Genomic DNA, 56,571 nt, shown 5'->3' with positions numbered 1-56,571 from the left:
GCGAGATGCTCAACATCGACTACGCCCGCAGCAACGTGCTGGCGATTGACAACGGCCACCTCACAGGTGATGTGGTCACGCAAGACTGGGGCGATATTTGTGACGGCGCAGAAAAGCGCAAGATGCTGCTGCACATCTGCGCGCAAATGGGCATCAGTCCCAAACAAGCCATTGCCATGGGCGATGGCGCGAACGATTTGCTGATGATGGGCGAAGCGGGTTTGTCGGTGGCGTACCACGCCAAACCCAAGGTGCGTGAGCAAGCCATGGTGGCTATCAACGAAGGTGGCTTGGATCGTTTGCTGGAAGTCGTCAAAGCCTAAAGCTAGTGACTAGCGCAGCGCGTTGTAAATCGTTTGCGCCAACTCTTCCGAAATACCTTCCACGGTACACAGGTCAGCCACGCTGGCATCGCCCACGCCGCGTGCTCCGCCAAAGCGCTGCAGCAACTTGGCGCGTTTCTTTGGCCCAACACCTGGAATTTCTTCGAGCTTGCTGCCACCCACACGCACTTTGGCGCGTGCGGCACGCATGCCGGTGATGGCAAAGCGGTGGGCCTCGTCGCGAATTTGCGCCACCAGCATCAACGCAGCTGAGTCACGGCCGAGGTACACCTTCTCGCGACCATCGGCAAACACCAACTCTTCTAGGCCCACTTTGCGGCCCTCGCCTTTTTCCACGCCCACGATGCGAGAGAGGTCAAGCCCGAGCGACTCAAACACCTCACGCGCCATCGACACTTGGCCTTTGCCGCCGTCAATGAGCACGAGGTCGGGCAGCTTACCCTCGCCCGCACGCACGGCCTCCGCCAGCTTGCTGTAGCGACGCACCAGCACTTGGCGCATGGCGGCGTAGTCGTCACCACCCGTGATGCCATCGATGTTGTAACGGCGGTATTCGGCGCTTTGCATTTTGTGGTGATGAAACACCACGCACGACGCCTGCGTGGACTCGCCCGAGGTGTGCGAAATGTCAAAGCACTCCACACGGAACTGTTCTAAATCTTCAGGCGCTAAATCAAGCGCGTCTACCAGAGCACGCGTGCGCGCTTGTTGCGAGCCCTCTTCAGCCAGCAAACGGGCCAGTTGAATATCTGCGTTTTGTTGCGCCATTTCTAGCCATACGCGGCGTTGCTCGCGTGGGTTGTGCACGGCAGTAATCTTCACGCCGGTTTGCTCGGTCAACGCTTGCAGCAATTCTTTGTCCACCGCGTGGCTGGTGATGAGCGCGGGCGGTACTGGCACATCCAAATAGTGCTGACTCAAAAACGCCTCCAGCACCTCGGTGGGCTCAGCATCGTCCACATGCACAGGGAAGTAAGGCCGGTCACCCAAGTGGCGGCCACCACGCACCATGGCCAAGTTGACACAAGCTTTGCCACCTTGAACTTTGACGGCGAGGATGTCCACGTCTTGGTCGCCCACGGTGTCCACCGCTTGTTGATGCAGCACTTTGGAGAGCGCACTCATTTGGTTGCGCAGCTCTGCGGCTTGTTCAAACTCCAGCCTCTCGGCGTGCGCCATCATCCGTGCTTCGATGCTGCCCATCACCTCTTGGGTTTCGCCGCGCAATAAGCGCATGGCGCTGTCCACATCGCGCTGGTAATCGGGCACAGAAATCAGCCCCACACACGGCCCCGAGCAACGCTTGATTTGAAACAGCAAACACGGACGCGTGCGGTTGTTGAACACCGTGTCTTCGCAGGTGCGCAAGCGAAACACTTTTTGCAGCAGCTGAATGGCCTCGCGCACCGCCCACACGCTGGGGTATGGGCCAAAGTAATCGTGGCGTTTGTCTACCGCGCCTCGGTAATACACCACGCGTGGCACTTGTTGGGGGCTGGGGTTGACGCTTGGCTTAGGCGGCTCGTCTATCTTGACTGCCACACCACGCGTCATCTTCAAATACGGATAGCTCTTGTCATCCCGAAACAAGATGTTGTACTTGGGCTTGAGCGTTTTGATGAGGTTGTTTTCCAGCAGCAGCGCCTCGGCCTCCGAGCGCACCACCGTGGTTTCCATACGCACAATCTTGGTCACCATGTGGCCAATGCGTGTGCCACCGTGGTCTTTTTGGAAATAGCTCGACACCCGCTTTTTCAGGTTGATGGCCTTGCCCACGTACAGCACTTGCTCTTGCGCATCAAAGTAGCGGTACACACCGGGCAGCGCAGGCAAGCTGGCCACCAGCTCTAACAGCTCGGGTGGGTGGCGTGGTGCGGTTTTTTCTTCCATCCCTGTATTGTGGACAATCTGAGGCGTGAAATTCGATACCCCTTCATCACCCAGCCTGCGTTGGGATATTTTTTGTCGCGTCATCGACAACCACGGCGACCTCGGTGTGTGTTGGCGGCTATGCGCTGATCTCGCGCAGCGCGGCCACGCTGTGCGCTTGTGGGTGGATGACGCTTCAGCACTCGCCTGGATGGCGCCGAAAGGTTGTGCGGGTATCACTGTTCATGCTTGGCCTGATGATGCAGCCATGCAATCCCTGGCTCAAGATAGCACGTTCAACATAGGCGATGTGGTGGTCGAAGCCTTCGGCTGCGAACTCCCCGAAGCGTTTCAAGCACTCATGGCACAAGGCAGATTGCCCATCTGGGTCAACCTCGAATACCTGAGCGCCGAGGGCTACGTGGCCCGCTCGCACGGCTTGGCTTCACCCGTGATGAGCGGCCCTGCACGCGGGATGACCAAATGGTTTTTCTATCCGGGCTTCACGCCCGACACGGGTGGTTTGTTGCGCGAGCCGAATTTGCTTGAAGCCCCCACCGCAACAACGACACCCAGTGGCGGCACACCCAGCACCGTGACCACAAGCCAAACTCGGCAATCCAAGTTTGACCGCGCAGCCTGGCTAGCTGGCCTGCCACTCGACAAACCCATCGCAGCCAACGAGCGCCTCATCAGCCTGTTTTGCTACGAACCCGCAGCCTTGCCCGATTTGCTAAAACAACTCAGCCAAGCAGCCACCCCCGCCCGTTTGCTTGTAGCCCAAGGTCGACCCAGAGCGGCCGTAGCAGCGGCCACCCAGGCCCTGCACATGTCCAGCCGCGGCGCAGGCCTGCTACACATCAGCCAACTGCCCTACCTCAGCCAAACAGACTTTGACCACTTGCTGTGGGCTTGCGACTTCAACTTTGTGCGTGGCGAAGACTCGCTGGTGCGCGCCCTGTGGGCAGGCAAACCGTTTGCATGGCACATCTACCCGCAAGACGATTTGGCTCACCACGACAAGCTGCAAGCCTTTGAAGCAGCGCTGGACATGCCTGCCGATTTAAGGAAATTTCACGCGGTTTGGAACGGCTTAGAAACAGGGCCACTTCCTGCGCTATCCCGCACCGCCATTGACCATTGGCATGCTTGGGGCCATCAAACGCAACAGCGTTTATTGGCCCAAACCGACCTCACCAGCCTATTACTCAGTTTCGTGGCCCAAAAACGCTAAAATAAGCGGCTTTGCGAACCCCGTCGCAGCCAATGCTGCTTGGGCCACAACCCTCTTAGAAAACTTCACATCACTATGAAAACCGCACAAGAAATCCGCGTTGGCAACGTCATCATGCACGGCAAGGACCCCATGGTTGTCCTGCGCACCGAATACCAACGTGGCGGCCGTGGCTCTTCCACCGTTCGCATGAAATTGAAAAGCTTGATCGCTAACTTCGGTACCGAAGTCGTGTTCAAGGCCGACGACAAGATGGACCAAGTCATCTTGGACAAGAAGGATTGCACCTACTCTTACTTTGCAGACCCCATGTACGTGTGCATGGACGCCGACTTCAACCAATACGAAGTCGAAGCCAGCAACATGGGCGACGCTCTGAACTACCTCGAAGACGGCATGGAACTCGAAGTGGTGTTCTACGACGAGAAAGCTATTTCTGTTGAATTGCCTACCAACGTGGTGCGCGAAATCACTTGGACTGAGCCAGCTGTCAAAGGCGACACATCAGGCAAAGTGTTGAAGCCCGCCAAACTCGCAACAGGCTTCGAAGTGGCTGTGCCATTGTTCGTGGCCCAAGGCGACAAAGTCGAAGTCGACACACGCACAGGCGAATACCGCAAGCGCGTCTAAGCCTTCAACGGTTTAGCCAATCAAGGCTCCTTCGGGAGCCTTTTTTATGGCCCACGTATCCGTCATGTCTGCCATGTAACATCACTGCATGGATGGAATGCTAGACCCTCACGACCGACGCCTTGCCGAAGCTTGGGAAACCCTCAAAGCGCACTATGACAACGGCGACTCCCTCAAGCCCGAGTCGAACCGATTGGCGTTTGCCGACCCCGAGTTTTTGCTGCGTCGCGAGACGCGCGGCTTGCGCATTCAGATGGAAATTCTTAAGCCCGATTTGGCGCACATCGAACGCGGCATCGAGCATACGGTGGTGATTTTTGGCAGCGCACGTTTTCGCAGCGAAGAAGCATCACACCTGCAACTCATGCAAGCACGCGCCAGCGGCGATGAAGCCGCGATTGCCAAAGCCGAAGTCTTGGTGCGCAACGCGCGCTATTACGAACAATCACGCGCCTTGGCCCACACCATCACCAAATTCAGTGAAGGCAAAACCAACGGACGCAAGCTGTTCATCTGCACGGGCGGTGGCCCTGGCATCATGGAGGCGGCCAACCGTGGCGCACAAGAAGCGGGCGGCATCAGCGTAGGGCTCAACATCGCCCTACCCCACGAACAAACACCCAACCCTTACATCACGCCCGGCCTGAGCTTCAAGTTCCACTACTTTGCCTTGCGCAAAATGCATTTCATGATGCGCGCCAAAGCCTTGGTGGCATTCCCTGGCGGATTTGGTACCTTGGACGAATTGTTTGAAACGCTCACGCTGGTGCAGTGCAAAAAATCCAAGCCCGTGCCCATCGTGCTGTTCGGCAGCGCATATTGGAAGCGTTTGTTCAACCCCCACGTGTTGGTGGAAGAAGGCGTGATTTCAGAGGAAGACTTGGACTTGTTCACCTACGTCGACAGCGTGGACGACGCTTGGAACTTCATTCGCTCTTTTTATGAACTCTGAGCAAATACGCGCTGCGCGAGCCCAAGCCCACCACGGCTGACACACACCAAAACACCCCGCTGATGCCAATGACGGTGCCTGCTGCGCCAAACACCATGGGCATCAGCACACTCGATGCGTTGATGCCCATCAAGCGAAGGCCCAGCGCCTCACCATGCCGATGCTCTGGCGTGATTTGGTGCAAGGTACTCATGATCATGGGTTGAACACCGCCCAACGACAAGCCCACCAACACCGAGCATGCCCCCATCAACCAAGCCGTCTCGGTAAACGGGTAGACGGCCAACATGAACGAGGTGATGAGCATCGCACCCGTGACCACTTGCCACTCGTGCAAACGTGCGGCGATGAACGGCATCATCATGCGAATGAAAGCTGCAGCCAGTGCAAATACGCCCAAGATCGTGCCAATCGCCGAAGCACTCAGACCGCGCTCGTGACCCAAGATAGGCACGACAAAGGTGTGCACATCCCAACATGCCGACAAAAACCAATTGACCATCAGCAAGCGCCGAAACATGGGGTCGTTCAACAAATCCCAAGCGCTGTTGTTTTCATGCCCTTCGGGCTTCACCACCTTGGGCAACTCATGCGCTTGGCGGATCCACAACCACGCGATCACAGGCAACAAAGCCATCGCAGCAAATGCCCACTGAAAGCCGGCATGGTCAATCAACAAACCCGCGGTGAATGGGCCAATGAAGTTTGAAAATGCAGGCGCGATGGACAGCCAACTGAACGCTTGCTTCATCTGCGCCAAGCCCTGCGCGGCACGCCCCACGTGGCGTTGCAAAGCAATGATGGCAATGCCCGTGGCACCGCCCGTCATCAAACCACTGAAACACAACACAGGAAAGACGGGCCATACCGCGGCAGCGCCTGCACCGATGGCCCCCATGAGCACGCTCCACAACACAGGACGTTTCAAACCATGCAGGTCCGCATAGCGGCCTGCGGGCAAGGCCAAGAACACTTGGGTCAAGGCAAACATGGCGAGCAAAAAGCCAACGGCAGCTTCGCTTTGGCCATTGCGCAAAGCCAGCAAAGGGGCGGCCATGCGCATGCCCGCCATACAAGCGTGCAGGCACACCTGGCCTGCAATCAGCTTGGTGAGTTCACGTTTCAAACTTTGGCGTCCGCTTTCACGTCAGATTCTTCCAAGGCGTCGTCAAACTTGGGCAACAAGGCTTGCGCTTCACCTTCGGGCAAAGCTTCGACGTTCTTCAAGGCACGGCGCATTTGACGACTACGCGTATCGGCACGGTCCAAAGTGTCGGCCGCTTTTTGCACTTGCTCGCGCACCTTCTCCACCCAATCGCCATAACGCTCAAACTCGGTTTTGACGGCGCCTAATACTTTCCACACCTCAGAGGCTTGCTGTTCCAGCGCCAATGTGCGAAAGCCCATGTGCAAGCTGTTGAGCATGGCCAGCAAGGTGGTGGGGCCAGCGAGCGTAACGCGGTAGTCACGCTGCAAGGTGTCCATCAAACCGGGGCGACGCAACACCTCGGCATACAAGCCTTCTGTGGGCAAAAACAAAATCGCAAAGTCGGTGGTGTGCGGCGGTGCCAAGTAGCTCTCGGCAATGCTCTTGGCTTCGGTACGAATGCGCACTTCCAACGCTTTGGCCGCCACCTCGGCAGCCACACCATCGGCGCGGTCTTGCGCATCGAGCAAGCGCTCATAGTCTTCGCGGGGAAACTTGGCATCAATCGGCAGCCACACGGGCTCGCCGTCTGCACCGCCTCGACCGGGAAAGCGAATGGCAAAGTCCACGCGCTGGTTGCTGCGCGGTTTGGTTTCGACTTGCTTAGCGTATTGCTCAATCGTGAGCACTTGCTCGAGCAAGGCTTCGAGCTGTACCTCGCCAAACATACCGCGTGTTTTGACGTTGGTCAGCACGCGCTGCAAGCTACCCACACCATCGGCCAGCTTTTGCATTTGGCCTAGGCCGTTGTGCACTTGCTCCAGTCGCTCCGCCACTTGTTTGAAGCTCTCAGACAAACGTTTTTCCAACGTGGTTTGCAGCTTCTCGTCCACCGTGCGGCGCATTTCATCCAGCTTATCGGCATTGCTTTTTTGCAGCTGCTGCAACTGCTGGTTGAGCGTGTCGCCAATGCTTTTTTGCATCAGCGTGAGTTGCTGCACTTGGCTTTGCTGAAACAGTGCGAGGTTTTGTGTCAACTCTTGACGACCACCGCGTGAAGACTCGGTAATTTCGGTGCGCAGCTCGCGCTCGATGCGCTCCAACTTTTCATGCATGCTTTGCAGGCTCTGCTGCAAAGCCGAAGCAGCGGCTTCGTTGCTGCCGCTGGGACGGCGCAACAGCAGCACCAACAACAAGGCGTTGAGCGCGCCAACACCCACCGCAATCCAAATTTCCATCATGCCGTGACCGTGTTCAAAGGTGTCACCGATTTGCCTTGCGTGAAATAGCTGATGAGGTTGTCTGCCGCCAAATTGGCCATGGCCAAACGCGTAGCAATCGATGCACTGGCGATGTGCGGCGTGAGCACCACATTGGGCACGGTCAACAAATCTGGGTGAACTTTGGGCTCGCCCTCAAACACATCCAAACCAGCGGCTGCAATTTGTTTGTTGCGCAAGGCTACAGCCAAAGCGGCATCGTCCACGATGCCACCGCGTGCGATGTTGATGAGCGTGGCTGTGGGCTTCATCTGCGCCAACTCCGCTGCACCAATGGTGTGATGCGATGCGGCGCTGTAGGGCACCACCAACATCACGTGGTCTGCGGTTTTCAGCAACTCTTCTTTGCTCACATACGTGGCTTTGCATTCAGCTTCAGACTCAGCGCTCAAGCGTGAACGGTTGTGATAAATCACCTTCATGCCAAAGCCGTGCGCGGCGCGGCGCGCAATGCCTTGGCCAATGCGGCCCATGCCCAAAATGCCAATGGTGCTGCCGTGCACTTCGGCTCCCGCAAACATGTCGTAGCGCCATTGCGTCCACTCGCCACGGCGCAGGTAGTGTTCGCTCTCGGTGATGCGGCGCGCCGTGGCCATCAACAACGCAAAGCCAAAGTCGGCAGTGGTTTCAGTCAGCACATCGGGCGTGTTGCTGGCTTGCACACCTTGGGACGTCATGGAGGGCACATCAAAGTTGTTGTAACCCACGGCCATGTTGGCCACGGCTTTGAGGTTGGGGCAAGCGTTCAAAACGTCCGCATCCACAGGGTCAGAACCGGTAGTGAGTGCACCCACGTGCTGGGACAGCGCTTGCGTCCAAGAAGCTTTGGTCCAAGGTGTGTCCGCTTGGTTGTCGGTCACAACAAAATGCTCGCGCAAGCGAACAAGCGTCTCTTCAAAAATAGGACGGGCAACGATGATTTTGGGTTTCATAGACAACTTTCAATTAATGCGTGAGCGCGTACTCAACGATGTAGACCAGAGCACCAGAAAAGTAGCCAATCAAAGCTAGCCCACTGATTTTTTTAACGTACCAAACAAAATCAATTTTTTCCAATCCCATGGCTGCCACGCCTGCGGCAGAACCGATGATCAAAATCGAGCCACCGGTGCCTGCGCAGTAAGCCAAGAACTCCCACAAGAAACTATCAGCGGGGTATTGCGTGAGGCTGTACATGCCCATCGATGCAGCCACCAGTGGCACGTTATCAACAATGGCACTGACCACGCCGATGATCATCACAATCACATCTTGACGCCCCACCGATTGGTCCAGCCAAGCGGCAAGGTCAGACAAGATATGGGTGTGTTCCAAGGTGGCGACTGACAACAAGATGCCAATAAAGAAAACAATGGACGGCATGTCAATGCGTGTGAGTGCATGCGTGAGCGACAAATGCGCTTTGTCTTCATGGTCTTTTGTGCGGTGCACCAAATCACCCACAAGCCAAAGAACGCCCAAGCCAAACAGCACGCCCATGAAAGGCGGCAAGTGTGTCCACGTCTTGAAAGCTGGCACTGCGACCAAAATCCCAAGTCCTAAGAAAAACATGAGGTTGCGTTCAAACGCAGTGGTGACGTGCAATGACTGCTCAGACGCATTGGCCACGGGGGGTACCACAGCTTTTCCTTTGAGCAAAAAACTGGTCACAAACAACGGCACCAACAAGTTCACCAATGACGGCAAGAACAAGCCTTTGATGATTTCCAAAGCGGTAATTTGCCCGCCAATCCAAAGCATGGTGGTGGTCACATCACCAATGGGTGACCAAGCACCGCCCGCATTGGCCGCGATGATGATGATGCCGGCAAAGAACAAACGGTCTTCACGTTTGTCGAGTAGCTTTTTCATCAACGACACCATGACGATGGTCGTGGTGAGGTTGTCCAAAATGGCACTCAGAAAAAACGTCACAAAACCCACCAACCACATCAGGCTTGAGAGCTTCGTGGTTTTGATGCGTGAGGTGATGACTTCAAAACCATTGTGCGCATCCACCACTTCAACGATGGCCATGGCCCCCATCAAAAAGAACACGATCTGCGCCGTGCTGATGAGCGACTCGCTCAGGTGCTCACCCACCACATGGGCATCCCCTGTGTTCACAGCATAGATGGTCCACAACAAACCTGCCCCCACCAAAGCCGATGCAGATTTGTTAATTTTGAGCGGATGCTCAAACGCGATGGCAGCATAGGCCAAGACAAAAATAACAACCAAAGCAGTCAACATACAAGCTCCAAAATTAAGCAGGTTGTGCGATGTCAAACACTTGACGCAAATACGCCAAATAGTTTTCATCGTCACACATCCCTTTGCCAGGTGTGTCTGACAGTTTGGCCACAGGCTGGCCATTGCACTGCGTCATCTTGATGACGATTTGCAAAGGCTCGTAGCCCAAGTCATTGGTCAAATTGGTGCCGATACCAAATGCCAATTGGCAACGGCCACGGAACTGTTGGTACAAGGCGATGATTTTTTCAACCGTCAAGCCGTCAGAAAAAATCAAGGTCTTGGTCAGCGGATCCACACGGTTGTTGCGGTAGTGCGCAATCATGCGTTCACCCCACGTGAAGGGGTCGCCACTGTCATGGCGTGCGCCATCGAACAGTTTGCAAAAGTACATGTCGAAGTCGCGCAAGAACGGCTCAATGCCATACACATCGCTCAGGGCAATGCCCAAGTCGCCACGGTATTCACGCGCCCAGGTCTCAAACCCAAACACTTGGCTGTCACGCAAGCGTGGCCCCAAAGCTTGGCAGGCTTGCAAGTACTCATGCGCCATGGTGCCCAAAGGCGTGAGACCGAGCTTCATCGCAAACAAGGCATTGCTGGTACCCGCCAACTGCCCAGAGGGGCCCGTACCCAGCTTGGAGGTCAACACACGCAGCAACTCTTCGTGCCAAGCCCTTGAAAAGCGTCGACGTGTGCCGTAGTCGGCAATTTTCAAATCGCTCAAACGCTCGGCGTGCAAGGCATCAATCTTTTGATCCAGGCGCTTGCGACCCTCCAAGAAGTCAGGCACGGTTTGTGTGTTGCGAAAGTACACCTCATTGACGATGGCCAACACAGGAATCTCAAACAGAATGGTGTGCAACCAAGGGCCTTGAATGCTGATGTCAATCTCACCGTTTGGGAGTGCATTCACCTGGATGTATTTTTCATTCAGGCGAAACAGCCCCAAGAAGTCGACAAAGTCACTCTTGATGAAACGCAAGCTGCGCAGCCAAGTCAACTCGGCGTCTTGGAACTGCAAGCTGCACAGCGAGCGAATTTCGTCACGAATTTCCTGCACGTACGGTGCCAGTGCCACGCCGGGGTTGCGGCACTTGAATTTGTACGACACCTGCGCACTCGGGAACTGATGCAGCACGGCCTGCATCATGGTGAATTTGTAAAGGTCGGTGTCGAGCAGGCTGGTGATGATCATCGCAAACTAACTTAATAAACTCAGGCCACCCAGTGGGTGAACTCATTCACAGGCACGCGGGGCGTGACCAAGGTGTTGACTTTGTCACTCTCGTCGGCATAGCCCAAGGACATGCCGCACACCATCATTTCGCCCTCGCTCGCACCGATGTGCGGCAGGATGATGCTGTGAAAACCATTCCATGCGGCTTGTGGGCAGGTGTGCAAACCACGTGCACGCGCAGCCAACATGATGTTTTGAATGAACATGCCGTAGTCAAGCAAAGAGCCACGACCCATGATGGGGTCGATGGTGAACATCAAGCCCACAGGTGCATCAAAGAACTTGAAGTTGCGTTGCTGCTGTTCATGCATGCGGTCTTTGTCGCCCTTGCCTATGCCCAGCAGGCCGTACAAACTCCAGCCGTTTTCACGGCGGCGGTCGATGAAGGGGCTGACCCATTTTTCGGGGTAATAGTCGTATTGCTCGGTGTACTGCTGGGCCACTTCGGGGTTGGCACGAATCGCTTCGTGAGCGGCACACACTTTGTCAACCAAGGCATCACGTGTGGCGCCTTGCAACACATAGACCTTCCAAGGCTGGGTGTTGGTGCCCGAAGGTGCGCGGCTGGCCACTTGCAAAATTTCCGTGATGAGTTCACGCGACACAGCTTGCTGCGTGAAGGCGCGTGCAGACATGCGTGAGGTGATGGCGTGGTCAACAGCGGCCACATTGGAATCGGTCATCGGTGAGTCTCCTTTGCTTGATTTGAGTCTTGGTTCAGATTTTGCCAGCGTCGCCAGTACGCATAGGCGACACGGTAGGTGTTGACTTGCGCCTGCACTGTGTCAGCCATTTCTTTGCCGTAGCCCCCCGCCATCGAGAAAGCCAAGGGGATGCGCTTGGACCAAGCCCAGTCAAACACACGGCGGTCACGGGCCTCTAGGCCATCAAAGCTCAGGCTCAAGCGCCCCAAACGGTCGCCCTCGTGCGGGTCAGCACCCGCCAGGTAAATCACAAGCCCAGGCGTAAAGCGAGCCTCTAGCTCAGCCAAGGCGTGTTCCAACGCCTCTAAATAGGCTGCATCAGCACAGCCATCGGGCAGCTCAATGTCTAAATCGCTGGCTTCTTTGGCAAACGGAAAGTTACGCGCCCCGTGCATGGACAGGGTGAACACCTGCTCGTCTCGCTCAAAGATGCGCGCTGTGCCGTTACCTTGGTGCACATCCAAATCAATGATGGCGACTTTCAAGGGCTGCTTGTTCACCCGCCCCCACTCGGCTTGCATCAGGCGCGTGGCCACGGCTGCATCGTTGAACACACAAAAACCACTGCCCTTGTCCGCATACGCGTGGTGCGTGCCCCCTGCCAAGTTGGCCGACACCCCCTGCCCGCCAAACAAGGCCGTGCGTGCAGCCATCACCGTGGCACCTGCCGAGCGACGTGAGCGCTCAACCATGGCGGGCGTCCATGGAAAACCAATTTCTTTTTGCTGAGCCTCGCTCAATGTGCCTTGCACCACGGACTGGATGTAGCTGGGTGCATGCACCAAAGCCAGCTCGCCGTCACTCGCGGGCTCGGCTGCGGCCAACTCGACTTCGGGTAGTTCTGCGCCCAAACGCTCGCGCAGCAAGCGGTACTTGGCCATGGGAAAACGGTGGCCAGGCGGCAAGGGCAACACGAATTGGTCCGAATAAAAAGCGCGCATAACCCTTGAAAACCGCATGAAACAGGGATGCATTGTCACCAATTTGCAAAAACCTTCAGTTTTAGAACCTCACCTCTAATCAGCCCTTCCAAGCCCCAAACCCTCTTGCAAAGCTGCGGGATAACCCTAAACTTCAACCCAATGCTGCACCGCAACATTTTTTGCAAGCTCACTTAACTTTCTGGAGTATTCACATGATCAACGTCGAACAAATCGCCGCCACCAACAAAGCCAACCTGGACAACCTGTTTGGTTTGTCAAACAAGGCCTTCGCTGGCGTTGAAAAAATGGTTGAACTCAACCTCACTGCTGGCCGCGCCGCTTTGGCTGAGTCTGCTGCTCACGCACAAGCTGTGATGGGCGTGAAAGACGCGCAAGAACTGATCGCTTTACAAACTAGCTTCTTGCAACCTTTGGCTGAGAAGTCTGCTGCTTACAGCCGCCACATCTATGACATCGCTCAAGGCACTGGCGCTGAATTCACCAAAGGCCTCGAAGGCAAAGCTGCTGAAGGCCAACACGCTGTTCAGGCTTACATCGAATCTGCTTTGAAAAATGCACCTGCTGGCTCGGAGCAAGCTGTGGCTTTCTTCAAACAAGCTGTGACTGCCAGCAACACCGCTGTGGAATCTGTGCAAAAAGCAGTCAAGCAAGCTGCTGACATGGCCGAGTCACACATCCAAACCGCCACTGAAACAGCTGTGAAAGCTTCCAAAAGCGCTGCCAAGAAGCGTTAATTTGTAACGATTGTCTCCTCGGATTCTTCGTCACCTCAGGGTGCAGGAATCCCTTCAAGGGCTCGCCGCAAGGCGGGCCCCTTTTTTCGCCTGTTGTTATGGCGTTGCTAGAGCAGCTTTGAGTTTGGGCAAGGCTTGCAGCATGGCGGCACGACCTGCTTCGATGGAGCGGCGACGGGCTTTGAAGTCAGCGCTGCCCACATCGTGCAAGGCGGGGCGCACCACAAGGTCGGCATCACGCAGCTCAAGGGTGTTGATGCTCTTGCCCATGATGGTGAAGGTCTGCATCAAGATGTCAAACATGTCACCCGTTTTGCCGGACTCAGGCGGACTGGAAATGTCGATGGCCAACACATACTCGGCCCCCATCTGACGTGCATAACGCACAGGCACAGGTGACACCAAGCCACCGTCCACAAACTCTCGATTGCCAATGCGCACCGGCTCAAACACCGAAGGCACCGCACTCGACGCGCGCACCGCCGTGCCCACATCGCCACGCTGAAACAAAACGCCCTCGCCCGTTTTCAAATCAGTGGCCACGATGCCCAGTGGAATCTTCATCTCCTCAATGCGACGGCCACCCGTTTGCTTGCTGATGTAGCGGGCCAAGCCATCGCCACGCATCATGCCGCGCCCAAGCAGTGGCACAGTCCAGTCGGTGATGGTGGCTTCTTCCATGGTCTCTGCTGCTTTTTGCAGCTGCGCACCGTCTTTACCACTGGCATAAAACGCCGCCACCACGCTGCCGGCCGAGGTGCCCACCACCAAGTCGGGCTTAATACCCGCCTCTTCCAGCACCTGAATCACGCCCACGTGTGCAAAGCCACGCGCCGCGCCACCGCCCAAGGCCAAGCCAAACTTGGGCACGCGCTTGGTCACGGGCGTTTCTGACGGACCGTTGTCGATGGGCGCCAGAGGCCCACGCGAAGAACAGCTGGCCAATACAGCCAAACTCAAAGCCAACACCCAAGCACGCGCAGCGGGCGGCGCCATTAACAAACGCAAATTCATGCAAAAACTTTCAACAGTCAATCTCTCTACTAGGGATTGTCCTAGATAGCAGCCAGAAGCCTTTGGCATCCCGCATAATTGACGTTTACGTAAACGTAAAGCAACCATTTAAATTCTGGAGACCCTCATGGACATCAAAGGCAAAGTTTTCATCGTCACCGGCGCAGCCTCTGGCTTGGGCGAAGGCACGGCACGTGCACTCGCTGCGAAAGGCGGCATCGTGGTCATCGCTGACATGCAAGCCGAGAAAGGCGAAGCCGTGGCCAAAGACATTGGTGGTGCCTTTGTGAAATGTGATGTGAGCAACGAGGCCGACGGCCAAGCCGTGGTGGCCAAAGCCGTGTCATTGGGCAAGCTCATGGGCTTGGTCAACTGCGCGGGCATTGCTCCAGCCGAAAAAACCGTGGGCAAAAACGGCGCGCATGCTCTGGCCTCGTTCAGCAAAACCATCACCATCAACCTGATTGGCAGCTTCAACATGATCCGCTTGGCCTCTGAAGCCATGTGCCGCAACGAACCCGAAGCCACAGGCGAGCGTGGTGTGTTGATCTCTACCGCGTCTGTGGCAGCGTATGACGGCCAAATTGGCCAAGCCGCTTACAGCGCATCCAAAGGTGGCATCGTGGGTATGACCTTGCCCATCGCCCGCGACCTGGCCCGCAACGGCATTCGCAACATGACCATCGCCCCCGGCATCATGGGCACGCCCATGCTGTTTGGCATGCCCCAAGAAGTGCAAGACGCACTGGCCGCTGGCGTGCCCTTCCCTTCGCGCTTGGGCACCCCGCAAGACTACGCCAAGCTCGCTTTGCACATTTTTGAAAATGATTTGCTCAACGGCGAAGTGATTCGTTTGGATGGTGCGATTCGTTTGGCACCGAAATAAGCGCGAACTGGGCTTTATATACTGGGTACTCACGTGGTCGCCATCCTGGCGACCACTTTGTTTTGAGTCCTGTTTTTAAATATCGCCCATGGAAATCAAGGTCAACTTTCTCGACAAGCTTCGCCTAGAAGCCAAGTTCGATGATTTCACCGTCGTCGCTGACCAGCCCATCCGTTACAAAGGCGATGGCTCAGCCCCTGGCCCTTTCGATTATTTTCTAGCCTCGTCGGCTTTGTGTGCAGCCTACTTTGTGAAGCTGTATTGCGTCACACGCAACATCCCCACCGAAAACATCCGTCTCTCGCAAAACAACATCGTTGACCCAGAGAACCGCTACCAACAGATTTTCAAAATTCAGGTGGAGTTGCCATCCGATATTCAGGAGGTCGACCGCCGCGGTATTTTGAATTCGATTGAGCGCTGCACTGTCAAAAAAGTGGTGCAAGCAGGCCCCGAGTTTGTCATCGAAGAAGTGGAGAACTTAGATGCCGATGCCCAGTCGCTGCTCACCCTCCAACCCAGCGCAGACACCAGCACCTACATCGTGGGCAAGGATTTACCGCTAGAGCAAACCATCGCCAACATGTCGAGCCTCTTGGCTAATCTAGGCATCAAGATTGAAATTGCCTCGTGGCGCAACATCATTCCCCATGTGTGGTCGCTCCACATCCGCGACGCCCATTCGCCCATGTGTTTCACCAATGGCAAGGGCTCAACCAAAGAAAGCGCGCTAGCCTCAGCCTTGGGCGAATACATCGAGCGTTTGAGCAACAACCATTTCTACGCCGGTGCTTTTTGGGGCGAAGACATCGCCAACGCGGCGTTTGTGCACTACCCAAATGAGCGTTGGTTCAAGCCTGGCAAGAAAGATGCGCTGCCCAAGGAAATTTTGGATGCGTACTGCCTCAACATCTACAACCCCGATGGTGAGTTGCGTGGCTCGCACCTCATCGACACCAACTCTGGCAATGCGCAGCGTGGCATCTGCGCACTGCCTTATGTACGCGAATCGGATGGCGAGGTGGTTTACTTCCCTTCCAACCTGATCGAAAACTTGTTCGTCAGCAACGGCATGAGCGCCGGCAACACACTGGCCGAAGCGCAAGTGCAATGCCTGTCTGAAATTTTCGAACGCGCCGTCAAACGCGACATCATCGAAGGCGAAATCTGTTTACCCGACGTGCCTAAAGACGTGTTGGCCAAATACCCCAGCATCCTGGCGGGCATTCAAGGTTTGGAAGAACAAGGCTTTCCTGTGCTGGTGAAAGACGCGTCATTGGGTGGCACCTATCCTGTGATGTGCGTGACGTTGATGAACCCGCGCACTGGCGGTGTGTTCGCCTCGTTCGGCGCGCACCCCAGTTTTGAAGTGGCGTTAGAGCGCAGCCTCACCGAACTGCTGCAAGGCCGCAGCTTTGAAGGCCTGAACGACTTGCCTGCGCCCACATTCGAAAGCAACGCCGTCACCGAACCCAACAACTTTGTAGAGCATTTCATTGACTCCAGCGGTATCGTGTCGTGGCGCTTTTTCAGCGCCAAAGCTGACTACGAATTTGTGGAATGGGACTTCTCTGGCCAAGGTGAAAACTCCAACTCGCAAGAAGCCGCCACCTTGTTTGGCATTCTCAAAGACCTCGGCAAAGAGGTCTACACCGCGGTACATGACCAGTTGGGTGCCATGGCCTGCCGAATTTTGGTGCCCGGCTACTCAGAGGTGTACCCCGTTGAAGATTTGATTTGGGACAACACCAACAAAGCGCTGCTGTTTCGCGAAGACATCCTCAACTTGCATCGCTTGGACGATGCCCGCTTGTCTGCGCTACTGGAACGCTTAGAGAACAACGAGTTGGACGACTACTCTGACATTGCCACGTTGATTGGCATCGAATTTGATGAAAACACCGTCTGGGGACAACTGACAGTGCTGGAGCTGAAGCTCTTGATTCAATTGGCCTTGAAGCACCATGAAGAAGCCCAAGAACTTGTGAGCGCTTTTCTTCAATACAACGACAACACGGTCGATCGCGGTTTGTTTTACCAAGCCTTGAACGTGGTGCTGGAAGTGATGCTTGATCCAGACCTAGAACTGGAAGACTACGACGTGAATTTCCGCCGGATGTTTGGCAACGAACGAATGAACGCTGTCATGGGCTCTGTCGATGGCAGCCTGCGTTTCTACGGGCTCACCCCCACAAGTATGAAGCTCGAAGGACTGGATAGACACCACCGCCTCATCGACAGCTACAAGAAACTGCACCAAGCGCGCGCCGCAAAGGGCGACGCCTAAAATCAGGCTGTACCTTTTCACCTATGGCCATCCCCCAGTCCTTCATTCAAGAGCTTTTAGCCCGCGTCGACGTTGTCGAGGTGGTGGGCCGCTATGTGCAGCTCAAAAAAGGCGGGGCCAATTTCATGGGGCTGTGCCCGTTCCACGGCGAGAAGTCACCGTCGTTTTCGGTCAGCCCTGCCAAACAGTTTTTCCATTGCTTTGGTTGCGGCAAGAATGGCAATGCCATTGGCTTCTTGATGGAGCATGCGGGCATGACCTTCGTCGAAGCGGTGAAGGACTTGGCGCAAAACATCGGCATGCAAGTGCCAGAAGACGATGCGTCGCCGCAAGACCGCGCCCGCGCTGCCGAGCAACGCCAAAAGCAAGCCACCCTCACCGACGTGCTGGAAAAAGCAGGCGAATCGTTCCGCAAACATTTGCGCAACTCACCGAAAGCGATTGAGTATTTCAAAGGCCGCGGCCTGAGCGGCGAAATTGCCAAACAGTTTGGCCTGGGCTACGCCCCCGAAGGTTGGCGAAGCTTGGCCAGCGTGTTCCCCGATTACCAAGACCCGCTTCTGGCAGAGAGCGGCTTGGTCATCGTGAACCAAGAAGACGGTGAAGAAGAAAAACGCTACGACCGTTTCCGCGATCGCGTGATGTTCCCCATCCGCAACGTCAAGGGCGAGTGCATTGGCTTTGGTGGCCGCGTGTTGTTTGAGGGCACGCCCAAATATTTGAACTCGCCAGAAACCCCCGTGTTCAGCAAAGGTCGCGAGTTGTACGGCTTGTTTGAAGCCCGCAACGCGCTGCGCGATGCCGGCTATGTGCTGGTGACCGAAGGCTATATGGACGTGGTGGCCTTGGCGCAGCTGGGCTTTCCCAATGCGGTGGCCACACTAGGCACGGCATGCACCACGGACCATGTGCAAAAACTTTTTCGCTTCACCGACAACGTGGTGTTCAGCTTTGACGGTGATGGCGCAGGTCGCCGTGCCGCGCGCAAAGCGCTGGATGGCGCCCTGCCCTACGCCACCGACGTGCGCAGCGTGAAGTTTTTGTTCTTACCTGCCGAGCACGACCCCGACAGCTACATCCGCGAGTTTGGCAAAGAAGCCTTTGCCCACTGCGTGACCGAAGCCATGCCCCTGAGCCGCTTTCTCATCGAAGTGGCCCGCGAAGGCTGCGACCTGCACACGGCTGAAGGCCGCGCCCACATGGCCAGCAATGCCAAGCCCATGTGGATGGCCTTGCCTGATGGTGCGTTGAAGCGTCAGTTGCTCAGCGAAATCGCCGAGCTGGCCGATCTAGGCAACCACGAGCTGCAGGACCTGTGGATGCCCGCGGCCCCTGCTGCTGCGCCTACACGCACGGGCGAATTTAAAAAATCATCCAAATTCAAACCCCGTGAACCCTACGCGCCCAAAACCTACAAGCGTGGCACACGCCTGATTCCACAAGGCCGCGCCGACCACGCTGCACGGGTGCTGCTTTCGCACATGGACTTGTGGGACGACCTCTCCACAGAAGACCACAACCTCTTATGCGAACTCGCCCCACCCCACGGCCCGCTGTTTGTGTGGCTGGACCACCAACACCACGAACACGGCAACCAAGCTTGGGGCGCATTGCGCGAAGGCCTGCGCGAGCATGAATCAGAAGACCTCGCCCTGCGCGTCATGGCCACCGCCTTCACCCCACTCATGGACGACGAAGGCAAGCCCATGCCCGAGAGCCTGACGCCCGAGCAACAACACAAAGAAGCCGGCCTAGAGCTGCGCGGTATCTTGAACAAAATTTTGTTTGAAAGCCTGGACGCGCAAATGAAAGAGGCCATCGCCGAAGCCGCCGCCGACCCAACGGCCATGCTGCGCTACAAAGCCCTGTTTGAGCGGCGCAAGCAACTAGGCCTGATCCCGCAAAAACTGGTCGAAAGCCAAGATTGATGCGCCTGCGGCCAATCTAAGGCCACCGTTTTGGGTATAATCCAAACTTAGCAAGTGCGACAGCAGCACCTCCGGGCCCGGCCAACCGTGACACAAGCACACGACTCGCCACTTCACCGCAAGGACTGCACACCAAATGTTCGCCCAATCCGCTTGCTTCTAGAGGTTCACACTTCACCCCCCTTTTCTCTTTTCCCGCGCCGGGTTTTTGTGGCGCTGTGTATTCGTTTCTTTGATGTCTAGGAGTTTTCATGCCTGTTGACCGCAATTCCAAGAAGCCTGCCAAGCCTGTAGCCAAGAAGGTGGTTCCCAAACCTACCGTCAAAGCCACAACCAAAGCAGTTACGAAGCCAGTCGCAAAACCCGTTGCAAAAACGGCTACCAAACCGGTAGTCAAAACCGCTGCTAAACCAGCAGCCAAGCCCGCAACGAAAGCCAAGTCAGTGCCCGCATCGAAAACAAAAGCTGCTGAAAAGCCAGTCACCAAACCCGTCGTGAAATCAATCCCCAAAGCCGAGGACACGAAGAAAAAAGCTTCGGCCGTAGAAGCCCACGCCCCTAAAGCAGCTGCCAAAAAAGCCCCCGCAAAAAAAGCAACCAAGGCCAAAGGTAAAAAAGCCGGCGGTGACGACGAAGACCTCGGCGACATCGAAGCCGACCTCGAAGGCGAGCCCGTCATCGAACCAGGTGCAGAAAAGGTCAAGCCCCTGCGCATGAAGATCAGCAAGGCCAAAGAACGTGCCTTGATGAAAGAATTCGGTTTGGACGAAACCGTGCTGTCTGAAGAAGACATGCAAAAGCGTCGCTCACGCCTGAAAACCCTGATCAAACTCGGTAAGACACGTGGCTACCTGACCCACGGTGAAATTTCTGACCACTTGCCCGACAAGTTGGTCGATGCTGAAACCCTCGAAGTGGTGATCAGCATGTTGAACGACATGGGCGTCGCTGTTTACGAACACACGCCTGACGCAGAAACGCTGCTGCTCAACAACAACACGCCCACCGCCGCCACCGAAGAAGAAGCCGAAGAAGAAGCCGAAGCGGCTTTGTCAACGGTGGACAGCGAGTTTGGCCGCACGACCGATCCCGTGCGCATGTACATGCGCGAAATGGGCACGGTTGAGTTGCTGACACGTGAAGGCGAGATTGAGATTGCCAAGCGCATCGAAGGCGGCTTGATGGACATGATGGCCGCGATCAGCGGCTCACCTGCCACCATCGCTGCGGTGTTGGCCATGGCTGAAGACATTCGTGAAAACAAAGTGGTCATCTCCACCATCGTGGACGGTTTCAACAACCTCAACGAAGCCGATGACTATGTGGCCGAAGAAGACTTCGACGAATTTGACGAAGAAGACGATGACGACGGCAAAGGCGGCTCTAAAGCGCTGACCAAGAAATTGGAAGAGTTGAAGAATGCAGCCCTTGAGCGCTTCGACCGCATGATTGTGTTGTTCGAAAAACTGCGCAAGACCTACGACAAAGAAGGCTATGGCACCCCTGCTTACATGAAGGCACAAACCGCATTGACCGCAGAGTTAATGGGCATTCGCTTCACCGCCAAGACCATTGAGAAATTGTGCGAATCTGTGCGCGGCCAAGTCGACGATGTGCGCAAGAACGAACGCGAACTGCGCCGCATCATCGTGGACAAGTGCGGCATGCCGCAAGCCACGTTCATCAAAGACTTTCCACCGAACTTGCTCAACCTCAAGTGGGTTGAAAAGCAAGCTGCTGCTGGCAAACCATGGTCGACCACCATGGGCCGTTACATCCCACCGGTTCAAGACTTGCAGCAAAAATTGATGGACTTGCAGTCCCGAGTGGTCGTGCCTTTGGAGCAACTCAAAGACATCAACAAACGCATGAATGCCGGCGAGCGCAGCTCACGCGGCGCCAAGAAAGAAATGATCGAAGCCAACTTGCGTTTGGTCATTTCGATTGCTAAAAAATACACCAACCGTGGTTTGCAGTTCCTCGACTTGATCCAAGAAGGCAACATCGGTTTGATGAAGGCCGTGGACAAGTTTGAATACCGTCGCGGCTACAAGTTCTCGACCTACGCCACATGGTGGATTCGCCAAGCGATCACGCGTTCTATCGCCGATCAGGCACGCACCATCCGTATTCCTGTGCACATGATCGAGACCATCAACAAGATGAACCGCATCAGCCGCCAACACTTGCAAGAGTTTGGTTTCGAGCCCGATGCCAGCGTCTTGGCCGAGAAGATGGAAATTCCAGAAGACAAGATCCGTAAGATCATGAAGATCGCCAAAGAGCCGATCTCCATGGAAACACCAATCGGTGATGATGACGACAGCCACTTGGGCGATTTCATCGAAGATGGCGTCAACACAGCGCCTATCGAAGCCGCCATGCAAGCGGGCTTGCGTGATGTGGTGAAAGACATTTTGGATGGCCTCACCCCACGCGAAGCCAAAGTGCTGCGCATGCGCTTTGGTATCGAAATGGCGATGGACCACACCTTGGAGGAAGTGGGCAAACAGTTTGACGTCACGCGTGAGCGCATCCGTCAAATCGAAGCCAAGGCTTTGCGTAAGTTGAAGCACCCCAGTCGCAGCGACAAACTGCGCAGCTTCATCGACACGATGTAATGCCCCTGCCCCGCTTTTGCGGGGCAACAAAAAACCCCGCCTGTTTGCACCGGCGGGGTTTTTCTTTTGCGGCTTTTTTTTATTCGGTCGCCAACGCCATCACGCCAGTGGCTGTGTTGGAAATTGGGATGTGATAGTTCTGGTGCACAGGCTTCACATGGTCGCCCAAGGCGCCGCGCATGGCCAACCACATGACCAGCTCCACGCCTTGCGTGCCGGTCTTTTCGACCAACTCGTGGATGCTGAACTGCGTGGCCCACTCGGGGTTCTTTTGCAGACTGTCCATGAATTCCAAATCAAACGCCTTGTTGATGTGGCCTGCCCGCTCGCCGTCGAGTTGATGGCTCAAACCACCGGTGCCCAAAATGGCCACGTTCAAGTCGCTGTCCCAGCTGCGAATGGCGTCGCCCACGGCTTTGCCCAGGTTGTAGCAACGCTTGGCCGATGGCAAGGGGAACTGCACGGTATTGATACAAATCGGCACGGTCAGCACAGGGCATGTGTCGCCAGGCCAGAACAATTTGAGCGGCAAGGTGAACGCATGGTCGACCAACATTTCTTGACACGTCACCACATCAAATTCTTTCTCCACCAGCTCGTTGATGATGTGCCATGACAAATCAGGCGCACCTTTAAACGGTGGCAAGGTGGGAATGCCCCAACCTTCATCGGCGTTGTTGTACTGCGTTGCAGCACCCACGGCAAAGGTGGGCATTTTGTCGAGGAAGAAGTTCAACCCGTGGTCGTTGTAGAACACCACAGCCACATCGGGCTTGACCTTGCCCAACCACTCGTGAATAGGTGGGAAGCCATCGAAGAATGGTTTCCAGTACGGGTCTTGCTGAATGCCTTTGGCAATCGCGCCACCAATAGAAGGGATGTGTGATGAGGCGAGGCCGCCAACGATGTGTGCCATGGTGTGTCTCCTAGATGTTTATTGGTGGGCCGCAGCGCGCAGCTTGGCTTTGAATTCTTCTTTGGTCATGCCGGTTTGGGCTGCGCCCAGGTCTTGCACGTCCAAACCCAAAATGCCGGCGAATTTGGCGAGGTAATACACATTGCCACCAGCGGCAATCAGGCCCAAGACGTTGCGCGTGCGAATGGCATCGGCTTGTTGTGCGTTCAAGCCGTACTGCAGCATGTACGCCTCTTCATCCGCTTTAAAGGTAGCGCGGCTATCGGCGCTGTTGAACGAGTAGCACATCTTGTTGAGGGCATAGCCTTTTTGGGCTTGGTCACCGTCAAACAAAGTGGTTCCAAAAATGGGTTCAGGGTTATGGCTCATGTGTGTCTCCGTGATTGAAGTTTTTCAATGGAACGGAGTGTGGGCGTTTCAACCCATAAAATAAACAAGGCAATACTCATTTATTCCATGAAAAAATTTAATCATTTGGATTTGGACGGTCATCTGCTGCATTTGCTCAGCACCGTGATTGAGCAAGGTTCTGTCACCGCAGCCGCCAACGCACTAGGCATCACGCAGTCCGCGGTGAGCCACCAGCTCGACCGCTTGCGCGCCATCGTGGGCGACGCCTTGTTTGTCAAATCGGGGCGCGGCATTGTGCCCACGGCGCGAGCTGAAGCTTTGGCCTTGCAAGCGCAAGGGCTGCTGACTCAGCTGCAAGGATTTGTACACAGTGGTGCGTTTGAGCCTGCGCGCCTGACCCAATGTTTCACCATCGCCGCCAACGATTTGCAACGCGACTTGCTGCTGCCGGGCTTGTTGAACCGCTTGCAAGCCCAAGCGCCAGGTGTCACGCTGCGCGTGGAGCCATCCGATGTGCCCAGTGCCGACATGCTGCGCGCTCAAGACTGCCAGCTGGTCATCAGCCCGCGCCCGCCAGATGCCACCGACATCAAACACAAGCGCCTGTTCGCCGACAACTACCGTGTGTTTTATGACCCGCAGATGCGCAAAGCCCCGCGCTCGCTGAAAGCCTATGAAGCGGCTGAGCACATCACCGTGGTACACCAACCGCGTCGCAGCTTAGACATTGACGAATTACTGCTTAAAAAAGGCGTGCAACGCCGTTTTGCGGCCACCCTGAGCAGCTTTGCAGGCGTGGCGGCGTTCGTGGCTGGCACGGAGCGCTTGGCCACCCTGCCCGGCTTGCTGCGTCAAGGTTTGCTGCGCGGTTTGGCAGATGCGCCCGTGCCCTTTGACACGCCAGACATGCCCATGTACGCCATCTGGCATGTGCGGCACCAGCAAGACCCAGTGCATATTTGGCTGCGCGAACACTTGTTTGCTAGTTGATACGCTTAAGCAAACTCTTCGGTATCCACCTCGGAAGCATTCACCGCGTTGTAACGCGGCCCCTTCACAGTCTGCGGGTTGATGAGCGCTTCTAAGCGCTGCATCTGCTCAGCCGACAGCACCACATCAGCGGCAGCGATGTTGTCTTCGAGGTGATGGATATTTTGTGTGCCGGGAATCGGAATGAGCAAGCTGCTTTTGTGCAGCAACCAAGCCAAGGCCAATTGCGCAGGTGTACAGCCTGCTTCGCGTGCAATGGATTGGTAGGCATCGAGCAAAGGCAAATTAGCAGCATAGGTGTCCGCCGCAAAGCGTGGCATGGCACGGCGAATGTCATTGGAAGCCAGAGTGCTCACATCACGCAAATCACCACACAAGAAACCACGTGCGACAGGACTGAACGCGACAAAGGTCGTGCCCAACTCTTCGCAAGCTTTGAGCACGGCAATTTCGGGGTTGCGTGTCCACAGCGAGTATTCGGTTTGCACCGCCGCAATGGGATGCACGGCATGCGCTTTGCGCAAGGTGGTGGCAGAGACTTCGCTCAAACCAATCTCACGAATCTTGCCTGCACGTACCAAGTCGCTCAGCGCGCCCACACTGTCTTCGATGGGAACTTGTTTGTCCCAGCGGTGCAAGTAGTACAGGTCAATCACATCGGTGCCCAAGCGCGACAAGCTGTCATCACAGTTTTTACGCAAGGTCTCGGGGCGGCCATCAATCACGCGCTTCACACCGTCAGGGAAGGACACCCCCGCCATGCCACCTTTGCTGCACAAGGTGATCTGATTGCGATGCGCCTTGAGCGCGCGACCGACCAACAACTCGTTGGTGCCAAAGCCATACAAAGCCGCCGTATCAAACATCGTCACACCGAGGTCTAGGGCACGGTGAATGAGTGCCTCACCCACTTCAGGCGCAGGTGGTGCGCCGTAAGCGTGACTGAGGTTCATGCAGCCTAGGCCAATGGCTGAAACTTGGTAAGGGCCGAGTTGACGTTGTTTCATACGGAGGCGTGTGTGCGTGTCCAAGCAGGCAATGGGGCTGAGCGGTGCAGCACATTGTCGTGCAGCCATGTAGCGCTCTTGCGCGCACGCTCGGCCACAGTGGCCAGAGGCAGTTGTTGGTAGTCGTCGTTGAAAACTTCAAAGCTGTAGTCGCCACGGTAACCAATGCGGTCCAAGCGCAACACCAAATCAGCCAAGGCTTCGCTGTGCACGCCCTCACCTGGGAACACGCGGAAGGTGCGAGCGGTGGTCATGCGGTCTTCAAAGGTGGGGGTTTCATGCCACATGAAGTCAGACAGTTGGACCAAGAAAATTTTCTCGGGGTCAAGGTCTTCAATTGCGTCTAACGGCGTGTTGGCCGCGAAGATGTGGAACGAGTCAATGCCAATGCCTAGGTTGGGGCAATCGGCGCGGCACACCACATCCCAAGACGTGGTGAACTCGTTGACCGTGCGGCCCCATGACAAACCTTCGTAAGCCACTTTGATCCCCAAGGGCAAGGCCATCATGGCGAGCTTTTTCAAATCGCGGGCGATGTGGTCTAAATCATCTGTCGCGTGGCGTGAGGTGGACGAACACGCCAACAACACTTTGCTGCCCGTGGCCGCGCACATCTCGAGCATCGATTTGGCGATGTCGACTTTGTAGCCGTGCAAGTGGCCAGACAAACCTTCAAAGTCGCGCAGCACCTGAAAACCTGTGGGGCGCAAGCCACTAGCCTGCACTGCAGCCACAGCAGCAGGCACTCCGCCAGGGTGCGTGACCAAGTCACGCGCCATGAGCATGACTTGTGAAAAGCCTGCGTCTTTCATCGCCGACAGCTTGGCTTCTAAAGAGCCCGCCATCGTGATGGTGTCCATACCGAAACCATCGAGCAAGTTCATGGCATGCCCCTTCATTGGTCTTTGTGAACCAGCTCAAACGACACTGAGCCCAAGGCGCTGCGTGTGAGCGCGCCACGGTCTTCGGGGTGCAACTGGGTGGACTCGACAAACTCCACGCCACGCGCTTTGAGTGCCGTCACCGCGGCGCCCACATCGACCACGCCCAAACCAATGCGTTGCAAGCACTCGGGCGACTCATCGGTGTCCATCCAAGGATCGGGTTCGATGAGTTGCCACAAGAAGTTGCCGCAGGGGCTTTTCATCAACTTACCTTTGGGCAAGATGCCAAAGCGTTGCTCGTCGGGCACAAAGCTGAAATCAAACATGTGTTCAAAGTAGGCCAACCAGTCGGCACTGCGGCCTGCGCCGATGTACTGCACCACACCAAAGTAGCTCATGCCAGCGGTGGCTTCTGGGTGTTGGTCCACAGTAGGAATAGGTTTGAAATCGATGTCGTAAATCGAGAACTCTTGCCAACGGTCCACAAAGTAAAAGCGGCTGCCACCTGGGCCGTGGATGGCCGGAATGTGCAACTCCATCGCTTGCGCTTGGCTGGTCACATTCCATGCACCCAACTCCATGCAGCGGGTGTGCGCTTGCAGCGCATCGCGCACGCGGAAAGCCACAGCAGAGATGACGGGTTGGCCATCGGTGGTGGCGCTCACACGCGCATCATCGGGGCTGGCGTTGACCACCAAGTTCATACCGCCTTGGCGGTACAAGGTCACCTCACGCGAGCGGTGGCGTGCCACGGGGCGAAAGCCCATGTTTTCTAACACTTGGCCCAGCGCCTGTGGGCGGCTGGTGGCGTATTCGATGAACTCGATCCCATCCAAGCCCAAACGATTGGGCATATCGGGCACGGACTCGCGATGTTGAGATGTCAATGTCATCAAATACTCCAAGAAAAATTAATAGCTCAAAACTCAATAGCTCAGCTGCGCCACATCGCGCAGCACGTCAGCGGTGGTGGTGGGCAAGCCGAAGTATTCCAAGTAGGCAGGAATTTGTTCAAACAACATGTCGGAGCCCACCTGCACGCGGCAGCCTCGGTTTTTGGCGGCTTGCAAGAACGCAGTCATTTCGGTCTTCATCACCACCTCGCCCACAAAGGCGTCGGGGGAAATACGCGACACGTCCATCGGCAAAGCGTCGCCTTCGTTCATGCCCATGGGCGTGGCGTTGACCACCAAGTCGTGGTCAGCGGGGTCGTTTGAGCCCGTGCGCACATCGATCTGAGGGTAGTTTTGTTTCAAGCGTTGGCCCAAGGCCTCGGCAGATGCGGTGTTCACATCAAACAAGCTGATGGCGGCAATGCCTGCACCCGCGAGCGACGCCGCAATGGCGCACCCCACACCGCCAGAACCGACCACCAACACGCGCTTACCCGTGAGGTCAAAGCCCTTGCGTTGCACGCCGCGCACAAAGCCAGCGCCATCAAACATGTCGCCGACCAAACGGCCATCCGCGAGTTTTTTCACGGCATTGCAAGCACCGGCCACGCGCACGGTGGCGGTTACTTCGTCGAGCAAGCCCACCGTCACCACCTTGTGCGGCATGGTGATCAACGCACCACAAATGTTGGTGAGGCTGAACACCGACTTCAAGAACACCGGATAGTCCGGCGTTTGGCACCCCATGGGCACCACCACTGCATTGATGCCCGCACTGGCGAAGTACGGGTTGTAAATCATGGGCGACTTGAAGGAATGCGTAGGAAAACCAATGTGGGCAATCAGCTGCGTGTTGCCATTGATAGAAATGCCGTGCTTGCTCATGGTGTTTTATTTAGAAGATTGAACAGCAGACACCGCGGCACGCAAAGCCAGCTCGTAGCTGTCAGCACCAAAGCCGCAAATTTGGCCTTTCACAATTTCAGCGAAGACTGATGTGTGACGGAATTCTTCACGCGCATGGATATTGGACATGTGCAACTCGACCACAGGGCAAGTCAACACAGCCAAAGCATCGCGAATGGCGTAGCTGTAATGGGTCCAGGCGCCAGCGTTGATGAGCACGGCGTCCACGTTGTCAAAGTAGCCTTGATGAATGCGCTCGCACATGTCACCTTCGTGGTTGGTCTGATAGCACTCAACTTCAGCGCCCAACGCTTTGCCCAACTTGTGCAAATTGGCATTGATCTCATCGAGTGTGATGGTGCCGTATTGCTTAGGGTCGCGTTTACCAAACATGTTGTGGTTCACGCCGTGGAGCATCAAGACTTTCATATGCAACTTCCCTTGAGAGTTTTTATATTCGTTCAACAAAAAAAGCTTCGCCGCACTCAAGCGGCGAAGCATCACACAGTCAATTACTTAGACTTCTTGGCAGGTGCAGCTGAACGCACTTTGTCGATTTCAGCTTGCAACTCTTTGACCACGTCTTGGCCCACGTTCACGCCGTGTTTGGCAGTCACAGGGCGCATCTTGTCGCGCAAGATCGCCATTTCAGACTCAGGCAACTGGGTCACTTGCATGCCGTTTTTCTTGAGGTTGGCCAACAAGCTGGCTTCCAAGTTACGTGCAGTTTCGCGTTGGAACTTGGCAGACTCAGTGGCGGCATCCGCTACGACCTTTTTCTCAGCAGCGCTCAAGGCATCCCAGAACTTTTTGCTGATGATCACAGACTGTGGGTTGTATTGGTGCGCTGTCAAAGCCATGTGCTTTTGCACTTCGTACAACTTGGCGCTGTTAATGGTTGGGATGGGGTTCTCTTGACCGTCCACGGCACCTTGCTCTAAAGCGGCATACACCTCTGGCCATGGCAGTGGTGTGGGGTTGGCACCCAAAGCTTTCACCCAATCCACGTTGATGGGGTTAGGAATCACGCGCAACTTCAGGCCTTCGATGTCAGACACTTTGTTGATGGCGCGCTTGCCGTTGGTCAAGTGACGGAAGCCCAGTTCGTAATAAGCCAAACCGATCAAACCTTTTTCTTCCAACTTGGCGTGCATCTTCTTACCGAAGGCGCCGTCGACCACAGCATCCGCTTCTTTGGTGGTCGCAAACATGAAGGGGAAATCGAACACGGCGAATTCTTTGACTTGGCTTGCGAAGATGCCAGAGTTCATGGAAGCCATTTCAAGAGAGCCGCCTTGGATGGCAGACACGTTGGCTTGGTCGCTGCCCAAAGTGCCACCTGGGAAGATGTTGACTTTGAGTTTGCCGCCGGAGTTCTTCTCGACGATTTCTTTGAACTTCTCCATGCCCTGAACAATGGGGTGACCCGCATTGTTCTGGTTGGCGAACTTGATGGTTTTCACTTGCGCCGAAGCGATGCCCATGGCGGCCATGGCCACAGTCGCGATCACGGTTTTGATAAATACACGTTTCATGTCAGTGTCTCCTGAAGAACTTTGCGGTCGTACGCGAATCAAGGAAACCACTGCCAGGCGTACCCGGGCTGACAGTGGAAAAGAAAATCAATAGAACCAGCGTGCAGGCACCATCACCAATTGCGGGAAGGCCACCATCGCAAACATGATGATGAATTGCGCCACCATGAACGGCATCACACCACGTGTGACTTCGTCCATGCTGACTTTACCCACACCGGCCACCGCATTGAGCACCGTGCCCACAGGCGGCGTGATCAAACCAATCGCATTGTTGATGATGAACAACACGCCAAAGTACACGGGGTCAATGCCCGCTGCTTTCACCACAGGCATCAGCACAGGGGTGAGCAACAAAATGGTGGGGGTCATGTCCAAGGCGGTACCGACCAGCATGGTGATGACCATGATGGTCAGCATCAACAAACGTGGGCTGTCCAACAAGGGTTGAAGCAAAGCGACCAATTCAGCAGGCAAGTTAGCCACCGTGATCAACCAAGCAGACACCATGGCCGCTGCCACCAAGAACATCACAATCGCGCTGGTCTTGGCTGACGAAACAAACAAGGGATACAAGCTCTTCAAATTCAGCTCTTTGTACACAAAGGTCGAGATGAGCAAGGCGTACACAGCAGCCACCACCGCAGCTTCTGTCGGGGTGAACACACCAAACTTCAAGCCAAACACCACGATCACAGGCAACACCAAAGCCCAAGTCGCCTCGCGCAGTGCTTCACGAATTTCGCCAAACGATTTACGTGGGGGCACGGTCACCACTTCTTGACGGGCCAACCACCACCACGTGATCCACAAAGACGCACCCAACAAAATGCCGGGCACGATGCCGGCCATGAACAATTTGGAAATCGACACGTTGCCGGCCACACCAAAAATCACAAAGCCAATGCTGGGTGGAATCACGGGAGCAATGATGCCGGCAGAAGCAATCAAACCCGCCGAGCGTGCGCGGTCATGGCCGGCCGCCACCATCATGGGCAACAGCAATGAAGCCAAAGCAGCGGCATCGGCCACGGCAGAACCAGACAATGCAGCCATGATGACCGCAGCCATGATGGTCACATAGCCCAAACCACCTTTGATGTGGCCCACGCAAGCCATCGCGAAGTTCACGATGCGACGCGACAAACCACCCGCATTCATGATCTCGCCAGCCAACATGAAGAATGGCACAGCCAACAACGGGAAACTGTTGGAGCCTTCGATCAAGTTTTGCGCCAAGATTTGCGCGTCAAACATGTTCATGTGCCACATCAGCGCAGCACCGCACAACAGCAAAGAGAAGGCGATGGGGATACCCAACGCCATGGAACCCATCAGGGAAAAGAGAAATACAGCGATCGTCATGGTCTTGTTCCTTGGATGGGTTTAGTGGTTGTCGCCGTGTGGAGCTTCTTCAGACTCTTGAATCATCACCAAATCTTCGTCGCGCACGTGCCCAGTCAACAAGCGAATGAACTCTGCACTCAAAATCAAACCGCCCATCACAGCAAACAAAATGCCGGGCAAGTAAACCCAAGCCATAGAAGCCTCCATCACGGCGCTGGTGCTGTCCAAATTGATGACGGCTTGCTCATAAGCGCCCTTGAGCAAAAGCCAGCAAGCAAACAACATCAAAATGTATGACGCACCCAAGCACACCTTCTTGCCGAATGGGCCCAAGCGGCTCACCAACATGTCTGTCCCCAAATGGCCGTGCTCTTTCAGGGCCACGATGGCGCCGAGGAAGGTCATCCACACGAAAGCCCAACGCGACAGCTCTTCAGACAAGGTGATGCCTGAGTTCATGGCGTAACGCAGAAACACATTACCGAACACCAGGACCACCATCAGGGCGAGGCAAAAGGCGATCGCTGCTTCAAGCACTTTGCAGCAGCGATCCAAAATGAGGTTGAACATGAGGATGATCCTTAAAGAATATGGGTTGAAACAAAATGTACAAAACAGTTACTTTGTGACATGTTAGTGAAAACCCGCATTTAAATCACGCATAGCCAACTACCTGCTATACCAAATTTGAATAGCTAACAAAACGCAGAACCATGTCCACCACGCTTTGGCGTCGTGCCGACAGAGCTTTGGCTGTTTGGCCGTTGCGTTTGAAAATCAAATCGAAGGTGTAGCGGTTGGAGACATTGAAAAAAGTCAACGCCGAGATAGACGCGTGGATATCAATAGGATCCAGCCCCTTGCGGAATACACCCGCCTTGACGCCACGCTTGTACAACTCTTCGATGGACTGAATGGCCGACACATTCAACTCTTGGATGAGCTTGCTTTGTGCCAAATAGCTACCGTGTTGGATGTTTTCGTTCATCACCAAACGAATGAAATCTTGGTTGCTGTGGTGGTGATCAAAAGTGAAGCCCACCAATGCTTTGAGGGCGTCGACAGGCGACAGATCGGACAAGTGCAGCTCGGACTCGGTGGCGCGAATGCGGCGATAGGCGTCTTCTAGCACAGCCAAATACAAGCCCTCTTTGCTGCCGTAGTAGTAATAGATCATGCGTTTGCTGGTGTGCGTGGCCGCTGCAATCGCGTCGATGCGTGCGCCCGCCAAGCCCTTGGCTGCAAACTCTTGGGTCGCCACGGCCAAGATCCCCGCCATCGTCCGCTCAGGATCGTTGGTGCGCTTGGGCGCTTTGCGAGAAGAATGTACCGTTTCGTTCATTATCAAAGTATAGAGTGCACAGAGCAGACATCTGTCTCCAGAAGAACCCTAGTACACAGCCAGGTGTCATCGCGTGCGTAAACTCAAGCGACGCACACACAAAACCCACACATGTCATTTGATTCTTACTTCGTCTTAGCTGGTCTCGCCTCGCTCTTGGTGGGCTTGTCCAAAGGCGGATTGCCCACGGTGGGGATGCTGGCTGTCCCCCTGCTCTCACTGTTCATGTCACCGGTGAAAGCGGCGGTGTTGCTGCTGCCGATTTACATCATCTCGGATGTGGTGAGTGTGTGGCTGTATCGCAAAAACTTCAGCGCTCCGAATTTGAAAATTCTCATTCCTGCCGGTGTGTTGGGTGTGTTCATTGGCTGGCTCACGGCCTCGGTGACTTCGGACAGCGCCGTGAAACTGATCATTGGCTGTATGGGCATAGGCTTTTGCCTCAACACGTGGCTGCGTAAAACACCACAAGACAAACAACCGGTCAATGCCAAGAAGGGTTGGTTCTGGGGCACCGTGGCTGGATTTACCAGCTTCATCTCGCACGCGGGAGGGCCGCCGTTTCAGATTTATGTGTTGCCACAGCGACTGCCTAAGGTTCAATTTGCAGGCACCGCCACGTTGTTGTTTGCTGTGATCAACGCGGCGAAAATTTGGCCCTACCAACTGTTACAGCCTTACTCTTACGACGACTTGATGCGCGCCGCAGACCTGATCCCGTTCGCGTTGGTGGGCACGGTGCTGGGCGCATACATCACCCGAAAGATTGCCGACGTTTGGTTTTACCGCTTGGTGCAAGCGGGCCTGTTTGCGGTATCCCTCAAACTCATTGCAGATGTTGTTCTATGACCACCTCACATCACACCTCTTCACGCACTGCCCCATTGCGCTTGGGCATCTTGGGCTGCGCCAAGATTGCCAAACAATTTGCACGCGATGTGCACGGCAGCAAGCAGGTGTCCATCCAAGCCGTGGCCAGCCGCGACTTGACCAAAGCGCAAGCCTTCGCGCAGAGCTTTGACATCGCACGCCCTCACGGCAGCTACGAAGCCTTGTTGGCGGATACCGCGCTAGACGCCATCTACCTCCCGCTGCCCAACAGCCTGCACGCCGAGTGGGCCATTCGAGCCATGCAAGCGGGCAAACATGTGTTGTGCGAAAAACCGCTGGCACTCAACTTGGCAGAAGTCACACGCATGTTTGAAGTCGCGCGCCAACAAGGTGTGATGTTGTTCGAGTCGTACCCCTATTGGTTCCAACCCCAAACCCGCGACTTGCTGGCGTGCTTGAGCCACGACAAGATTGGCGAGATACGCAGCATGCAAGCCAGCTTTGGCTTCACCGTGAGCAACACCGACACCAACATCCGCATGAAGCCCGACCTTGGCGGTGGCGCCCTGCTGGACGCAGGCTGCTATCCACTGAGCTTGATTCGTTTGGTGATGGGCTGCGCCCCCGAACGTGTCATGGCCCATGCCACTTGGGCTGACACGGGCGTGGACATCAGCCTGATGGCCACCTTGTTTTACGCCGATGGCCGACGTGCGCAGATGTCATGCGCCATGGACACCGCCAACCACCGCCGCGCCACCATCGTGGGCTCACACGGCACGGTCGAGACCGAATACCTCAACCACACCAGCGACTCGCACACGCACCCTTGGGGCTACTTGCCCAGCCAACTGCGCGTGCGCCAAGGCGTTGCCAACAGCATTCCGTTTGAAGAAGTGCATTCAGCGTCAGGCAGTGGTTTTAGGTTTGCAGCCGAGGCGTTTGCCAAAGTGGTGCGCGATGGCGACTTCCCCGCCATTGAACGCGCCGCATCAGCCAGCCATGACATTGCAGCCACCTTGGATGCGATTCAAGCCAGCGCGAAAACGGGACACGTGGTGCGCTTGAGCTGCTGAGTGCCAGCCAGCGCAACACGCCCTGCGCGTCAAGCGCAGGTTTCGCTCAACCGAACGGTTTGCTGACTTGCCGCGGCTTGTGCAATGGCATCGACCACCAACAGATTTTGCAACCCATCGTGCGCACTCACCAACGGCGCATCCAAGCCTTGGATGACGCGAATGAAGTGATCCATTTGCAAACGCAAGGGGTCTTCGCGCTGCAAGGCCACCGTGCTGACTGCATACGGTTTGAACCATGAACGGTCTTCTGCTTTGGCGTAGGTTTTCAAGCGCATGGTGGGCACAGCCAAGCTGCCCATCGTTCCTGCAATGACGTAACAGTCTTCATCGTCATAGCTGGCGTAGGCTTTGTTCTCTTGGCTGGTTTGCTCCCAACTCCGCGCCGATGCCGCTGTGTCAGAGAGCATGAATGACGCCAACACACCCGATGCAAAACGAAACGTGATGGACGCGGTGTCTTCCACCGCAAAGCCACGCACCGCATTCGAGGTCATGGCCTGCACTTGCGTGATCTCGCCGCACAACATGCGCAAGTTGTGAATCTCGTGGATGAGGTTGATCAGGATGGGGCCACCGCCCACCTCACGCCGCCAAGGCGCTTGCGTGAAGTAGTCATCGGGCTTGTAAAACATGGCACTGCCAACCACGCTCACCAACCGCCCCAAACGCCCGTCATCAATCACCGCTTTGGCTTGACGCATGAGGGGGCTGTGCGCACGGTGGTGGCCAATCAGCACCTTGGCTTGATGCGCTTGCGTGGCTTGCACCAGCTTTTGCGCATCGGCCACGGTGTGTGCGATCGGTTTCTCCACCAACACCGGCACACCTGCTGCGATGCACTGTAGGGCTTGCGGCACATGCATGGCATTGGGTGTGGCCAGAACCACGCCGTCTGGCGAGACAGCAGCCAGCAGTGCATCCAAGGTGGCGAACCAAGGCACGCCATGCGGTTGGGCCAAGGCTTGCGCAGCCTCAGACGGATCGGCAATGGCGCTCAATCGGCACCGCGAAGATTGCGCAATCACGTCGATGTGCGCGCGACCAATCACGCCCGCACCAGCGACCGCGATGTTCAACTGGGGCATGCTTAAACGGTTGTTGCTGCAGCCGTGGTGGTGTGCGCACCACCCAAGAACAAACGTTCCATTTGTGGGTCAGCCAAAATTTCAGCGGCTGACTTGTACAGCACCAAACGGCCGGACTCCAACGCAATGGCGTTGTCCGAGCACTTGAGCGCACTCTTGACGTTTTGCTCCACCATCAGCACCGTGGTGCCTTGGTCAGCCAACTTGCGCAAGAGCTTGAACACGTCTTGCACCACCATGGGCGACAAACCAATGGAAGGCTCATCAATCAACAAAACTTTGGGACGCAGCAACAAAGCGCGACCAATTTCAAGTTGCTTTTGCTCACCACCCGAGAGCGAAGAAGCCAAGGAGTTCATGCGCTCTTTCACGCGTGGGAAAAACTCAAGCACTTCAGGAATGCGCTCGTGCGTGGTTTTCATACCCAGCGTGATGCCGCCCAGCTCTAAGTTTTCATACACCGAGAGTTGGCCAAACAAATTGCGGCCTTGCGGCACAAAAGCAATGCCACGTGCGAGCAAGTCTTTTTGTGTGGCGCCCGTGATGTCGTCGCCATTCAAACGAACCTTGCCTTGGCGCGGTGTGAGCAAACCAAACAAGGTTTTGAGCACGGTCGATTTGCCAGCACCGTTGGGGCCAATCAGCAACGTGATGGAGCCTTTGGGCACTGTGAATGACAGGTTGTTCAAGATCATGAAATCTTTGTAACCCGCCACGACATCGTCAAATTCGATGCACGGTGTTGTGTTGTTGTCTGTTGTCATGATCAGCTTCCCAAGTAAGCGTCGAGCACTTGTTTGTTGGCACGAATCTCAGCCGGTGTACCAATGGCCATCACCTTGCCTTCGACCATCACCATGATGCGGTGGCACAGGTCCATCACAAAATCCATGTTGTGTTCAATCACCACAAAGCTGCTGGCCTTGCCGTCGGCTCTTTGGGATTTGTTCAAGTCTTTCAGCAAGGTGCTGATGCCGCCCACCAGCGATGGGTTCACACCCGCGCACGGCTCATCGAGCAAGACCAAATCTGGCTCGCTCATGAAGGCCATGGCAATGTCCACCAGCTTTTGTTGGCCGTAGCTCAACTCGCCAGCTTTTTTGTCAGCCACATGTCGGATGTGGAATTGGTCAATCAAGGCATCGGCCTTGGCACCCAAGTCAGAATCGCTCGGCGCAAACATGCGGCTGAACATGGTGCCTTGGTGCTCTTGTGCAGCCACGATCAAGTTGTCACGCACGGTCATCTTGCCAAACACTTGCAAGGTTTGGAACGTACGGCCTACGCCACGGCGGTTGAGCTCCAAGGGGCCCAAATGCGTCACGTCTTGGCCATTGAGTTCGATCTTGCCGGTGTCCGGTGTGATCTGGCCCAACATGCTGTTGAACAAAGTGGTTTTGCCCGAACCGTTGGGGCCAATGACGCCAAAGATTTCACCAGGGCGCACTTCAAAGGACACGCCACCCACCGCTTGAATCGCGCCATAGGCCTTCTTCAAGTCGGTGACTTTGAGAACGGGTTGGTTGGTAGACATGGTCATGCTTTCACTCCTGATTGACCTGCCGCCGCACGTGCTGCAGAAGCTTCACGCGACTGACGTTTCGCACGGATGCGGTCTGGAATGCTCAGCAAACCATCGGGCAGCCAAATCATCAACATCACCACGGCGGTGCCGAACACAAACAAATACCAAGCCTGCGCAAAGCGCAACCACTCCGGCAAGATCACACCCACCGCAGCGCCCAGCAAGGGGCCCAAGAAATAACCAGGGCCACCCACCACCACCATGAGGTACATCATGATGGACGCTTCCACCGTGAATGGTGCAGGGTCGATGAACTGAACCATTGAACCAAACAAGCCACCGGCAATGCCCGCATAGGCCGCGCCAATCGCAAAGCTCAACAAGGTGTAGCCACGGATGTCCACGCCCAAGCTTTCCGCACGGATGGGGTTGTCACGCAAGGCTGTGAACGCTTTGCCCCAAGGTGAATTGAGCAAGCCCCACAAGAGCAAACCGAGCACCACCGTGAAGGCCAAGACCAAGTAGTAGTAAGCCAAGTTGCCATCAAAGCTGATGCCAAACGCTTCAGGACGTGCAATGTTGTTGATGCCAAACGTGCCGCCCGTGAGCCACTCTTCGTTGCGCATCACCAACCACACCGCGGTGTTGAAGCCGAGCGTGGCAAATGCCAAGTAAATGGTTTGCACGCGCAGCGCAGGAAAGCCCAGCGCCAAGCCCACCACAAAGCAGCCCAAAGCCGCCAGTGGCATGCCCAGCCAAAAGCTGTAACCCGCTTGCATCATGATGGCCACGGTGTAGGCCCCGATGCCAAAGAACGCGGCATGGCCGAGCGACTTTTGACCGGCGTAACCGATGGTGAGGTTCAAACCCATGGTGGCGATGACGTAAATCAGCCAGTAGGTGAACAAATAAATGCCGTGGTTTTTGAGCAGCGTGGGCACAAAAATACAGGCCAACAGCCCCAAGAGGCCGGCAAGAATTGCGAGCTTCTTCATACTTTGCGCTCCACTTTTTTACCGAGCAAGCCTTGTGGCTTGAACAAAATCACGACCATGAAAATGATCAACGCCACCGCGTCTTTGTAGGCCGGCGAAATGTAGGCTGCAGCCAAGTTTTCGCACACGCCCACAATCACACCCCCCAACAACGCACCGCGTGAGTTGTTGAAGCCACCAATGATGGCAGCGAAGAAAGCCTTCGTACCCAAAGCCGCGCCCATGTCGAACTTGGCCAGATACGTCGGCGTCACCAAAATCGCAGCGGCGGCTGCCAGCACCGCGTTGATGGCGAAGGTGTAAAAAATCATGCGGGGCACGTTGATGCCCAACACCGACGCACTCTCGGTGTTTTGCGCCACCGCTTGCATGGCACGACCGGTGACGGTCTTGGCCAAGAAAGCTTGTGTGATCAACACGAGTGCAATGGCAAACACAAAGGTGCCAATGTCGGTGGCCGAAATGGTCACACCGGCAATGTTGTACACCTCATCTGGAAATAGATTGGGAAATGGATGCGGCTCAGCGCTGTAACCTGCGCGCACCGCATTGCGCATGGCGATGGACAGACCAATGGTCGCCACCACGATGGGCATCATGCCGAACTTGAAGAGTGGGTCCACCACGCCGCGCTTGAACAACCAGCCCAGCACAAAGACCGACAGCACACAACTCGCGGCAAAGCTCAACATCAAAGGGAAGCCTGCGGCCATGAAGCCCAGCATCATGAAAGCCGGCAGCATCACAAACTCGCCTTGTGCGAAGTTGATGGTGCCCGAAGCTTGCCAAAGCAAGGTAAAGCCCAAGGCCGCCAGCGCATAAATGCTGCCGGTGGCGAGGCCACTGAAGAAGAGTTGTAGGAAGTCGGTCATGTCAATTCGCTTGAAAAAAAGAAAGGCACGCCCGCAGGCGTGCCTTGTTTCTCTGATTACTTCTTGGCGTTCAAAGCGGGCAAAGTAGCGGTCACCACTTGACGGCCATTTTTCACCTCGATCAAGAAGCTTTCGCGGTCAAGGTCACCCTTGTCATCAAAGCTCACATCCATGATCACGCCTGGGTGCTTCTTGGCGCTGATGCTGATGCCGTGCAGTGCTTGTGCCACAGCCTTGCGGTCGAGCTTGCCCACTTTTTCGATCGCAGCTTTGAGCACGTACACGCCGGTGTAACCCTTGATGCCGTTGTGGTCAGAGATGCTGCCGTAGGCTTGGTAGTACTTGGCTTTGAACTTCAACATTTCTGGGTTCGGTGCATCCACGGTCAAACCCACGTGGGCCATCGCGCCATTGGCTGCATCGCCAGCGAGTTCGATCACTTTCTGACCAGTCAAAGTGGTCTCGCCGATCACGGGCTTGATCCAGCCTTGCTTCTTCAATTCGCGCAACAAACGTGCAGACTCTTCTTCGTTGGTGTAAGCAAAGATCGCGTCAGCGTTGCTTTGCTTGGCTTTCAGCACAGCCGCTGAAAAGTCAACTTGGCCTGCGTCGGTCGAAATGTCGGCCACGATTTTGGTAGGACCATCGGCCAACAACTTGGTCAGTGTGTCACGACCGCCTTTGCCGAAGTCGTTGTTTACATAAATCACAGCCAATGTTTTGGCTTTGGTGTTGATGAACTTGGCCAGCTTGGGGAATGAGGTGCTTTGGCCGAACGCAGTGCGGAACACATAAGGGTTGCCTTGCGCAGTGATCGAAGCAGCTTCGCCGCCTGTGAAGTTAGGCACCTCGCCGCGCTTGGATTCAGCCATGGACACCATGATGGAGCCTGAGTAGACGGGGCCAAAAATGGCAAACACGCCGTCATCCACTGCCTTTTGGGTCAAACCCTTGGCCACGCCAGGATTGGTTTGCGTGTCTACGGTGTAGCTCTCAATTTTTTTACCCAAGATGCCGCCGTTGTCGTTGATCTCTTTGACCGCCAACTCCACGCCATTCTTAAACACCGTGCCAGCTGTGGTGCCTGGGCCAGACAGCTCAACGATGTTGGCAATCTTGACGGTTTGCTGGGCATGCGCGATGCCAGCCAACGCAAAAATTGCGGCAGCGGCAACAGCTTTCAAGGTGGAACGTTTATTCATGGATGTCTCCTCTTTGGGTTTGAAATTGAGCCAATGTCTGGCGGCTCGGGGTGATGAAATCGAAGGCACACCATCGATTGGTTTTAGATGTGTGCAATTTAATTGGAAAAGCTTGATCTGTCGGAACATTTGCCCAAGATTGAGCGATAAACGAACGTTTTTGTGCGATCATCGAACGCATCACGGGTTTCCCCCTGCACCCCCTATGAACACACTTTTGACGCACGCCGCGGGCATGGACAAGAAGGACTGGATCGCAGGTCTGGACAAAGGCCTCGCCATGCTCCAAACCTTTGACGAACACAACCCGCGTTTGACCGCCACCCAAGCTGCCCAACGCTGCGGCCTGACCCGCACAGCGGCACGTCGGTATTTGCTGACGCTCTTGCATTTGGGTTTTGTCACCACCGACGGCAAGCTGTTTTGGCTCACCCCAAAGGTGATGCGACTGGGTCAGTCGTACCTGGAGTCGGCCCGCTTGCCGCGCATCGTGCAACCCTCGTTGCAACGCTTGGCGATGGGCACACAAGAAATTTCGTTTGTCGCTGTGCTCGATGGTTACGACTTGGTCTACATCGCGCGCAACGGTCAAAACCGCAGCATGAACACCAGCTTCGCGCTGGGTGCGCGTGTGCCCTGTCACTTGACTAGCGCGGGTGTGTTGTTGCTTGCCCTCTTGGGCGAAGAGGCGTCCGATGCCTGGCTGGCCAACCACGAACTCAAAGCCTTCACCTCGCACACCATCACCGACCCCAAACGCATGCGCACCGAGCTGGCCCGCATTCGCGCGCAAGACTGGGCCTTGTCCGAGCAGCAGCTCGACTTGGCGTACCGCGGTGTGGCCGTGCCCTTGCGTGACCACAAAGGGAATGTGCAAGGCGCTTTGACGGTGAGCATGCCCATTCAGCATGAGACCTCCAAGGAAGCCGTGAACCGCGTGTTGCCTGTATTGCGTGAAGTAGCGCAGAGTTTGCGGCCGTTGATTTGACGTTGCGGTTTTGGTGATGACCAAGTTGGGCTGCCTGTGCGCACAGCAGCTCCTCTTCGCTTCGCTCAGAATGTCGCTTGCTGCGCGCACAGGCAGCCCAACTTGGCGACTGTTGTGAACGTGGCGCGCTGATTCAGGCATCGCCTAAAGCCTTCTTAGTTGCATTGAGGCACAGTTCGGCCCATGCTTTGTCGCCCATGGGTTTTGATCGTTCTAGGTTCACGATCTCTACGCTCACGGGGAGGTCTTGCGGCAAGGTCTTAAATAAACCTGTCACATCAATATTGCCGTCACCTGGCAAGAGGCGTCCTTGTCTTGCGGTGTGAATCAACTCTTCTGTGGTGAAGTTCAAACCTGCTTGTGCATCGCACATCTGCGCATAGTGCAACCACTCGCGTGGGATGGCGGCGATGTCTTGCAAGCTTGTGGTGGAACGACCAAAGTGCAAGGCATCCACCAAGATGCCAGCGTTGCTAGGGCGTCCTGCCAACTCAACCACGCGCATGGCGGACTTGGCGTCTTTCACGGCGGTCCATGGCATGAACTCCAAATCGGCGGTCAAGTCGTAGGGGCGCATGGCATCACAAAGCGCAGCGTAGTTGTCGGCCAAACGTGATTCATTGGCGTCGTCTGCGGCAATCAACACCGCTTTGGCGCCTAAGGTTTGGCCGATGTCCATCAACGCGGCATGGTCTGACACTTTGAACTGTTCACCAATGCGGATGATTTCTAAGTCATACACCCCCACGCCGGTGTCACGCATTACCGCTTGGGTTTCGCGCAACACAGCAGCATCGCCAATCAAGCTTTGAAACGGTGCACCGGGCCCGTTGGGTTGCACACGCAAACCCACATAGGCATAGCCCAACTCCGCCGCAATGCCAATGGCTTGCGGCACGGTCGACGCATTGGCCGTTAAGTACGCGAGCGAATAGGTACGCATGGTGTGCCGCCTTGATGATTTATTTCAATGGCGAAACCGCAGTGGGCATGGCGATGGTGGACACCATGTTGGTGGTCAAGTTGGCAGGGCCGCCTTTGGGTGGCCAGATGCCTTGGGCCACAGCATCCGCGCGCGCTTTGCTTCGTGCGTCGAGTGTGGGGTAAGCCCAAATGTTGGTGAAGCGCAGCGGGCCATCCAAAGCGACCATGGCCACCACGCAAGGCGAAATTTTGTCGCGCGCGGGGATGGCTTGTTCCCACAAATCAATCGTGGGTTGCACGCCACCGGGTTTGATCCCGTAGGTGCGAATTTCATACACGGGGCCATTGATGCCGCTCTCAGCGCTGGGGCGCACGGGCTTCATCCAAGGGAAACCTTGGTAGCTGTGTTGCTCCAAGCTTTGGAAGATGTCGCCACAGCCAAACGGGCTGGCGTTGTGTTGTGTGCGGTTGCGCTCGGCTTGCAAAGTGGCCAAGTCATCAAAACCACGCAACACAATCATTTGGTTGAGCACACCGATGTCAGTGAACCAGCAGCCCAGCAATTCACCTTGGCCTTGCGCAGCGAAAGTTTGCACGTTGGCAGCAGCTTGGGCAGCGGTGCCAAAAGGCAAGGTCATGGTGGCGAGTTCGTAATACATAGGAGAAGTCCTTTTCAAAAATGGATGTTCAGAAGATGCAAAGTCGGGTGACAAACGGGCCGCATGATGCGCCGCGAGATAGCCAAAGGTCATGGCGGGGCCGAGTGTGATGCCACCGCTGGGGTAGTTGCCGCCCATCACACTAGAGAGGTCGTTGCCACCGGCGTACAAACCGTCGATGGGCTGGCCTTGCGCGTTGAGCACTTGCGCGTGTTCGTTGCAGCGCAAGCCCGCAAAGGTGCCCAAGCTGCCAGCCACCATGCGCACGGCGTAAAACGGGCCGTCTTGAATGGGTGCCATGTTCGGGTTGCGGCCTTCGTGTGTGGCATCGCCTTGCACGCGGTTGTAAGCGGTTTGGCCTTTGCCAAATTCACCGTCGTAGCCAATGTCGGCTTGGGTGTTGAAACGCGCCACGCTGTTTTGCAAAGCCACAGCGTCGATGCCACACGCATCTGCCAACTCCGCCAAGGTGTTGCCACGTTTCAAGTAGCCATTGGCCAACATGCTGCGCATGGGCACAGGCGCAGGTTTGACTGCGCCTAAACCCCAGCGACGGATGAAGCGATGGTCCACCACCAACCAGGCTTGCACAGGCTCACCTTCGGGAAGTGCTTGAATCAACCCTTGCATGAAGTCGTGGTACGAGTCGGCCTCGTTCACAAAGCGTTTGCCAAAGCGCGTGACGGCAATGAGACCGGGCTTGCCGCGTTCAATCAAATGTGGGAAGTGGACCGTGGTTCCATCTTGACGTGGCACCAAAGACACAGGCGCCATCGCTGCCGCGTGCTTCAAATCGTTCGACACCACAGCACCCACCGATTCGCCCAAGCGCAAACCATCGCCGGTGTTGCCGCATGAGGCAGCTGAGAAATGTTGTTGGCCTGTCGGGTCGTGTGGCAGCAGTTGGCTCTTGCGCTGCGGGTCATGCGGAAAGCCCCCCGTGGCCAACATCACACCGCGCTTGGCGCGAATGGTTTGCTCAACGCCGTTGTGCATCACCACAGCGCCACGCACTTTTTGCACGCCGTCGTTGTCTTGCATGATCAAACGCACAACAGGGCTGTTCACGCGAATGTCCACACCCGCATCGAATGCCGACTTGGCCAACGCGGCCACCAAAGCATTGCCGTTGACCAACTGCATGCCGCGTCCATGAATCGCCAAATCAAACACATGACGCGTGACGCGCTTGGCCACATGGAAGAACGAGCCCCATGAACGCAAAGCATGGAAGAAGTGACGAATGTCAGCCCCCGAGGCAATGCCCATGCCGAGGAAGGTCATCTCATACAACGGCGTTTTGAGCTGCTTCACATACTTGCCCAACAAGCGACCGTCGAACGGTGCAGCACACACCGAGCGGCCACCCAAGGCAGCGTCTTCGGTTTTGCCATGGAAATCTGGAATCAAGTTGCCATCGATGAACTGCAAGGCGGTGTGTTCTTGAAAGAAGCGCACCATACGTGGGCCGTGCGTGAGGAACGTGCGCGCACGTGCTTCATCAAACTGCTCGCCCAACTCATGACGCAAATACAACAGTGGTTTTTCAATCGGCTCGGTGATGCCCGCTTGAATAGCCAGTGGATTGCGTGGAATCCACATCCAGCCCCCCGACCATGCGGTGGTGCCGCCGTAGTGCGCATCTTTTTCCACCACGATGACTTTGAGGCCAAGGTGTGCCGCCGTCACGGCGGTAGATAACGCACCGGCGCCAGAGCCCACCACGAGCAAATCGCAATCCCACGTTTTGGCATCAGAGGTGTCGAGTGATGGCGTGGTCATCGTGACGTATCCAACGCAATCAAGCGGCGTAAATGGGTTGCAAACGCACATGGCTGGTGCCACGCGCCAACATGGGTGACGCGCCACTGGCGGCTGCCAACTGCGCCGCACATGACAACAAATCAGGCGCCAATGCCAACATGCGCTCACGCGTCAAACGCGCCGAAGGGCCCGCCACACTGATGGTGCCCATGGGCAACTGCCCTGCCAAACCTACAGATGCGGCAATGGCGTTGAGCCCTGCGGTGTAGGTTTCTTCGGTCAAGCTAAAGCCTTGTTTGCGAGTGTCTTGCAAGACCTTCAGGAAAGCTTTCAAACTCTTGGGTGCGTTGGGGCCGAAATCTTGCGGTGAACCCAAGCCTTGTTGTGACACCAAAGCCAAAGCATCGTCATCCTTCATGGTGGACAACCAAGCCAAGCCCGAAGACGAGCAGCTCAAGCGGGCAATGCTGCCCATGTCTGGGTCGTAGCGCAGGCCTTGGCGAGCGCCTTGGGCGCGGGCCACCCATGTCAGACGGTCACCATCGACCACCGACAAACGCACCAGCTCACCGGTTTGTTCGGCCAAGCGGTCGAGCAGCGGCTGAGCCACATCAATGACGCCTGTTTTGCTGAGGTAACTCAAGCCCAACGAGACGAGCTTGGTGGTCAACACATACTCGCCCATGTCGCGTGTTTGGCGCACATAACCAAAGCGCACCAGGTCGACCAACAGGCGGTGCGCGGCGCTCTTGGGCATGTTGAGCTTGTCGGCCAACACAGCCAGCTCGACGCCCTGCCCTTGTTCAGACAAGAGCTCCAAGATGCCCAAAGTTCTTTCAAGTACGCCGCTCATAGTGCTGTTTGGAAATGGATGTTGGACGGCACTTTATCACGAAAAATGAATTTGATTCAAAAGTTGAACGCAATTCCATTTTTGGATAAACTGAGCCACATTTATCCACTTCACTTTGAATCACCATGCTTGAAAACTACAGCGGCGCCACACGAGTTCACGTCATTGTGGGCGACCCCATTGCCCAAGTGAAATCGCCTTTTGGCGTGACCCAAGCTTTTGAATCACATGGCCGCGACGCCATCTGCGTTCCCGCCCATGTGGCCCCCGCTGACTTGACCGACTGGTGGGCCGGCACCAAACGCGCGCAAAACATCGACGGCCTCATCGTCACCGTGCCGCACAAATTTGCGTGCACTGCGTTTTGCGATGTGCTGTCTGAACGCGCCGCCTTTTTGGGCACGGTCAACACCGTGCGTCGCGACACACAAGGCCGCTGGCACGGGGACATGTTCGACGGTTTGGGCTATGTGCGCGCCATGGAGAAAAACGGCTGCGTGCTGAAAAACAAACGCGCTTTGTTGGTCGGCGCAGGCGGCGCAGGCTCAGCCATCGCGCACAGCTTGGTGTTGGCGGGTGTGAGTGAGTTGGCCATTCACGACCCAGATGATCAACGTCTTCAATCACTGATTGACCGCCTCAACAGTTTGAAACTGGGCAAGGTCACCCATCTTGAAAAGTTCACACTTGGCAGCCCCGACCCCACAGGTTTTGATGTGGCCGTCAACGCCACACCCATCGGCATGAAAGAAGCCGATCCCACACCCATTGACATCACGAAGATTCATGGCGACATGTTTGTCGGCTGCGTCATCACCGCCCCCGCCATCACGCCCTTGATTGCGGCAGCACGTGCCAAGGGTTGCAAGACCGTGACAGGCGCCGACATGTTTGCGCAAGTGCGTGAGCTGATGGTCAACTTCTTGTTGGAGGTGTGAGCGATGAGCGACGCTTTGCATCCCCTTCATCAACGCATCAGCACTGACCTCTCGCAACTCAAAGACCACGACACCGTGGATTTGGTGGTGATTGGTTCTGGCGGCGCAGGTTTCTCAGCAGCACTCAATGCTGCGATTGATGGCGCACGCGTGTTGTTGGTCGAACGCATGGCCCATGTGGGTGGTACCACCGCGTTGTCGGCAGCCACCACGTGGGTGCCCGGTACCAAGCGCGGCTTGGAAGTCAACCCGGACGACACACCTGAGCGCGTGGCCACGTTTTTGAACCTCGCCGTGGGCGAACGTTCAGATGCCAAGCTGCGCCAATCGTTCATCGACAACGGGCCACACGCGATTGCAAAACTCGAAGGCAGCAGCGCGTTGCAATTCCAAGTGCGCATGTTGCATCCCGATTATTTGTCTGAGCTCGAAGGCTCGGTGCTGCGTGGTCGTGCGATCGAGCCGCAACCTTTCGATGGCAAATTACTTGGTCCCAATCTGCCGCTCGTGCGCAACCCCATCCCCGAGTTCACCGTGCTCGGCGGCATGATGGTGGATCGCGATGACATCTTCCATTTGCTGCGTTTGACTGAGACGTGGAAGTCGTTCAGCTACAGCGTTCGCATCATCGTGCGTCATTTCCTCGACAAACTGTTGCACCCACGCAGCACACGCTTGGTCATGGGCAACGCCATGATTGCGCGCATGCTCTACAGCTACATCCAACGCCAAGGCCTGTTGGTGACGAACACCGAAGCCACACAACTGCTGCAAGACGGCAACACCATTCAAGGCGTCGCCCTGCAACAAACCTTGCCCGATGGCAGCGTGGTCAAACGCACGGTGCGCAGCAAAGGTGGCGTGGTCATGGCCAGCGGTGGTTTCAACCGTCACCCCACACGCCGTGCAGACATGCTGCCCGGCGCCAAAGAAGCGTGGTGCCCTGCAGGCCCTGGCCATACAGGCAAAGCGCAAGACTTGGCATTGCAAGCCGGCGGTCAACTGGGCAGCGGTGGTTTGAGCCACGCGTTTTGGGCGCCCGTCTCCACACGTCAACGTGCCGATGGCAGCACCGCTGTGTTTCCGCACTTTGTGATGGACCGCGGCAAGCCCGGCATGCTCACCGTGGACAGCCAAGGTCAACGCTACTTGAACGAATCCACCTCGTACCACTTGTTTGGCATTGCCATGCAAGCCCACCACGCCACCACGCCCAGTGTGCCGTCGTGGTTGGTGTGTGATGCAGGCGCTTTGAAGCGCTATGGCATCGGCATGGTTCGCCCGGGTAATGACGCCAAGGGCAAAGGCTTAGCGCCGTTCTTGGCAGATGGCTATTTGAAACAAGGCAACACCTTGGCTGAGCTCGCGCAGCAACTGAATGTGCCCGCAGACAAACTCCAAGCCACCGTCGAACGCTTCAATGCGTTTGCCGACCAAGGTGTGGATGAAGATTTCCAACGCGGCACCACCGACTACCAACGCGCCAACGGCGATGCCACATGGCATGGCCCCAATCCGTGCTTGGGCGCCTTGCGCGAAGGCCCGTTTTACGCGGTGGCGCTCTACCCCGGTGACATTGGTGCGGCCACAGGCTTGGTCACCGATGGCGATGCACGTGTGCTCAACGCACAAGGCACGGCGATTGACGGTTTGTATGCGGCGGGTAACGACATGCACTCCATCATGGGCGGCGTGTATCCAGCGCCGGGCATCACCATTGGGCCTGGCGTGACCTTTGGTTACTTAGCCGCCAAACACGCCGTGGCACGCGCACGCCAGTTGTCAACCATCAAAGCGACATAAACAACGCACCAACAAAAAAAGGGAGCCAGATGGCTCCCTTTTTTGATGGACGAGAAACTCAAGCGTTGAGTTGCAACTCCAAGTCGTGCAACACCTTGTAGCAAGGCAACACTTGAGCGACGCTGGAATTTGGTTCACGGCCTTCTTTGATGGCAGCAAAAAACTCACGGTCTTGCAACTCGATGCCGTTCATGGACACCGCCACTTTGGACACATCGATTTGCTCTTCCTTGCCAGTGTACAGATCGTCGTAACGGGCCAAGTAAGTGCCTGTATCGCCGATGTAGCGGAAGTAGGTACCCAAGGGGCCATCGTTGTTGAACGACAAGCTCAAGGTACAAATCGCGCCGTTGGCCGCTTGCAATTGAATGCTCATATCCATCGCAATGCCAAGTGTTGGGTGGATGGGTCCTTGCACCGCATTGGCTTTGACGATGGGGCTGCCAGCTTGGTAAGCAAACAAGTCGACCGTGTGGGCAGCGTGGTGCCACAGCAAGTGGTCGGTCCAACTACGGGCTTGGCCCAACGCGTTCATGTTGGTGCGACGGAAGAAGTAGGTTTGCACATCCATTTGCTGGATGTTGAATTCGCCTGCTTTGATTTTGTTGTGCACCCACTGGTGGCTGGGGTTGAAGCGACGGGTGTGACCGCACATCGCGACCAAGCCTTTTTCTTTGGCCACGCGCGCGACCTCTTCTGCGTCTTTCCAGCTGTCGGCCAATGGAATTTCCACTTGCACGTGTTTGCCAGCCTTCAAGCAAGCCAAGCTTTGTGCAGCGTGCATTTGTGTAGGGGTACACAAAATCACGGCGTCCACTTCGGGCAAGGCCAAGCTGTCGGCCAAGTCGGTGGTCACGTGCTTGATGCCGTATTTGTCAGCGACTTCTTTTGTTTTTTCCAAATCACGGCTGATCAATGACACGACTTCCACGCCGTCGATGTTTTTGATGCCGTCCAAGTGTTTGATGCCGAAAGCACCTGCGCCAGCCAAGGCGACTTTGATGGTTTTGCTCATGTGATTTACCTCTTATGCGTTTTCAAGAATAGCGTGGCCTACAGCGGTATTCGATGCAGGCACATGGTAGAAGCGATGGGTCAGTTTAGGTGCTGGGCCAACAACTTTGCCGTTTTGGATGTCAGACATCGCACCACGTGCGATGAGCCACATCACCAACTCAATGCCTTCGCTACCGGCTTCACGCACGTAGTCGATGTGCGGCACGGCGGCACAGGCCACTGGGTCGTTGATCATCAGGTCGAGCCAGTTGTTGTCCCACTCGCGGTTGATCAGGCCCGCACGCGAGCCTTGCAACTGGTGGCTCATGCCGCCTGTGCCCCAAATGTGCACGTTGATGTCTTCGTCGTAACTCTCAATCGCTTTGCGAATGGCTTGGCCAAGGTTGAAGCAACGCTGGCCACTTGGCACGGGGTACTGCACCACGTTCACTGCAAACGGAATGATGGGGCAAGGCCAAGCGCCCTTCACAGGGTCTTGCTCGCCGCACATCAAGGACAGGGGCACGGTCAAGCCGTGGTCCACATCCATTTTGTTGACGATGGTCAAGTCGAAGTCTTGTTGAATGACCGACTGCGCAATGTGCGAAGCCAACTCTGGGTGGCCTTTCACTTTGGGCACAGGACGTGCGCCATAGCCTTCGTCAGCAGGTGTGTACTCAGCCGCGGTGCCGATGGCAAACGTAGGAATCATGTCCAAGCTAAACGCAGTGGCGTGGTCGTTGTAGACCAAGAAGATCACGTCTGGCTTGTTGTCTTTCATCCATTGTTTGGAGAAGTCGTAGCCAGCGAAGACGGGCTTCCAATAGTCTTCTTGTGTTTTGCCGAGGTCCAGCGCGGCGCCAATGGCGGGCACATGGGAGGTGTAAACGGATGCGGTGATTTTTGCCATGGTTATTTCTTTCCTGCTGCGCCTTGGGGTTGGTTCTGAGCCTGGGCATCGCCGTTTTCACCAATCACGCGGTTGCCTTCAACCGAGCGCCCGCCGTGAATCATCATGTTGCGGTATTCCTCTTCGGTCATGCCGGTCATGGAGCCCGCCATTTGCTGGAAGCTCAAACCATCGGTCGCGCCGATTTTGGCGAGGAAGTAAATGTTGCCGCCGGTGCGCATGCACCAGTTCAAATCGCGGGCCAACACGGCCTGCTTTTGCTCTTCGGTCATGGCCCACTCGTCGAGGTAAGCGCGCTCGTTGGCTTTGAAACGCGTGCGGTTCTCCGCCTTCATGAGCGACATGCAGAACTGGTTGAGCCAGTAGCCTTTGCGCGATTGCTCGGCATCAAAAATGATGGTGCCAGGAACGTCTGTGTAGGGTTTGTCGAGTGCCATTAAAAAGTCTCCTCAGGCCAGTACAAGCGCATCGGGTTGTCCACCAACAACTTGCGTTGTTGTTCTTCGGTGGTGGCGATGTGCGGGATGAAGTCCACCAGCAAGCCGTCATCGGGCATGTGGTCTTTGAGGTTGGGGTGCGGCCAATCGGTGCCCCAAATCACGCGGTCGGGGAACTCGTCCACGATACGCTTGGCAAAGGGAATCACGTCTTTGTAGGCGCCTGATTCCAAATCTTTTTCGCCATTCAATGCCTTAGGGCCAGCCACTGACAAACGCTCGGGGCAAGTGACTTTGCTCCACACGTTTTTGTGTTCGCGCATGAATTTCACAAACAACTCAAACTCAGGGCCATCCACAGGCTTGGTCACATCAGGACGGCCCATGTGGTCTACCACAATGTTGGTGGGCAAGGCTGTGAAGAAGTCCCACAACTCGGGCAAGTCGACCGCTTCAAAGTAAATCACCACATGCCAGCCATACATCTGCACGCGCTTGGCAATTTCTAGCAATTCGTCTTTCGGTGTGAAGTCGACCAAGCGCTTCACAAAGTTAAAGCGCACGCCGCGCACACCTGCATCGTGCATGGCTTGCAACTCCTCTTCGGTCACGCTGCGTTTGACGGTGGCCACGCCACGCGCTTTGCCGCCAGAGCTAACCAAAGCATCGACCATGGCTCGGTTATCTGCCCCGTGGCAAGTGGCTTGCACCACCACATTGCGGTCGAACCCCAAGTGGTCACGCAAGGCATACAACTGAGCCTTGGATGCATCGCACGGCGTGTACTTGCGCTCAGGTGCATAAGGAAACTCGTTGCCTGGACCAAACACATGGCAATGCGCATCCACTGCACCTGCCGGCAATTTGTATGCGGGCTTGGTGGGGCCGTTGTACCAATCTAACCAGCCGGGTGTTTTTTCAAATTCCATGTTGTTCCTTTTGTGTGCTGAATCAGTCCAAAGAGACTTGTGCTTTCTTGATAATGCTGCCAAAGCGCGTTGACTCGGCCTGGATGTAGGCGTTCAACTGCTCGCGGTTCAAGGTGAATGGCTCGTAAGCAAACGAGGCAAACTTGTCGCGCACATCGGGTTCGGCCAAGGCTTTTTCGATGTCGCGTTGAATCTTGTCCGTAACAGCTTTGGGCAATCCGCGTGGTGCAGCAATGGTGGTCCAGCCACTCACTTCAAAACCTGCAGGGCCACCCGACTCGCCGATGGTGGGCACGTTGGGAAATGCGCTCACACGCTTGGGTGCAGCCACGGCCAAATATTGCACCTTGCCTGCGCGGTACATCGCACCCGCTGTGGCGTTGGAGCCCAAGGCAAAAGCCAGTTCGCCCGTGGCCACACCGCTGTAAAGCATGCTGGTTTCTTTGTAAATCACGTGCTGCATGTCCGTGCCCGTGACCGACTCAAACAAAGCCGAACCCAAATGCACAGGGTTGCCGACAGACCAAGAACCGTAGTTCAGCTTGCCTGGATGCGCTTTGGCATCGGCAATCAGATCAGACACTTTTTTGTATTTGCTGTCGGTGGCAATCGTCACAAAAAAGTAGGTTTTGAACAAAGGTGCCAATGGCTCGAAATCGGCCTTGATGTCATACGGCAGCTTTTTGAACAGATGCGGGTAGGCCGATAAATGCACGCTGTCGAGCTGAATCAAATCATGGCCATCGGTCGCACCGCGTTTGAAGGTGTCAATGGCGATGAAGCCATTGCCACCGGGCTTGTTCTCGACCACCACAGGTTTGCCCCAGGTGCGCGACAACTTGTCCGCCACCAAACGCAACACGCCCTCAGGGCCACTGCCCACGGGGAATGGCGTGAGGATGCGCACAGGCTTGGTGGGAAAGTCTTGGGCGTGCGCGGACAGTCCGCACAGCGCCAAAGCGCCCACCGTCAAAGCTGCAAACAGTTGGCGTTTAGAGGTGTGTGTCATGGCACAAGCTTTCAAAGTCATCGGCATCAATCGATGTACTTTAAGCCTGCGGCAGCCAAGGGCTCACGCATTTTGTACATGTCGAGGCCCAAGATGCCCGAAGCCAATTTGTCGCGCTTCTCGCCTTCAAAGCTTTCGCGTTTTTGTGCAGCGGCCAAAGTCTCGGCAGCGCGTGCAGCAGGCACACACACCACGCCGTCGTCATCGGCCACGATGACGTCACCGGGCGTGACCAACATGCCCGCACACACCACAGGGATGTTGACGGAGCCGATGGTCGCCTTGATGGTGCCTTTGCTGCTGATGGCTTTGCTCCACACAGGGAAGTTCATCTTTTGCAGCTCTTTCACATCACGCACACCGGCGTCGATGATCAGGGCGCGTGCACCACGCGCTTGAAAAGAGGTGGCCAACAAATCGCCAAAGTAACCATCGGTGCACTCGGCCGTGATGGCCGCCACCACGATGTCACCCGGTTGAATTTGTTCAGCAGCCACATGCATCATCCAGTTGTCGCCGGGGTGCAAGAGCACGGTCACCGCGGTGCCCGACACTTGCGCACCTGGGAAGATGGGACGCATATAAGGCTTGAGCAAGCCCACACGGCCCATGGCTTCGTGCACAGTGGCCGAGCCCAAAGCGGCCAAGCCGTCTGCTGCTGCGCGGTCTGCGCGTTTGATGTTGCGATACACAACGCCGAGTTCGTACATAAGAAATCTCCTGAGAATTGAATTAACGGCCTTGCGACTTGAGCTTGGTGTCCAAGCGCGAGAACACGCGGCGTGCGTTGCCCTCGTACACCTGATGGCGCTCGTCGGCATTGAGGTTGAGCGTGGACTCGATGTAGCGCTTGGTGTCGTCGTAGTAGTGGCCGGTTTCTGGGTCAATGCCACGCACCGCGCCAATCATCTCGGACGCGAACATGATGTTCTTGACGGGAATCACTTTGGTCAGCAAGTCGATGCCTGGCTGGTGGTACACGCAGGTGTCAAAGTAAATGTTGTTCATCAAGTGCTCTGTGAGCAAAGGCTTTTTCAGCTCTTGCGCCAAGCCACGGAAGCGGCCCCAGTGGTAAGGCACAGCGCCGCCGCCATGCGGAATCAAGAACTTCAAGGTGGGGAAGTCTTTGAACAAGTCAGAGGTCAAGCATTGCATGAAGGCGGTGGTGTCGGCGTTCAAGTAATGCGCGCCAGTGGTGTGGAAGCAGCCATTGCAGCTGGTCGAAACGTGAATCATGGCGGGGATGTCGTACTCGACCATCTTCTCGTAGATGGGGTACCAAGACTTGTCCGCCAACGATGGCGATGTCCAGTGGCCACCTGATGGATCAGGGTTCAAGTTGATGCCGACGTTGCCGTATTGCTCGACGCACTTGACCAATTCAGGAATGCAAGTGGCGGGGTCGACACCGGGTGACTGGGGCAACATGGCCGCAGGCACGAAGTTGTTGGGGAACAGCTCCGCCACACGAAAGCACAGCTCGTTACAAATGGCCGCCCAAGTGGATGACACTTGGAAATCGCCAATGTGGTGGGCCATGAAGCTCGCACGTGGGCTGAAGATGGTGATGTCAGAGCCGCGCTCTTTCATCTTGGCGAGTTGGTTGGTCTCGATGGTTTCGCGCAACTCGTCGTCGCTGATTTTCAAATCAGACACTTTGGGCATAGACGCTGGGTCTTTGATGCCAGCGATTTGTTTGTTGCGCCACTCTTCCAAAGCCTTAGGCGCTGTGGTGTAGTGGCCGTGTACGTCGATGATGAGAGACATGAATACCCCTTACAAAATGAAATTTAAAAATTAAAGCCAGTTCATGCCTTGCTTGCGCTTGACGTCTTCCACGCCAGCCGAAGCCAAGAACTGTAAAAACGATTGCACCTCTGCCACGCGAGCCGCGTCGTTGGCAATGACTGCAGGAATGCCCGATGAAAACGTGGTGATGAACGCCACATCCGCAGGCAAAGTGCCCAACACATCGATGCCGGGCAAGGCAATGAGTTCGCTCAACTGTTGAAAGCCCAAAGCAGCTTTGCCGCTCGCCACCAATGCGCCCACAGGCGTACCGGGTGGTGGCACCACGATGCGTGGTTTCACCTCGTCGGCGATGCCCCAACGTGCGAACAATTTTTCAAGGTACACGCCGCTTGGGCCTGTGGAGTAGCTCAGTGTGGGGCTGGCCAACACCGCCGCTTTCAGCGCGGCTTCGTTGCTCAAGTCAGGACGCACAGCATCTGCTTGAACGGCCACCGCTACAGGTGAACGCACCCAGTCGCAGCGTGAGCCGGTTTGCACATGGCCCGAGGCCATCAACTTGTCAATCGCATCGGAAGCCAAGAGCACCATGTCAAAGGCCTCACCCGCTTGCACGCGTTTGGCGGCATCCACACCGCCCACTGACTCGATTTGCACAGACACACCAGTTTGCGCAAAGTAAGCCTGCGTCAAATCAGCCAACAAAGCCTTGGTGGCCATGGATGAAATACCGCGCAGCACAAGAGAGGAAGAAGATGTTTGCATGCGAACGATTCTAGAGATTTACCCCTGATACGGGCCATAAATGACGGACTAGCTGCTATAACGTTTTTAAATAACGGACAATTGGTTATTCAAAATAGAGAATTCCATGGAACTCAAACAAATCGAATCCTTTGTACGCGTCGCTGAGCTAGGCAGTTTCACCAAAGCGGCACTGGCTTTAAGTATTCCCCAACCTCTGCTCAGCCGCCATGTGCGCCAGTTAGAAGTGGAGTTGCACCAAAACTTGCTGATGCGCAATGGCCGTGGCGTGACCGTGACCGAAGCAGGTTTGGTCATGCTCGAACACGGACGCGGCATTCTGCACCAAGTAGCTGTGGCCCAAGAAGAACTGGGCTCGGTGCGGGGTGCACTGGCTGGGCGTGTGTCGATTGGTTTGCCACCCAGTTTGTCCAAATTGGTGACCGTGCCACTGACCATGGCGTTTCGTCAGGCCCTGCCCCATGCACAGCTGTCGCTGACCGAAGGCTTCTCGGTGTTGATGGTCGAGAGTTTGCGTGCAGGTCGCCTAGACATGGCTGTGCTCTACAACCCAGCACCTTCACCCGATTTGGAAATGTCTTTGTTACATGAAGACACCTTGGTGCTGATTGCAGGCAAAAAAAGTAAGCCAATTGCAGGCAACACCCCGCTGAAAAATGTGGTGCAACTGGCAGACCTGGCCAAACTGCCACTCATCGCACCCAGCCGCCCCAATGCGTTTCGCTTGCTGATTGACACCGAGATGCTGCGTCTGAACTGCAAGCCCAACATCGTGCTGGAGATTGATGGTTTGAACGCGATTTTGGAATTGGTCAAAGAAGGCATGGGCTACGCCGTGCTGCCCGCCTACACCCTGAGCAACTTTGCCAAGCCCGAAGACTTCACCACGCATCGCGTGGAGAAACCCAAACTGATGAGCCAGCTCATGCTGGTGTGGTCAGCGCGCCGCCCGATGACGGCGACGCACAAAGCAGCCATGCAGCTCACCCAAGACGTGGTGTCTCAAGCGCTGCAGGCCAACAGCTAAGCCGTTTACCAGCTGTCGTCGCTGCCACCGCCTGAGTCGGCGCTGTCCCAATCACTGCCAGAGCCTGCATCGAAGGCGCCCAAGTCGGGCTGAGCTGGCGTGTCAAACGGCACATAGCCACCGTTGCCCGCACTTGTTGATGCACCAGCGGATGCAGCTGGTGCAGCATGATGGTCGCCCTCTAAGGCTTTTGACAAAGCGTAACCAGCCGCCACACCCGCCAAGCCACCGACCACAGCACCTGTCATGGTGGAGCCGCCGCTGTTGGGTTGTGCGTAGCCCTGAGGGCCATAGCCAGCAGGTGCGGCATTGGGCGTGAATTGCGCACCGAAACCACGCGGTGCAGGAGGTGTCCCCATAGGCGTTGCACCTTGTGCATAGGCGGTTGGGTTGACGTTGTTAGCGGCATTGGCCGCCGAGCGACGCAGCCACAGACCCAACACCACCAAACCGGCAATGGCCAGCCAAACGTAGGTCAAGGATGAACTGCTGCCACTCGCGGCAGACTCTGGTGCAACCTTGGCTGCTGCATGCGTACCAGGGGCCACCGAGGGTTCCATCACCACGGAAGACGTGGGCGCCGCAGCCAGGTCGTTCACCTTGGTCAACACCGTGTTGAACTTCTCAGGGCTGGTGGCGAACTTCAAGGACGGGTCAATGTCCTTGGCTTTTTGCAGTTCGGTTTGCGCTTCTTTGTAGCGATGCGCATGGGCCAACACTTGGCCTAATTCGTAATGCGCTTTGGCACTTTGCGGTTTGTCTTGCAACACCTCGCGCAGCATGCTTTCGGCTTGCGTGTACTGGCCGGCGGCCACGGCAGCCTCAATGTCTTTGGGCGTAGGCAACGCCAAGGCGAGTGTGGCGCTGAGCACCAAGACACCGGCCACAACAGATTTCAACAAACGAGACAACATGGGTTTAACACCTTTCCATCCAAACTGAACACTTCAGCGACGCTGCATTGTGCAGCACCGATGTGACGGTTCACATGGCACTTAGATGAGCGCGGCCTAC

At 56.0% G+C, this 56,571-nt stretch carries 54 protein-coding genes (1 of these 54 running past the window's edge); 16 read left to right on the top strand and 38 right to left on the bottom strand.

Annotation, left to right across the window (positions count from 1 at the left end):
* Positions 1 to 323: the 3' portion of a phosphoserine phosphatase SerB gene (gene serB, locus C5F52_RS20925; RefSeq protein ID WP_104800294.1), read on the top strand. Its footprint begins 394 nt before the window's first position; 323 of the gene's 717 nt are visible here — the last part of the coding sequence; its start codon lies off the left edge, out of view; it ends in the stop codon at positions 321 to 323.
* A 9-nt stretch (positions 324 to 332) separates the two neighbouring features.
* Here the strand turns inward: serB and uvrC are convergent, their stop codons facing one another.
* On the bottom strand, positions 333 to 2,234 hold the full coding sequence (gene uvrC / locus C5F52_RS20920; protein ID WP_104800293.1) for an excinuclease ABC subunit UvrC: 1,902 nt from the start codon (positions 2,232 to 2,234) through the stop codon (positions 333 to 335).
* A gap of 25 nt (positions 2,235 to 2,259) precedes the next feature.
* Between uvrC and earP the strand changes: the two genes are divergently transcribed.
* The 3 genes from earP to C5F52_RS20905 all read left to right on the top strand — a co-directional run bounded on the left by earP (position 2,260) and on the right by C5F52_RS20905 (position 5,029).
* Positions 2,260 to 3,447 carry an elongation factor P maturation arginine rhamnosyltransferase EarP gene (gene earP / locus C5F52_RS20915; protein ID WP_236657950.1) on the top strand — a complete coding sequence of 396 codons (1,188 nt, stop codon included), beginning with the start codon at positions 2,260 to 2,262 and terminating at the stop codon, positions 3,445 to 3,447.
* Positions 3,448 to 3,522: 75 nt separating this feature from the next.
* The gene (efp, locus tag C5F52_RS20910) at positions 3,523 to 4,077 is read left to right on the top strand and encodes an elongation factor P (protein WP_104800292.1); all 555 of its coding nucleotides are present in this window, start codon (positions 3,523 to 3,525) and stop codon (positions 4,075 to 4,077) included.
* 88 nt (positions 4,078 to 4,165) lie between these two features.
* The gene (locus C5F52_RS20905) at positions 4,166 to 5,029 is read left to right on the top strand and encodes a TIGR00730 family Rossman fold protein (RefSeq protein WP_104800291.1); all 864 of its coding nucleotides are present in this window, start codon (positions 4,166 to 4,168) and stop codon (positions 5,027 to 5,029) included.
* Here C5F52_RS20905 and C5F52_RS20900 read toward each other — a convergent pair.
* Genes C5F52_RS20900 through C5F52_RS20870 form a run of 7 tightly spaced genes read right to left on the bottom strand, consistent with a single transcriptional unit; the run spans position 5,004 to position 12,573 of the window.
* Entirely contained in the window at positions 5,004 to 6,155 is a 1,152-nt protein-coding gene (locus C5F52_RS20900) for an MFS transporter (protein WP_104800290.1), read from the bottom strand. The genes C5F52_RS20905 and C5F52_RS20900 overlap by 26 nt on opposite strands.
* Positions 6,152 to 7,414, bottom strand: a complete 1,263-nt coding sequence (locus C5F52_RS20895) for a DNA recombination protein RmuC (RefSeq protein ID WP_104800289.1) — start codon at positions 7,412 to 7,414, stop codon at positions 6,152 to 6,154. The genes C5F52_RS20900 and C5F52_RS20895 overlap by 4 nt, the downstream gene beginning before the upstream one ends.
* Positions 7,414 to 8,388, bottom strand: a complete 975-nt coding sequence (locus C5F52_RS20890) for a D-glycerate dehydrogenase (RefSeq protein WP_104800288.1) — start codon at positions 8,386 to 8,388, stop codon at positions 7,414 to 7,416. Before C5F52_RS20890 ends, C5F52_RS20895 begins: the two co-directional genes overlap by 1 nt.
* Before the next feature lie 13 nt (positions 8,389 to 8,401).
* Positions 8,402 to 9,688 (bottom strand): sodium:proton antiporter NhaD, encoded by a 1,287-nt coding sequence (gene nhaD, locus C5F52_RS20885; RefSeq protein WP_104800287.1) that lies wholly within the window; start codon positions 9,686 to 9,688, stop codon positions 8,402 to 8,404.
* Positions 9,689 to 9,701: 13 nt separating this feature from the next.
* Complete coding sequence (gene pncB / locus C5F52_RS20880; protein WP_104800286.1) at positions 9,702 to 10,886, bottom strand: nicotinate phosphoribosyltransferase; 1,185 nt, start codon at positions 10,884 to 10,886, stop codon at positions 9,702 to 9,704.
* A gap of 20 nt (positions 10,887 to 10,906) precedes the next feature.
* The gene (locus C5F52_RS20875) at positions 10,907 to 11,611 is read right to left on the bottom strand and encodes a nitroreductase (protein WP_104800285.1); all 705 of its coding nucleotides are present in this window, start codon (positions 11,609 to 11,611) and stop codon (positions 10,907 to 10,909) included.
* Positions 11,608 to 12,573: a histone deacetylase gene (locus C5F52_RS20870; protein WP_104800284.1), complete on the bottom strand. Its 966-nt coding sequence runs from the start codon at positions 12,571 to 12,573 to the stop codon at positions 11,608 to 11,610. Before C5F52_RS20870 ends, C5F52_RS20875 begins: the two co-directional genes overlap by 4 nt.
* 194 nt (positions 12,574 to 12,767) lie before the next feature.
* On the opposite strand from C5F52_RS20870, the gene C5F52_RS20865 reads away from it, so the two are divergent.
* Positions 12,768 to 13,310, top strand: a complete 543-nt coding sequence (locus tag C5F52_RS20865) for a phasin family protein (RefSeq protein WP_104800283.1) — start codon at positions 12,768 to 12,770, stop codon at positions 13,308 to 13,310.
* A 96-nt stretch (positions 13,311 to 13,406) separates the two neighbouring features.
* Here the strand turns inward: C5F52_RS20865 and C5F52_RS20860 are convergent, their stop codons facing one another.
* Positions 13,407 to 14,324 (bottom strand): patatin-like phospholipase family protein, encoded by a 918-nt coding sequence (locus tag C5F52_RS20860; protein WP_236657949.1) that lies wholly within the window; start codon positions 14,322 to 14,324, stop codon positions 13,407 to 13,409.
* Positions 14,325 to 14,451: 127 nt separating this feature from the next.
* Between C5F52_RS20860 and C5F52_RS20855 the strand changes: the two genes are divergently transcribed.
* From C5F52_RS20855 to rpoD, 4 genes are all read left to right on the top strand, one after another.
* Positions 14,452 to 15,210 (top strand): 3-hydroxyacyl-CoA dehydrogenase, encoded by a 759-nt coding sequence (locus tag C5F52_RS20855; RefSeq protein WP_104800282.1) that lies wholly within the window; start codon positions 14,452 to 14,454, stop codon positions 15,208 to 15,210.
* A gap of 88 nt (positions 15,211 to 15,298) precedes the next feature.
* Entirely contained in the window at positions 15,299 to 17,497 is a 2,199-nt protein-coding gene (locus tag C5F52_RS20850; protein WP_104800281.1) for an OsmC domain/YcaO domain-containing protein, read from the top strand.
* A 23-nt stretch (positions 17,498 to 17,520) separates the two neighbouring features.
* Positions 17,521 to 19,425 (top strand): DNA primase, encoded by a 1,905-nt coding sequence (dnaG, locus tag C5F52_RS20845; protein WP_104800280.1) that lies wholly within the window; start codon positions 17,521 to 17,523, stop codon positions 19,423 to 19,425.
* 251 nt (positions 19,426 to 19,676) lie between these two features.
* Positions 19,677 to 22,046, top strand: a complete 2,370-nt coding sequence (gene rpoD, locus C5F52_RS20840) for an RNA polymerase sigma factor RpoD (protein WP_104800279.1) — start codon at positions 19,677 to 19,679, stop codon at positions 22,044 to 22,046.
* A 79-nt stretch (positions 22,047 to 22,125) separates the two neighbouring features.
* Here the strand turns inward: rpoD and C5F52_RS20835 are convergent, their stop codons facing one another.
* Both C5F52_RS20835 and C5F52_RS20830 read right to left on the bottom strand, forming a co-directional pair.
* Positions 22,126 to 22,962 carry a class III extradiol dioxygenase family protein gene (locus C5F52_RS20835; RefSeq protein ID WP_104800278.1) on the bottom strand — a complete coding sequence of 279 codons (837 nt, stop codon included), beginning with the start codon at positions 22,960 to 22,962 and terminating at the stop codon, positions 22,126 to 22,128.
* Between the two features lie 18 nt (positions 22,963 to 22,980).
* A complete protein-coding gene (locus tag C5F52_RS20830) occupies positions 22,981 to 23,331 on the bottom strand; it encodes a protocatechuate 4,5-dioxygenase subunit alpha (RefSeq protein ID WP_104800277.1) in 351 nt (116 codons plus the stop codon).
* 87 nt (positions 23,332 to 23,418) lie between these two features.
* Here C5F52_RS20830 and C5F52_RS20825 point away from each other — a divergent pair, with 87 nt between their 5' ends.
* Positions 23,419 to 24,303, top strand: coding sequence for a LysR family transcriptional regulator (locus C5F52_RS20825; RefSeq protein ID WP_104800276.1), 885 nt, complete (start codon positions 23,419 to 23,421; stop codon positions 24,301 to 24,303).
* 5 nt (positions 24,304 to 24,308) lie between these two features.
* On the opposite strand, the gene C5F52_RS20820 is transcribed toward C5F52_RS20825, so the two are convergent.
* The 9 genes from C5F52_RS20820 to C5F52_RS20780 form a co-directional block, all read right to left on the bottom strand.
* Positions 24,309 to 25,310 carry an aldo/keto reductase gene (locus C5F52_RS20820; RefSeq protein WP_104800275.1) on the bottom strand — a complete coding sequence of 334 codons (1,002 nt, stop codon included), beginning with the start codon at positions 25,308 to 25,310 and terminating at the stop codon, positions 24,309 to 24,311.
* Positions 25,307 to 26,194 carry a sugar phosphate isomerase/epimerase gene (locus C5F52_RS20815; RefSeq protein WP_104800381.1) on the bottom strand — a complete coding sequence of 296 codons (888 nt, stop codon included), beginning with the start codon at positions 26,192 to 26,194 and terminating at the stop codon, positions 25,307 to 25,309. Before C5F52_RS20815 ends, C5F52_RS20820 begins: the two co-directional genes overlap by 4 nt.
* A gap of 11 nt (positions 26,195 to 26,205) precedes the next feature.
* A complete protein-coding gene (locus C5F52_RS20810; RefSeq protein ID WP_104800274.1) occupies positions 26,206 to 27,087 on the bottom strand; it encodes a 4-hydroxyphenylpyruvate dioxygenase in 882 nt (293 codons plus the stop codon).
* A 33-nt stretch (positions 27,088 to 27,120) separates the two neighbouring features.
* Positions 27,121 to 27,972 carry a shikimate dehydrogenase gene (locus C5F52_RS20805; RefSeq protein ID WP_104800273.1) on the bottom strand — a complete coding sequence of 284 codons (852 nt, stop codon included), beginning with the start codon at positions 27,970 to 27,972 and terminating at the stop codon, positions 27,121 to 27,123.
* A gap of 6 nt (positions 27,973 to 27,978) precedes the next feature.
* A complete protein-coding gene (aroQ, locus tag C5F52_RS20800) occupies positions 27,979 to 28,422 on the bottom strand; it encodes a type II 3-dehydroquinate dehydratase (RefSeq protein WP_104800380.1) in 444 nt (147 codons plus the stop codon).
* Positions 28,423 to 28,505: 83 nt separating this feature from the next.
* Positions 28,506 to 29,528, bottom strand: a complete 1,023-nt coding sequence (locus C5F52_RS20795) for a TRAP transporter substrate-binding protein (RefSeq protein WP_104800272.1) — start codon at positions 29,526 to 29,528, stop codon at positions 28,506 to 28,508.
* Positions 29,529 to 29,615: 87 nt separating this feature from the next.
* Positions 29,616 to 30,893: a TRAP transporter large permease subunit gene (locus C5F52_RS20790; protein ID WP_104800271.1), complete on the bottom strand. Its 1,278-nt coding sequence runs from the start codon at positions 30,891 to 30,893 to the stop codon at positions 29,616 to 29,618.
* A 21-nt stretch (positions 30,894 to 30,914) separates the two neighbouring features.
* A complete protein-coding gene (locus C5F52_RS20785; protein WP_104800270.1) occupies positions 30,915 to 31,445 on the bottom strand; it encodes a TRAP transporter small permease in 531 nt (176 codons plus the stop codon).
* A 106-nt stretch (positions 31,446 to 31,551) separates the two neighbouring features.
* Positions 31,552 to 32,217 (bottom strand): TetR/AcrR family transcriptional regulator, encoded by a 666-nt coding sequence (locus tag C5F52_RS20780; protein WP_104800269.1) that lies wholly within the window; start codon positions 32,215 to 32,217, stop codon positions 31,552 to 31,554.
* 111 nt (positions 32,218 to 32,328) lie between these two features.
* Here C5F52_RS20780 and C5F52_RS20775 point away from each other — a divergent pair, with 111 nt between their 5' ends.
* Both C5F52_RS20775 and C5F52_RS20770 read left to right on the top strand, forming a co-directional pair.
* A complete protein-coding gene (locus C5F52_RS20775; RefSeq protein WP_104800268.1) occupies positions 32,329 to 33,066 on the top strand; it encodes a sulfite exporter TauE/SafE family protein in 738 nt (245 codons plus the stop codon).
* The gene (locus tag C5F52_RS20770) at positions 33,063 to 34,124 is read left to right on the top strand and encodes a Gfo/Idh/MocA family protein (RefSeq protein ID WP_104800267.1); all 1,062 of its coding nucleotides are present in this window, start codon (positions 33,063 to 33,065) and stop codon (positions 34,122 to 34,124) included. The genes C5F52_RS20775 and C5F52_RS20770 overlap by 4 nt, the downstream gene beginning before the upstream one ends.
* Before the next feature lie 29 nt (positions 34,125 to 34,153).
* On the opposite strand, the gene C5F52_RS20765 is transcribed toward C5F52_RS20770, so the two are convergent.
* Genes C5F52_RS20765 through C5F52_RS20740 form a run of 6 tightly spaced genes read right to left on the bottom strand, consistent with a single transcriptional unit; the run spans position 34,154 to position 39,806 of the window.
* Positions 34,154 to 35,212: a Gfo/Idh/MocA family protein gene (locus tag C5F52_RS20765; protein WP_104800266.1), complete on the bottom strand. Its 1,059-nt coding sequence runs from the start codon at positions 35,210 to 35,212 to the stop codon at positions 34,154 to 34,156.
* 2 nt (positions 35,213 to 35,214) lie between these two features.
* The gene (locus tag C5F52_RS20760) at positions 35,215 to 35,976 is read right to left on the bottom strand and encodes an ABC transporter ATP-binding protein (RefSeq protein WP_104800265.1); all 762 of its coding nucleotides are present in this window, start codon (positions 35,974 to 35,976) and stop codon (positions 35,215 to 35,217) included.
* Positions 35,977 to 35,978: 2 nt separating this feature from the next.
* Positions 35,979 to 36,752 carry an ABC transporter ATP-binding protein gene (locus C5F52_RS20755; protein ID WP_236657948.1) on the bottom strand — a complete coding sequence of 258 codons (774 nt, stop codon included), beginning with the start codon at positions 36,750 to 36,752 and terminating at the stop codon, positions 35,979 to 35,981.
* Complete coding sequence (locus tag C5F52_RS20750) at positions 36,749 to 37,732, bottom strand: branched-chain amino acid ABC transporter permease (RefSeq protein ID WP_104800264.1); 984 nt, start codon at positions 37,730 to 37,732, stop codon at positions 36,749 to 36,751. The genes C5F52_RS20755 and C5F52_RS20750 overlap by 4 nt, the downstream gene beginning before the upstream one ends.
* The gene (locus tag C5F52_RS20745; RefSeq protein ID WP_104800263.1) at positions 37,729 to 38,604 is read right to left on the bottom strand and encodes a branched-chain amino acid ABC transporter permease; all 876 of its coding nucleotides are present in this window, start codon (positions 38,602 to 38,604) and stop codon (positions 37,729 to 37,731) included. Before C5F52_RS20745 ends, C5F52_RS20750 begins: the two co-directional genes overlap by 4 nt.
* A 56-nt stretch (positions 38,605 to 38,660) precedes the next feature.
* Positions 38,661 to 39,806, bottom strand: a complete 1,146-nt coding sequence (locus C5F52_RS20740) for an ABC transporter substrate-binding protein (RefSeq protein ID WP_104800262.1) — start codon at positions 39,804 to 39,806, stop codon at positions 38,661 to 38,663.
* 235 nt (positions 39,807 to 40,041) lie between these two features.
* Between C5F52_RS20740 and C5F52_RS20735 the strand changes: the two genes are divergently transcribed.
* Complete coding sequence (locus C5F52_RS20735) at positions 40,042 to 40,794, top strand: IclR family transcriptional regulator C-terminal domain-containing protein (RefSeq protein ID WP_104800378.1); 753 nt, start codon at positions 40,042 to 40,044, stop codon at positions 40,792 to 40,794.
* Between the two features lie 133 nt (positions 40,795 to 40,927).
* Here C5F52_RS20735 and C5F52_RS20730 read toward each other — a convergent pair whose 3' ends face one another.
* Genes C5F52_RS20730 through C5F52_RS20720 form a run of 3 tightly spaced genes read right to left on the bottom strand, consistent with a single transcriptional unit; the run spans position 40,928 to position 44,994 of the window.
* A complete protein-coding gene (locus C5F52_RS20730; RefSeq protein ID WP_104800261.1) occupies positions 40,928 to 41,737 on the bottom strand; it encodes a sugar phosphate isomerase/epimerase in 810 nt (269 codons plus the stop codon).
* Positions 41,738 to 41,756: 19 nt separating this feature from the next.
* A complete protein-coding gene (locus C5F52_RS20725; protein WP_104800260.1) occupies positions 41,757 to 44,159 on the bottom strand; it encodes an FAD-dependent oxidoreductase in 2,403 nt (800 codons plus the stop codon).
* Positions 44,160 to 44,178: 19 nt separating this feature from the next.
* On the bottom strand, positions 44,179 to 44,994 hold the full coding sequence (locus C5F52_RS20720) for an IclR family transcriptional regulator (protein ID WP_104800259.1): 816 nt from the start codon (positions 44,992 to 44,994) through the stop codon (positions 44,179 to 44,181).
* A gap of 125 nt (positions 44,995 to 45,119) precedes the next feature.
* Between C5F52_RS20720 and C5F52_RS20715 the strand changes: the two genes are divergently transcribed.
* On the top strand, positions 45,120 to 45,932 hold the full coding sequence (locus tag C5F52_RS20715; protein ID WP_104800258.1) for a shikimate dehydrogenase: 813 nt from the start codon (positions 45,120 to 45,122) through the stop codon (positions 45,930 to 45,932).
* Between the two features lie 3 nt (positions 45,933 to 45,935).
* Positions 45,936 to 47,735, top strand: a complete 1,800-nt coding sequence (locus C5F52_RS20710) for an FAD-dependent oxidoreductase (protein ID WP_236657947.1) — start codon at positions 45,936 to 45,938, stop codon at positions 47,733 to 47,735.
* 58 nt (positions 47,736 to 47,793) lie between these two features.
* Here C5F52_RS20710 and C5F52_RS20705 read toward each other — a convergent pair whose 3' ends face one another.
* Genes C5F52_RS20705 through C5F52_RS20670 form a run of 8 tightly spaced genes read right to left on the bottom strand, consistent with a single transcriptional unit; the run spans position 47,794 to position 54,530 of the window.
* Positions 47,794 to 48,750 carry a Gfo/Idh/MocA family oxidoreductase gene (locus C5F52_RS20705; protein ID WP_104800257.1) on the bottom strand — a complete coding sequence of 319 codons (957 nt, stop codon included), beginning with the start codon at positions 48,748 to 48,750 and terminating at the stop codon, positions 47,794 to 47,796.
* A gap of 12 nt (positions 48,751 to 48,762) precedes the next feature.
* A complete protein-coding gene (locus tag C5F52_RS20700) occupies positions 48,763 to 49,641 on the bottom strand; it encodes a class III extradiol dioxygenase subunit beta (RefSeq protein ID WP_104800256.1) in 879 nt (292 codons plus the stop codon).
* 2 nt (positions 49,642 to 49,643) lie between these two features.
* Complete coding sequence (ligA, locus tag C5F52_RS20695) at positions 49,644 to 50,078, bottom strand: protocatechuate 4,5-dioxygenase subunit alpha (protein ID WP_104800255.1); 435 nt, start codon at positions 50,076 to 50,078, stop codon at positions 49,644 to 49,646.
* On the bottom strand, positions 50,078 to 51,007 hold the full coding sequence (locus C5F52_RS20690; protein ID WP_104800254.1) for an amidohydrolase family protein: 930 nt from the start codon (positions 51,005 to 51,007) through the stop codon (positions 50,078 to 50,080). The genes ligA and C5F52_RS20690 overlap by 1 nt, the downstream gene beginning before the upstream one ends.
* Before the next feature lie 22 nt (positions 51,008 to 51,029).
* Positions 51,030 to 52,016, bottom strand: coding sequence for a tripartite tricarboxylate transporter substrate binding protein (locus tag C5F52_RS20685; RefSeq protein WP_104800376.1), 987 nt, complete (start codon positions 52,014 to 52,016; stop codon positions 51,030 to 51,032).
* Between the two features lie 26 nt (positions 52,017 to 52,042).
* A complete protein-coding gene (ligK, locus tag C5F52_RS20680) occupies positions 52,043 to 52,726 on the bottom strand; it encodes a 4-carboxy-4-hydroxy-2-oxoadipate aldolase/oxaloacetate decarboxylase (protein ID WP_104800253.1) in 684 nt (227 codons plus the stop codon).
* 22 nt (positions 52,727 to 52,748) lie between these two features.
* The gene (locus tag C5F52_RS20675; RefSeq protein ID WP_104800252.1) at positions 52,749 to 53,783 is read right to left on the bottom strand and encodes an amidohydrolase family protein; all 1,035 of its coding nucleotides are present in this window, start codon (positions 53,781 to 53,783) and stop codon (positions 52,749 to 52,751) included.
* A 30-nt stretch (positions 53,784 to 53,813) separates the two neighbouring features.
* On the bottom strand, positions 53,814 to 54,530 hold the full coding sequence (locus C5F52_RS20670) for a substrate-binding domain-containing protein (RefSeq protein ID WP_104800251.1): 717 nt from the start codon (positions 54,528 to 54,530) through the stop codon (positions 53,814 to 53,816).
* 106 nt (positions 54,531 to 54,636) lie between these two features.
* Between C5F52_RS20670 and C5F52_RS20665 the strand changes: the two genes are divergently transcribed.
* On the top strand, positions 54,637 to 55,557 hold the full coding sequence (locus C5F52_RS20665) for a LysR family transcriptional regulator (RefSeq protein WP_104800250.1): 921 nt from the start codon (positions 54,637 to 54,639) through the stop codon (positions 55,555 to 55,557).
* Between the two features lie 5 nt (positions 55,558 to 55,562).
* Here C5F52_RS20665 and C5F52_RS20660 read toward each other — a convergent pair whose 3' ends face one another.
* On the bottom strand, positions 55,563 to 56,471 hold the full coding sequence (locus C5F52_RS20660; protein WP_104800249.1) for a tetratricopeptide repeat protein: 909 nt from the start codon (positions 56,469 to 56,471) through the stop codon (positions 55,563 to 55,565).
* Between the last annotated feature and the right edge of the window lie 100 nt (positions 56,472 to 56,571).

The sequence above is a fragment of the Limnohabitans sp. TS-CS-82 genome, assembly GCF_002943475.1.
Note: the sequence above shows the minus strand (reverse complement) of the source record. Positions and strands in the feature narration are given on the sequence as shown.

Bases quoted from the DNA above. Each gene is read 5' to 3' on its own strand.
- uvrC (WP_104800293.1), bottom strand. From the start codon at position 2,234: ATGGAAGAAAAAACCGCACCACGCCACCCACCCGAGCTGTTAGAGCTG.
- efp (WP_104800292.1), top strand. From the start codon at position 3,523: ATGAAAACCGCACAAGAAATCCGCGTTGGCAACGTCATCATGCACGGC.
- C5F52_RS20905 (WP_104800291.1), top strand. From the start codon at position 4,166: ATGGATGGAATGCTAGACCCTCACGACCGACGCCTTGCCGAAGCTTGG.
- C5F52_RS20895 (WP_104800289.1), bottom strand. From the start codon at position 7,414: ATGGAAATTTGGATTGCGGTGGGTGTTGGCGCGCTCAACGCCTTGTTG.
- C5F52_RS20890 (WP_104800288.1), bottom strand. From the start codon at position 8,388: ATGAAACCCAAAATCATCGTTGCCCGTCCTATTTTTGAAGAGACGCTT.
- nhaD (WP_104800287.1), bottom strand. From the start codon at position 9,688: ATGTTGACTGCTTTGGTTGTTATTTTTGTCTTGGCCTATGCTGCCATC.
- pncB (WP_104800286.1), bottom strand. From the start codon at position 10,886: ATGATCATCACCAGCCTGCTCGACACCGACCTTTACAAATTCACCATG.
- C5F52_RS20875 (WP_104800285.1), bottom strand. From the start codon at position 11,611: ATGACCGATTCCAATGTGGCCGCTGTTGACCACGCCATCACCTCACGC.
- C5F52_RS20870 (WP_104800284.1), bottom strand. From the start codon at position 12,573: ATGCGCGCTTTTTATTCGGACCAATTCGTGTTGCCCTTGCCGCCTGGC.
- C5F52_RS20865 (WP_104800283.1), top strand. From the start codon at position 12,768: ATGATCAACGTCGAACAAATCGCCGCCACCAACAAAGCCAACCTGGAC.
- C5F52_RS20860 (WP_236657949.1), bottom strand. From the start codon at position 14,324: ATGAATTTGCGTTTGTTAATGGCGCCGCCCGCTGCGCGTGCTTGGGTG.
- C5F52_RS20855 (WP_104800282.1), top strand. From the start codon at position 14,452: ATGGACATCAAAGGCAAAGTTTTCATCGTCACCGGCGCAGCCTCTGGC.
- C5F52_RS20850 (WP_104800281.1), top strand. From the start codon at position 15,299: ATGGAAATCAAGGTCAACTTTCTCGACAAGCTTCGCCTAGAAGCCAAG.
- dnaG (WP_104800280.1), top strand. From the start codon at position 17,521: ATGGCCATCCCCCAGTCCTTCATTCAAGAGCTTTTAGCCCGCGTCGAC.
- rpoD (WP_104800279.1), top strand. From the start codon at position 19,677: ATGCCTGTTGACCGCAATTCCAAGAAGCCTGCCAAGCCTGTAGCCAAG.
- C5F52_RS20835 (WP_104800278.1), bottom strand. From the start codon at position 22,962: ATGGCACACATCGTTGGCGGCCTCGCCTCATCACACATCCCTTCTATT.
- C5F52_RS20830 (WP_104800277.1), bottom strand. From the start codon at position 23,331: ATGAGCCATAACCCTGAACCCATTTTTGGAACCACTTTGTTTGACGGT.
- C5F52_RS20825 (WP_104800276.1), top strand. From the start codon at position 23,419: ATGAAAAAATTTAATCATTTGGATTTGGACGGTCATCTGCTGCATTTG.
- C5F52_RS20820 (WP_104800275.1), bottom strand. From the start codon at position 25,310: ATGAAACAACGTCAACTCGGCCCTTACCAAGTTTCAGCCATTGGCCTA.
- C5F52_RS20815 (WP_104800381.1), bottom strand. From the start codon at position 26,194: ATGAACTTGCTCGATGGTTTCGGTATGGACACCATCACGATGGCGGGC.
- C5F52_RS20810 (WP_104800274.1), bottom strand. From the start codon at position 27,087: ATGACATTGACATCTCAACATCGCGAGTCCGTGCCCGATATGCCCAAT.
- C5F52_RS20805 (WP_104800273.1), bottom strand. From the start codon at position 27,972: ATGAGCAAGCACGGCATTTCTATCAATGGCAACACGCAGCTGATTGCC.
- aroQ (WP_104800380.1), bottom strand. From the start codon at position 28,422: ATGAAAGTCTTGATGCTCCACGGCGTGAACCACAACATGTTTGGTAAA.
- C5F52_RS20795 (WP_104800272.1), bottom strand. From the start codon at position 29,528: ATGAAACGTGTATTTATCAAAACCGTGATCGCGACTGTGGCCATGGCC.
- C5F52_RS20790 (WP_104800271.1), bottom strand. From the start codon at position 30,893: ATGACGATCGCTGTATTTCTCTTTTCCCTGATGGGTTCCATGGCGTTG.
- C5F52_RS20785 (WP_104800270.1), bottom strand. From the start codon at position 31,445: ATGTTCAACCTCATTTTGGATCGCTGCTGCAAAGTGCTTGAAGCAGCG.
- C5F52_RS20780 (WP_104800269.1), bottom strand. From the start codon at position 32,217: ATGAACGAAACGGTACATTCTTCTCGCAAAGCGCCCAAGCGCACCAAC.
- C5F52_RS20775 (WP_104800268.1), top strand. From the start codon at position 32,329: ATGTCATTTGATTCTTACTTCGTCTTAGCTGGTCTCGCCTCGCTCTTG.
- C5F52_RS20770 (WP_104800267.1), top strand. From the start codon at position 33,063: ATGACCACCTCACATCACACCTCTTCACGCACTGCCCCATTGCGCTTG.
- C5F52_RS20765 (WP_104800266.1), bottom strand. From the start codon at position 35,212: ATGCCCCAGTTGAACATCGCGGTCGCTGGTGCGGGCGTGATTGGTCGC.
- C5F52_RS20760 (WP_104800265.1), bottom strand. From the start codon at position 35,976: ATGACAACAGACAACAACACAACACCGTGCATCGAATTTGACGATGTC.
- C5F52_RS20755 (WP_236657948.1), bottom strand. From the start codon at position 36,752: ATGACCATGTCTACCAACCAACCCGTTCTCAAAGTCACCGACTTGAAG.
- C5F52_RS20750 (WP_104800264.1), bottom strand. From the start codon at position 37,732: ATGAAGAAGCTCGCAATTCTTGCCGGCCTCTTGGGGCTGTTGGCCTGT.
- C5F52_RS20745 (WP_104800263.1), bottom strand. From the start codon at position 38,604: ATGACCGACTTCCTACAACTCTTCTTCAGTGGCCTCGCCACCGGCAGC.
- C5F52_RS20740 (WP_104800262.1), bottom strand. From the start codon at position 39,806: ATGAATAAACGTTCCACCTTGAAAGCTGTTGCCGCTGCCGCAATTTTT.
- C5F52_RS20735 (WP_104800378.1), top strand. From the start codon at position 40,042: ATGGACAAGAAGGACTGGATCGCAGGTCTGGACAAAGGCCTCGCCATG.
- C5F52_RS20730 (WP_104800261.1), bottom strand. From the start codon at position 41,737: ATGCGTACCTATTCGCTCGCGTACTTAACGGCCAATGCGTCGACCGTG.
- C5F52_RS20725 (WP_104800260.1), bottom strand. From the start codon at position 44,159: ATGACCACGCCATCACTCGACACCTCTGATGCCAAAACGTGGGATTGC.
- C5F52_RS20720 (WP_104800259.1), bottom strand. From the start codon at position 44,994: ATGAGCGGCGTACTTGAAAGAACTTTGGGCATCTTGGAGCTCTTGTCT.
- C5F52_RS20715 (WP_104800258.1), top strand. From the start codon at position 45,120: ATGCTTGAAAACTACAGCGGCGCCACACGAGTTCACGTCATTGTGGGC.
- C5F52_RS20710 (WP_236657947.1), top strand. From the start codon at position 45,936: ATGAGCGACGCTTTGCATCCCCTTCATCAACGCATCAGCACTGACCTC.
- C5F52_RS20705 (WP_104800257.1), bottom strand. From the start codon at position 48,750: ATGAGCAAAACCATCAAAGTCGCCTTGGCTGGCGCAGGTGCTTTCGGC.
- C5F52_RS20700 (WP_104800256.1), bottom strand. From the start codon at position 49,641: ATGGCAAAAATCACCGCATCCGTTTACACCTCCCATGTGCCCGCCATT.
- ligA (WP_104800255.1), bottom strand. From the start codon at position 50,078: ATGGCACTCGACAAACCCTACACAGACGTTCCTGGCACCATCATTTTT.
- C5F52_RS20690 (WP_104800254.1), bottom strand. From the start codon at position 51,007: ATGGAATTTGAAAAAACACCCGGCTGGTTAGATTGGTACAACGGCCCC.
- C5F52_RS20685 (WP_104800376.1), bottom strand. From the start codon at position 52,016: ATGACACACACCTCTAAACGCCAACTGTTTGCAGCTTTGACGGTGGGC.
- ligK (WP_104800253.1), bottom strand. From the start codon at position 52,726: ATGTACGAACTCGGCGTTGTGTATCGCAACATCAAACGCGCAGACCGC.
- C5F52_RS20675 (WP_104800252.1), bottom strand. From the start codon at position 53,783: ATGTCTCTCATCATCGACGTACACGGCCACTACACCACAGCGCCTAAG.
- C5F52_RS20670 (WP_104800251.1), bottom strand. From the start codon at position 54,530: ATGCAAACATCTTCTTCCTCTCTTGTGCTGCGCGGTATTTCATCCATG.
- C5F52_RS20665 (WP_104800250.1), top strand. From the start codon at position 54,637: ATGGAACTCAAACAAATCGAATCCTTTGTACGCGTCGCTGAGCTAGGC.
- C5F52_RS20660 (WP_104800249.1), bottom strand. From the start codon at position 56,471: ATGTTGTCTCGTTTGTTGAAATCTGTTGTGGCCGGTGTCTTGGTGCTC.